Source organism: Tritonibacter mobilis F1926 (genome assembly GCF_000376545.2).
GTDB classification, from domain to species: Bacteria; Pseudomonadota; Alphaproteobacteria; order Rhodobacterales; family Rhodobacteraceae; genus Epibacterium; species Epibacterium mobile.
The window spans coordinates 2,106,141-2,163,075 of sequence record NZ_CP015230.1 but is presented as its reverse complement, the minus strand read 5'-3'; the positions used below and the strand labels follow the sequence as shown (position 1 = coordinate 2,163,075).

At 58.2% G+C, this 56,935-nt stretch carries 55 protein-coding genes and 1 pseudogene (2 of these 56 only partly in view); 32 read left to right on the top strand and 24 right to left on the bottom strand.

The features are described 5' to 3' along the window. Window positions 1-689, bottom strand: partial view of a prolipoprotein diacylglyceryl transferase gene (gene lgt / locus K529_RS10280; protein WP_005616503.1) — the 5' portion only. Its footprint begins 220 nt before the window's first position; the window shows 689 of its 909 coding nt (coding positions 1-689); the start codon lies at window positions 687-689; the stop codon falls past the left edge of the window. Window positions 690-803: 114 nt separating this feature from the next. On the opposite strand from lgt, the gene K529_RS10275 reads away from it, so the two are divergent. From K529_RS10275 to K529_RS10255, 5 genes are all read left to right on the top strand, one after another. Next, a complete protein-coding gene (locus tag K529_RS10275; protein ID WP_005616501.1) occupies window positions 804-1,049 on the top strand; it encodes an accessory factor UbiK family protein in 246 nt (81 codons plus the stop codon). 528 nt (window positions 1,050-1,577) lie between these two features. Continuing rightward, complete coding sequence (locus K529_RS10270; protein ID WP_005616499.1) at window positions 1,578-2,078, top strand: type III secretion system chaperone family protein; 501 nt, start codon at window positions 1,578-1,580, stop codon at window positions 2,076-2,078. A gap of 61 nt (window positions 2,079-2,139) precedes the next feature. Next, window positions 2,140-2,955, top strand: coding sequence for a pyrroline-5-carboxylate reductase (proC, locus tag K529_RS10265; RefSeq protein WP_005616498.1), 816 nt, complete (start codon window positions 2,140-2,142; stop codon window positions 2,953-2,955). Next, window positions 2,948-3,298, top strand: a complete 351-nt coding sequence (locus K529_RS10260; RefSeq protein ID WP_005616497.1) for a tRNA-binding protein — start codon at window positions 2,948-2,950, stop codon at window positions 3,296-3,298. The genes proC and K529_RS10260 overlap by 8 nt, the downstream gene beginning before the upstream one ends. Then, on the top strand, window positions 3,298-4,266 hold the full coding sequence (locus tag K529_RS10255) for a 2-hydroxyacid dehydrogenase (RefSeq protein ID WP_005616496.1): 969 nt from the start codon (window positions 3,298-3,300) through the stop codon (window positions 4,264-4,266). Before K529_RS10260 ends, K529_RS10255 begins: the two co-directional genes overlap by 1 nt. Before the next feature lie 95 nt (window positions 4,267-4,361). Here K529_RS10255 and K529_RS10250 read toward each other — a convergent pair whose 3' ends face one another. After that, window positions 4,362-4,964, bottom strand: coding sequence for a thymidine kinase (locus K529_RS10250; protein WP_005616495.1), 603 nt, complete (start codon window positions 4,962-4,964; stop codon window positions 4,362-4,364). Window positions 4,965-5,464: 500 nt separating this feature from the next. Between K529_RS10250 and K529_RS10245 the strand changes: the two genes are divergently transcribed. Next, the gene (locus K529_RS10245; RefSeq protein ID WP_005616493.1) at window positions 5,465-5,926 is read left to right on the top strand and encodes a hypothetical protein; all 462 of its coding nucleotides are present in this window, start codon (window positions 5,465-5,467) and stop codon (window positions 5,924-5,926) included. Between the two features lie 139 nt (window positions 5,927-6,065). Then, window positions 6,066-6,227 (top strand): annotated as a pseudogene (locus tag K529_RS23825) (arsenical resistance protein ArsH); the annotation flags it as partial. A 75-nt stretch (window positions 6,228-6,302) separates the two neighbouring features. Here K529_RS23825 and K529_RS10235 read toward each other — a convergent pair. After that, window positions 6,303-7,427: a beta-ketoacyl-ACP synthase III gene (locus K529_RS10235; RefSeq protein WP_005616488.1), complete on the bottom strand. Its 1,125-nt coding sequence runs from the start codon at window positions 7,425-7,427 to the stop codon at window positions 6,303-6,305. A gap of 217 nt (window positions 7,428-7,644) precedes the next feature. Here K529_RS10235 and K529_RS10230 point away from each other — a divergent pair, with 217 nt between their 5' ends. From K529_RS10230 to K529_RS10220, 3 genes are read left to right on the top strand one after another with little or no spacing between them, the layout of a single operon-like run. Continuing rightward, on the top strand, window positions 7,645-8,127 hold the full coding sequence (locus tag K529_RS10230; protein ID WP_005616486.1) for a MarR family winged helix-turn-helix transcriptional regulator: 483 nt from the start codon (window positions 7,645-7,647) through the stop codon (window positions 8,125-8,127). Then, complete coding sequence (locus tag K529_RS10225; protein WP_005616483.1) at window positions 8,124-9,185, top strand: efflux RND transporter periplasmic adaptor subunit; 1,062 nt, start codon at window positions 8,124-8,126, stop codon at window positions 9,183-9,185. Before K529_RS10230 ends, K529_RS10225 begins: the two co-directional genes overlap by 4 nt. Window positions 9,186-9,196: 11 nt before the next feature. Continuing rightward, entirely contained in the window at window positions 9,197-12,250 is a 3,054-nt protein-coding gene (locus tag K529_RS10220) for an efflux RND transporter permease subunit (protein WP_005616480.1), read from the top strand. Between the two features lie 519 nt (window positions 12,251-12,769). Here K529_RS10220 and carB read toward each other — a convergent pair. Beyond that, complete coding sequence (gene carB, locus K529_RS10215) at window positions 12,770-16,132, bottom strand: carbamoyl-phosphate synthase large subunit (RefSeq protein WP_005616477.1); 3,363 nt, start codon at window positions 16,130-16,132, stop codon at window positions 12,770-12,772. Window positions 16,133-16,344: 212 nt separating this feature from the next. On the opposite strand from carB, the gene K529_RS10210 reads away from it, so the two are divergent. The 5 genes from K529_RS10210 to K529_RS10195 all read left to right on the top strand — a co-directional run bounded on the left by K529_RS10210 (window position 16,345) and on the right by K529_RS10195 (window position 20,682). Beyond that, the gene (locus K529_RS10210; RefSeq protein WP_046002627.1) at window positions 16,345-17,472 is read left to right on the top strand and encodes an aminodeoxychorismate synthase component I; all 1,128 of its coding nucleotides are present in this window, start codon (window positions 16,345-16,347) and stop codon (window positions 17,470-17,472) included. Next, entirely contained in the window at window positions 17,427-18,074 is a 648-nt protein-coding gene (locus K529_RS10205) for an aminotransferase class IV family protein (RefSeq protein ID WP_046002628.1), read from the top strand. The genes K529_RS10210 and K529_RS10205 overlap by 46 nt, the downstream gene beginning before the upstream one ends. 343 nt (window positions 18,075-18,417) lie before the next feature. Further along, window positions 18,418-20,202, top strand: a complete 1,785-nt coding sequence (gene aspS / locus K529_RS10200) for an aspartate--tRNA ligase (RefSeq protein ID WP_005632395.1) — start codon at window positions 18,418-18,420, stop codon at window positions 20,200-20,202. Between the two features lie 174 nt (window positions 20,203-20,376). Then, window positions 20,377-20,460 (top strand): hypothetical protein, encoded by an 84-nt coding sequence (locus K529_RS24025; protein WP_407701384.1) that lies wholly within the window; start codon window positions 20,377-20,379, stop codon window positions 20,458-20,460. A gap of 12 nt (window positions 20,461-20,472) precedes the next feature. Further along, window positions 20,473-20,682: a thioredoxin domain-containing protein gene (locus tag K529_RS10195; protein ID WP_065327215.1), complete on the top strand. Its 210-nt coding sequence runs from the start codon at window positions 20,473-20,475 to the stop codon at window positions 20,680-20,682. Between the two features lie 126 nt (window positions 20,683-20,808). On the opposite strand, the gene K529_RS10190 is transcribed toward K529_RS10195, so the two are convergent. Continuing rightward, window positions 20,809-21,528 (bottom strand): response regulator, encoded by a 720-nt coding sequence (locus K529_RS10190; protein WP_005632401.1) that lies wholly within the window; start codon window positions 21,526-21,528, stop codon window positions 20,809-20,811. Between the two features lie 185 nt (window positions 21,529-21,713). Here K529_RS10190 and mce point away from each other — a divergent pair, with 185 nt between their 5' ends. Then, a complete protein-coding gene (mce, locus tag K529_RS23040; protein WP_005632403.1) occupies window positions 21,714-22,118 on the top strand; it encodes a methylmalonyl-CoA epimerase in 405 nt (134 codons plus the stop codon). A gap of 69 nt (window positions 22,119-22,187) precedes the next feature. Further along, the gene (locus K529_RS10180) at window positions 22,188-22,463 is read left to right on the top strand and encodes a DUF1467 family protein (RefSeq protein WP_005632406.1); all 276 of its coding nucleotides are present in this window, start codon (window positions 22,188-22,190) and stop codon (window positions 22,461-22,463) included. Between the two features lie 95 nt (window positions 22,464-22,558). Here K529_RS10180 and K529_RS10175 read toward each other — a convergent pair whose 3' ends face one another. Then, on the bottom strand, window positions 22,559-23,485 hold the full coding sequence (locus K529_RS10175) for a LysR family transcriptional regulator (RefSeq protein WP_005632409.1): 927 nt from the start codon (window positions 23,483-23,485) through the stop codon (window positions 22,559-22,561). A gap of 380 nt (window positions 23,486-23,865) precedes the next feature. Here K529_RS10175 and K529_RS23470 point away from each other — a divergent pair, with 380 nt between their 5' ends. Further along, entirely contained in the window at window positions 23,866-24,027 is a 162-nt protein-coding gene (locus K529_RS23470) for a hypothetical protein (RefSeq protein ID WP_157859743.1), read from the top strand. Window positions 24,028-24,071: 44 nt separating this feature from the next. Here the strand turns inward: K529_RS23470 and K529_RS10170 are convergent, their stop codons facing one another. From K529_RS10170 to K529_RS10145, 6 genes are all read right to left on the bottom strand, one after another. Continuing rightward, complete coding sequence (locus K529_RS10170; protein ID WP_005632411.1) at window positions 24,072-24,413, bottom strand: DUF427 domain-containing protein; 342 nt, start codon at window positions 24,411-24,413, stop codon at window positions 24,072-24,074. 61 nt (window positions 24,414-24,474) lie between these two features. After that, window positions 24,475-26,259: an aminopeptidase P family protein gene (locus K529_RS10165; protein ID WP_005632414.1), complete on the bottom strand. Its 1,785-nt coding sequence runs from the start codon at window positions 26,257-26,259 to the stop codon at window positions 24,475-24,477. A gap of 406 nt (window positions 26,260-26,665) precedes the next feature. After that, on the bottom strand, window positions 26,666-28,543 hold the full coding sequence (gene cobT, locus K529_RS10160; protein ID WP_046002629.1) for a cobaltochelatase subunit CobT: 1,878 nt from the start codon (window positions 28,541-28,543) through the stop codon (window positions 26,666-26,668). 155 nt (window positions 28,544-28,698) lie between these two features. After that, window positions 28,699-29,685: a cobaltochelatase subunit CobS gene (cobS, locus tag K529_RS10155; protein ID WP_005614510.1), complete on the bottom strand. Its 987-nt coding sequence runs from the start codon at window positions 29,683-29,685 to the stop codon at window positions 28,699-28,701. Between the two features lie 288 nt (window positions 29,686-29,973). Then, entirely contained in the window at window positions 29,974-30,573 is a 600-nt protein-coding gene (locus K529_RS10150) for a methyltransferase family protein (RefSeq protein ID WP_005614509.1), read from the bottom strand. 231 nt (window positions 30,574-30,804) lie between these two features. Next, window positions 30,805-31,431 (bottom strand): DnaJ domain-containing protein, encoded by a 627-nt coding sequence (locus K529_RS10145; protein WP_005614508.1) that lies wholly within the window; start codon window positions 31,429-31,431, stop codon window positions 30,805-30,807. A 117-nt stretch (window positions 31,432-31,548) separates the two neighbouring features. Here K529_RS10145 and K529_RS10140 point away from each other — a divergent pair, with 117 nt between their 5' ends. Then, window positions 31,549-31,803: a BolA family protein gene (locus K529_RS10140; protein ID WP_005614506.1), complete on the top strand. Its 255-nt coding sequence runs from the start codon at window positions 31,549-31,551 to the stop codon at window positions 31,801-31,803. A 51-nt stretch (window positions 31,804-31,854) separates the two neighbouring features. On the opposite strand, the gene K529_RS10135 is transcribed toward K529_RS10140, so the two are convergent. The 3 genes from K529_RS10135 to rimO form a co-directional block, all read right to left on the bottom strand. Beyond that, complete coding sequence (locus K529_RS10135) at window positions 31,855-32,430, bottom strand: DUF4177 domain-containing protein (protein WP_005614493.1); 576 nt, start codon at window positions 32,428-32,430, stop codon at window positions 31,855-31,857. Window positions 32,431-32,506: 76 nt separating this feature from the next. Continuing rightward, entirely contained in the window at window positions 32,507-33,751 is a 1,245-nt protein-coding gene (gene pepT / locus K529_RS10130; protein ID WP_005614492.1) for a peptidase T, read from the bottom strand. 112 nt (window positions 33,752-33,863) lie between these two features. Further along, window positions 33,864-35,267 carry a 30S ribosomal protein S12 methylthiotransferase RimO gene (gene rimO / locus K529_RS10125; RefSeq protein ID WP_005614490.1) on the bottom strand — a complete coding sequence of 468 codons (1,404 nt, stop codon included), beginning with the start codon at window positions 35,265-35,267 and terminating at the stop codon, window positions 33,864-33,866. Window positions 35,268-35,509: 242 nt separating this feature from the next. Between rimO and K529_RS10120 the strand changes: the two genes are divergently transcribed. Further along, window positions 35,510-37,456, top strand: a complete 1,947-nt coding sequence (locus K529_RS10120; protein WP_005614488.1) for an AsmA family protein — start codon at window positions 35,510-35,512, stop codon at window positions 37,454-37,456. Window positions 37,457-37,616: 160 nt separating this feature from the next. Here the strand turns inward: K529_RS10120 and K529_RS10115 are convergent, their stop codons facing one another. From K529_RS10115 to K529_RS10100, 4 genes are read right to left on the bottom strand one after another with little or no spacing between them, the layout of a single operon-like run. Beyond that, the gene (locus K529_RS10115; protein ID WP_005614486.1) at window positions 37,617-39,113 is read right to left on the bottom strand and encodes a phosphomannomutase/phosphoglucomutase; all 1,497 of its coding nucleotides are present in this window, start codon (window positions 39,111-39,113) and stop codon (window positions 37,617-37,619) included. A 23-nt stretch (window positions 39,114-39,136) separates the two neighbouring features. Continuing rightward, on the bottom strand, window positions 39,137-39,970 hold the full coding sequence (gene kdsA, locus K529_RS10110; protein ID WP_005614482.1) for a 3-deoxy-8-phosphooctulonate synthase: 834 nt from the start codon (window positions 39,968-39,970) through the stop codon (window positions 39,137-39,139). A gap of 4 nt (window positions 39,971-39,974) precedes the next feature. Then, window positions 39,975-41,705, bottom strand: a complete 1,731-nt coding sequence (locus K529_RS10105; RefSeq protein ID WP_005614479.1) for a hypothetical protein — start codon at window positions 41,703-41,705, stop codon at window positions 39,975-39,977. Then, the gene (locus tag K529_RS10100) at window positions 41,683-42,342 is read right to left on the bottom strand and encodes an ABC transporter ATP-binding protein (RefSeq protein WP_005614477.1); all 660 of its coding nucleotides are present in this window, start codon (window positions 42,340-42,342) and stop codon (window positions 41,683-41,685) included. Before K529_RS10100 ends, K529_RS10105 begins: the two co-directional genes overlap by 23 nt. 342 nt (window positions 42,343-42,684) lie before the next feature. Between K529_RS10100 and K529_RS10095 the strand changes: the two genes are divergently transcribed. Together K529_RS10095 and K529_RS10090 are read left to right on the top strand one after the other, a co-directional pair. Then, a complete protein-coding gene (locus K529_RS10095) occupies window positions 42,685-43,281 on the top strand; it encodes a uracil-DNA glycosylase family protein (protein WP_005614475.1) in 597 nt (198 codons plus the stop codon). Then, a complete protein-coding gene (locus tag K529_RS10090) occupies window positions 43,274-44,065 on the top strand; it encodes an SseB family protein (RefSeq protein WP_005614474.1) in 792 nt (263 codons plus the stop codon). Before K529_RS10095 ends, K529_RS10090 begins: the two co-directional genes overlap by 8 nt. Before the next feature lie 179 nt (window positions 44,066-44,244). On the opposite strand, the gene yghU is transcribed toward K529_RS10090, so the two are convergent. Continuing rightward, window positions 44,245-45,117, bottom strand: a complete 873-nt coding sequence (gene yghU, locus K529_RS10085) for a glutathione-dependent disulfide-bond oxidoreductase (RefSeq protein ID WP_005614472.1) — start codon at window positions 45,115-45,117, stop codon at window positions 44,245-44,247. A 271-nt stretch (window positions 45,118-45,388) separates the two neighbouring features. Between yghU and K529_RS10080 the strand changes: the two genes are divergently transcribed. The 4 genes from K529_RS10080 to K529_RS10065 all read left to right on the top strand — a co-directional run bounded on the left by K529_RS10080 (window position 45,389) and on the right by K529_RS10065 (window position 48,024). Beyond that, window positions 45,389-46,165, top strand: a complete 777-nt coding sequence (locus tag K529_RS10080) for an NYN domain-containing protein (RefSeq protein WP_005614470.1) — start codon at window positions 45,389-45,391, stop codon at window positions 46,163-46,165. Beyond that, window positions 46,165-46,572, top strand: a complete 408-nt coding sequence (locus tag K529_RS10075; protein ID WP_005614469.1) for a DUF4260 domain-containing protein — start codon at window positions 46,165-46,167, stop codon at window positions 46,570-46,572. The genes K529_RS10080 and K529_RS10075 overlap by 1 nt, the downstream gene beginning before the upstream one ends. A 160-nt stretch (window positions 46,573-46,732) precedes the next feature. Beyond that, the gene (locus K529_RS10070; RefSeq protein ID WP_005614465.1) at window positions 46,733-47,251 is read left to right on the top strand and encodes a YHS domain-containing (seleno)protein; all 519 of its coding nucleotides are present in this window, start codon (window positions 46,733-46,735) and stop codon (window positions 47,249-47,251) included. A gap of 143 nt (window positions 47,252-47,394) precedes the next feature. Then, window positions 47,395-48,024 (top strand): LysE family translocator, encoded by a 630-nt coding sequence (locus tag K529_RS10065; protein ID WP_005614464.1) that lies wholly within the window; start codon window positions 47,395-47,397, stop codon window positions 48,022-48,024. 7 nt (window positions 48,025-48,031) lie between these two features. Here K529_RS10065 and K529_RS10060 read toward each other — a convergent pair whose 3' ends face one another. After that, window positions 48,032-48,925 carry an AraC family transcriptional regulator gene (locus K529_RS10060; protein WP_005614462.1) on the bottom strand — a complete coding sequence of 298 codons (894 nt, stop codon included), beginning with the start codon at window positions 48,923-48,925 and terminating at the stop codon, window positions 48,032-48,034. Between the two features lie 78 nt (window positions 48,926-49,003). Between K529_RS10060 and K529_RS10055 the strand changes: the two genes are divergently transcribed. Together K529_RS10055 and K529_RS10050 are read left to right on the top strand one after the other, a co-directional pair. Then, the gene (locus tag K529_RS10055) at window positions 49,004-49,387 is read left to right on the top strand and encodes a cupin domain-containing protein (protein ID WP_005614461.1); all 384 of its coding nucleotides are present in this window, start codon (window positions 49,004-49,006) and stop codon (window positions 49,385-49,387) included. Window positions 49,388-49,390: 3 nt separating this feature from the next. Next, window positions 49,391-49,801, top strand: coding sequence for a DUF2000 family protein (locus K529_RS10050; RefSeq protein WP_005614460.1), 411 nt, complete (start codon window positions 49,391-49,393; stop codon window positions 49,799-49,801). Between the two features lie 87 nt (window positions 49,802-49,888). Here the strand turns inward: K529_RS10050 and K529_RS10045 are convergent, their stop codons facing one another. Beyond that, complete coding sequence (locus K529_RS10045; RefSeq protein WP_011538007.1) at window positions 49,889-50,479, bottom strand: GcrA family cell cycle regulator; 591 nt, start codon at window positions 50,477-50,479, stop codon at window positions 49,889-49,891. Between the two features lie 189 nt (window positions 50,480-50,668). On the opposite strand from K529_RS10045, the gene K529_RS10040 reads away from it, so the two are divergent. Continuing rightward, window positions 50,669-51,493, top strand: coding sequence for an ABC transporter permease (locus K529_RS10040; protein ID WP_005630501.1), 825 nt, complete (start codon window positions 50,669-50,671; stop codon window positions 51,491-51,493). Here the strand turns inward: K529_RS10040 and K529_RS10035 are convergent. Continuing rightward, window positions 51,490-52,416, bottom strand: coding sequence for a DMT family transporter (locus tag K529_RS10035; protein ID WP_005630503.1), 927 nt, complete (start codon window positions 52,414-52,416; stop codon window positions 51,490-51,492). The genes K529_RS10040 and K529_RS10035 overlap by 4 nt on opposite strands. A 398-nt stretch (window positions 52,417-52,814) precedes the next feature. On the opposite strand from K529_RS10035, the gene K529_RS10030 reads away from it, so the two are divergent. The 3 genes from K529_RS10030 (at window position 52,815) to K529_RS10020 (ending at window position 56,113) form a co-directional block, all read left to right on the top strand. Further along, on the top strand, window positions 52,815-53,990 hold the full coding sequence (locus K529_RS10030; protein WP_005630505.1) for an aspartate aminotransferase family protein: 1,176 nt from the start codon (window positions 52,815-52,817) through the stop codon (window positions 53,988-53,990). Window positions 53,991-54,066: 76 nt separating this feature from the next. After that, window positions 54,067-54,993, top strand: coding sequence for an ornithine carbamoyltransferase (gene argF, locus K529_RS10025; RefSeq protein WP_005630508.1), 927 nt, complete (start codon window positions 54,067-54,069; stop codon window positions 54,991-54,993). Window positions 54,994-55,168: 175 nt separating this feature from the next. After that, the gene (locus K529_RS10020; RefSeq protein ID WP_005630509.1) at window positions 55,169-56,113 is read left to right on the top strand and encodes a hypothetical protein; all 945 of its coding nucleotides are present in this window, start codon (window positions 55,169-55,171) and stop codon (window positions 56,111-56,113) included. On the opposite strand, the gene K529_RS10015 is transcribed toward K529_RS10020, so the two are convergent. Further along, on the bottom strand, window positions 56,114-56,935 hold the 3' portion of the coding sequence (locus K529_RS10015; RefSeq protein WP_046002630.1) for an inorganic phosphate transporter. 669 nt of this gene lie beyond the right edge of the window; the window shows 822 of its 1,491 coding nt (coding positions 670-1,491); its start codon lies off the right edge, out of view — the gene reads right to left on this strand; it ends in the stop codon at window positions 56,114-56,116.

The following is a 56,935-nucleotide window of genomic DNA, read 5'->3' as shown; positions in this document are numbered from 1 at the left end:
CCAAGAATGCGGCCCGGCGCATGAAAGGCGTTGCGGCGATAAACCATCCAAAGGATGAGGGCGCCGAGGACCAGCCCTTCCATCGCGGCTTCATAGAGTTGGCTGGGGTGGCGTGCGCAGATTTCGCCCAAGGCTTGGCCGCAGTCCTGTGCAGCGCGCCCCGGGAAGGCCACACCCCATGGCAAATCAGTGGCGCGCCCCCAGAGTTCGGCATTGACGAAGTTTGCAAGCCGCCCAAGTAGCAAGCCCGGCGCAACAGTGTGGGCGACCAGATCGGCAATTTGCAGTTTGTCGATATTCTGCGCGCGGGCATAGAGCCATGTGGCCACCACAACACCCAGAAGACCGCCATGAAAGGCCATGCCCCCTTCCCAGATGCGCAGAATCTGTGCGGGATTTTCTAGATAGACAGAGGGTTGATAGAACAGGACATACCCGAGGCGGCCACCAAGGATCACACCGAGGATGATCCAGGTCATCAGATCCTCGACCTGACGGGGCGTCATTGGCGCCGTTTCATTGGGCCAAAGTGCAGGGCGTTTGACGGCGCGTGCAGCCAGATGCCACGCGATCAGGATACCTGCGATATAGGCCAGCGCATACCAGCGCAGCGCAAATTCCGTCCCGAATAGGGAGATGGAAAATATCTCCGGCGACAGGTTTGGGAATTGGATCATTTCTGCCAGCATGGGGTCCTCTGTGCCTCTTTGGGGCAAGTCCTGTCAACGGCTTGCCGTTTGCGCCTCAAGTGCCCATATAGGGGGTAAGCCTCACGTAGGTAAGACATGAACCGGGAGATGGCCATGCAGACCCGCAACAAGATTATGGATGATATTTCGCAATTGATGACCAACGCCATGGGCGTGGCGCAAGGCGCGAAGGATGAAGCCGAAACAGCGATGAAAAGCATGATTGATCGCTGGCTCGCGGATCGCGATTTTGTGACCCGTGAGGAGTTCGATGCGGTGCGTGCCATGGCACAAAAGGCCCGCGAAGAAAACGAGACGCTGAAGGCCCGTCTGGACGCGCTGGAAGCCAAGTCGAACTAAGGCTGTTTTCGCGCGCCGTTCAGGCACTGGCTGTGTCAGTGTTTTGAATGCGTGCGCTGCTTTATGGGAAAAGGGATGCGTTCACGCATCCCTTTTTCAGTTTGAGCCCCTGTCGGAGGCTGCGCTCCGACAGGGGCGCTGACGCCCGAGGCCGTTGGACTGACCCAATAGTGAGCCGGGAGAGATCTCCTGCTCCTGCCGCAGGATTCGAATGGTTAACGGCGCGAAGGGTGAAATTTCGTGAGAACAGGCGATGGGCCTGGCCCGCCAGCTCCTATCCCGGGCCGCCAGTCTAGGCGGTTCGGGTAACGCTCTTATGTCAGCTTAACGCAACAACGATATTTTGCACGTTTTTTCCAGTCATCCACAACTTATTGCAGTTGTCCCCAAATAAAGGGTTGCCAGATGCGGACGGCAGGATCACCATATTTAGTAGGGAGTGGGGAAACTCTCCCCGTCCTTAGATCATACAGCTAGCATTAGGGGCACATTGGGGCTCCGAAAGCTAGAGACCAGAGAGGTGGCATCATGGCACTTTCCGAGCACGAGCTGCAGGACGACCTTCACCCCATCGATATCGTTGAGAACCTCGCCTCCCATCATGACTGGGATTTCGATCGGATCGCCGACGACCAGATCGCGATGGCGGTCGAAGGGCAGTGGCGCACTTACTCGTTGACCCTTGCGTGGTCTGATTACGACGAGACCCTGCGCTTGGTGTGTAGCTTTGAGATGGAGCCGCCAGAGGCGAAAGTGCCGCAGCTTTATGAACTGATCAATCATATGAATGATCAGTGCTGGGCCGGGGCGTTCAGCTACTGGCCGGAACATAAGCTGATGCTATATCGCTATGGGCTGGTGCTTTCGGGCGGGCAAATGGCCACACCGGAACAGGTGGATGCCATTGTGCAGGCCGCTGTCAGCAATTGCGAGCGCTACTACCCTGCAATCCAATTGATGGTGTGGGGCGAGCGTCCCGCCAAAGAAGCGATGCAGGTCGCCATTGCAGAGGCCTACGGCCGGGCGTAAGTCTTACCCCCATCGACCGGTCGCAGACTGGCAGCAACCAATAGGACAGATGGGGGATATCATGGATATAGAACAGATCGCAGCGCGAGGGCTGGTTCTTTTGGGCTGCGGCAAGATGGGGTCGGCCATGCTAAAGGGCTGGCTGGAACGAGGACTGCCACGCGAAGCGGTCTTTGTAATGGACCCCAATCCCTCCGAGTGGTTGAAGGGAACCGGTGTTCACATCAACGCCGAGGTGCCAGAGCAGCCTGCGATCGTGCTGGTTGCCGTGAAACCGCAGGTCATGGGGGCGGCGCTGCCGTCTGCGAAATCCTATGGTGGCGGCGGGACGCTGTTTATCTCTGTGGCGGCAGGCACGTCGATTGCGACCTTTGAAACGATGCTCGGGGAGGGGACGCCGATTGTCCGTGCCATGCCCAACACACCCGCGGCGGTCGGTCGCGGGATTACGGCTTTGATCGGCAACGCGCATGTAGATGAGACGAAGTTGGCTCAGGCCGAGGCTTTGCTGCAAGCTGTGGGGCAGACTGTGCGTCTTGAGCATGAGGGCCAAATGGATGCAGTGACCGGCGTCAGTGGCTCTGGGCCCGCCTACGTGTTCCACATGATTGAGACATTGGCAGCAGCAGGTGTGGCCCGGGGGCTCTCTGAAGAGCTTGCGATGCAATTGGCAAAAGCGACGGTTGCGGGCGCGGGTGCGCTTGCGGAGGCCGCAGATGAGGACCCAAGCCAGCTGCGGGTCAATGTGACCAGCCCGAATGGCACCACGCAGGCAGCGCTCGAGGTTTTGATGGATGAAAACGCAGGCTTCCCGCCGCTGCTCAAGCGCGCGGTTGAGGCCGCCACGAAGCGTTCGGAGGAATTGTCCCGTGGCTGAGATTTCTTTTGATGACTTTCTCAAGGTCGATGTGCGTGTGGGCACGGTGGTGCGGGCAGAACCCTATCCGGAGGCCCGTAGGCCTGCGATCAAGATGTGGATCGATTTTGGCGATGAGATTGGCGAGCGAAAATCCTCGGCACAAGTGACGGCGCATTACACGCCCGAGGCTTTGGTTGGCAAACAGGTGATGGCAGTGGTGAACTTCCCACCGCGCCAGATCGGAAAATTCATGTCAGAGGTTCTTGTGCTTGGTCTGCCGGATGAGAGTGGCGAGATCGTATTGATCGGCCCGGATGGTGATGTTTCGGTTGATGTGCCAACCGGTGGGCGGATGCACTGATGGGCGCGCATGCAAATGGACGTGTTCTGATCGCGCGGCCGATGACCTCAGCCGTTGAAGCGCGCGCACGGTCAGAATTTGATGTGGAGTTCCGCCAAAGCACACAGCCGATGAGCCGTGAAGAGATGATCGCGAGCCTTCGAGATTTCGACGTGGTGGTGCCGACATTAGGGGATGCCTTTAGCGCCGAGATATTTGCAGAGGTTCCAGAGCCGCGTTGCCGGTTGTTGGCAAACTTCGGTGTTGGTTTTAATCACATCGACGCGGCTGCGGCACGTGCGGCTGGGATCGAAGTGAGCAACACGCCCGGTGCGGTTACGGATGCCACGGCGGATATTGCCCTGACGCTGATGCTGATGACCGCCCGCCGCGCAGCCGAGGGAGAGCGGTTGGTGCGGTCTGGTCATTGGCAGGGCTGGCATCCGACGCAGATGTTGGGCCTGCATCTGTCCGGTAAACGGCTTGGGGTCGTTGGATTGGGACGGATAGGTAATGCAATCGCGCGCCGGGCACATTTCGGCTTTGGGATGGAGATTTCCTATCTGGCACGCAGCGATAAAACGACGGATTACCCGGCTGCTCGTGCGGAAAGCCTGATCGCCTTGGCGAAGTCAGTCGATATGCTGGTGGTGGCCGTTCCCGGTGGTGCAGGAACGCATCACTTGATCAATGCAGAGGTGCTGAGTGCGATGCGCTCTCATGCGCATTTGGTCAATATTGCCCGCGGGGAAGTGGTGGATGAAGCGGCACTGATTGCTGCGCTACAGACCGGTCAGATCGCTGGGGTGGGTCTTGATGTTTATGAGTTTGAGCCCCACGTGCCGCAAGCATTGCGGGCCTTGGAAAATGTCACCTTGCTGCCGCATCTGGGCACCGCGACAGAAGAGGTGCGCAGTGCCATGGGGCATATGGCGCTGGACAATGTCGCAGCCGCCCTGCGGGGAGAGGCTGTTCCCAACCCGGTTTGAACCTATTGTCCTGACGCCTGTCACATGAGGGGCGCTGCCCCTCTGGGCCCTATTGGGCCCATTCACCCCGGGATATTTTGGGTTAGAAGAATGGCCTAGCTGCCGTCTGATGGCGCTGGGAGATCGCCCATTGCAGCGCGCCAGTGGCGGCGGCAGAGTGAGACATAGGTTTCATTGCCGCCGATCTGAACCTGATCGCCTTCGGTCAACACATTGCCCTGATCGTCTTGGCGGACCACCATGGTGGCTTTCTTTCCGCAATGGCAAATAGTGCGGACCTCTCGCATTTCGTCCGCCAGCGCCAGCAGGGTGGCGGAACCGGGAAAGAGGTTGCCTTGAAAATCGACCCTGAGACCAAAAGCCAGCACCGGAACACGCAGATCATCTACCACACGGGCCAGTTGCCAGACCTGTTCGCGGGTCAGGAACTGGGCTTCATCGACAAAAATCGCAGCGACGGATCCCTGTTTCAGGCGGTTCGCGATTTTCTCAAACAAGTTATCTTCTGCGGCGAAGATGTCTGCCTCGGCGCTGATGCCGATACGAGATGCTATCCGACCGGTGCCCGCGCGGTCATCGACGCGCGCGGTGAGCAGGTAGGTCTGCATCTTGTTTTCGCGATAGTTGTGAGACGCCTGCAGCAGAACCGTGGATTTGCCCGCATTCATCGTGGAGTAGTTAAAATAGAGCTTGGCCATGGGCAGGGTCTAACCGCATCGCAAGCTTTAGAAAAGATGAAAGCTCTGATGTGCTGGGCCGTTGATGGGCGAGGGGGCGTTGCCGCAACGTCATCGCGCCGGTTGCAGTGCTCGGTTCGGTCAAAAAACGCATTGGGGAGCAGAGTGTGACCTTAATGTGGTCACGCAATTATCACATATTCGTGTGGTGTGACGCCCCCAAAGGATAGAGTGCAGCCCAGAACGCCAAGCGCTTAATACTGAACTGTTTTTTGTCCTTTGGGGGACATCAGATCGGGCAGACCAATTGCCTCTTTAAAAAGACCGATCACTCACTCACAGGGCCGGCCCTTTAGATCCAGCGTGACCGATACACACACTCACACCACTCTTGAAAATCAAGCCATCACGCCGGGTCTGGCAAAGATATGGCAATTCGGGTAAGCAAACTTAATGGGAAATTAATCGCGAGGTTCCCCGATGCGTATGCGCGGGGACATCCACTTGGGTAAAAGAGCATTATGGCGGATATCGGGACGTATCTGAAGAAGCATACCGAAGCACTTGTGAAGGATGTGGGGATCGAGGCCGCCTGCCAGATCACCGGAAAATCAAAAGCCACATTAGGGCGCTATTATTCTGAGAATTCGGAGCATGCCGACAGGTTCATCCCGGTCGATGCAGTTGCAAAACTCGAAGGGGCAGCGTCATTTCCGCATGTCACTTCTGCGCTTGCGGATCTGAAAAATATCACGCTGTCATACGCGTCTGGTGAGAAGGGTGCCGTGTCACGCCCCGGCGGTGTAAACACAGATGTCATCGCATTGAGCCGACGTTTTGCGCAGCTGATGAGCGAGTATCAAGATGCGATCGCGGACGGCATTATTACCGTGAACGAGGCCAAGCGCCTGTTGAAGGAAACGGTTTTGTTGCAGCAGGTGCTCTTGGATATGAAGCTGCATCTCGAAGAAGAGAGTGGCTGAAACACCTGGTCTCATGCCTGTGGACCTCGATGATCTACCAGAAATCGTAGACGGTGCGTTGTATCCAGTTGATGTAGAACTGTTGGCTGCATCTGATGATCCGCGTCATCCGCCGCGCATTCTGCTGCTTTATGGCTCACTGCCTGAGGGGGCCTATTACCGCCGGATCGTTGATGTGATGGAGGAGTTGGTGAAATTCACTTGGCTCACACGTGGACGCAGCGCTTATCTGACGGATCGCTATTCCGAGCGTGTGGAGACTGTTGAGGCCGTTCACGCACGTGTGTCGAAGACCAGCTGAGGCACATTAAGAGCCTGATGTGATTAAGCGGTGCGCGCCCTGACCGGGCGCGCGCTTTTTTGTTGGGGAGTGGCGTCAGGATTTGCGGCGCAGAAGGACAGAGCCGACAGAATACCCTGCGCCGAAAGAGCAGATCAGGCCGGTCTCACCATCCATCAAATCGTCCGAATATTGCGAGAAAGCGATGATCGATCCAGCAGATGAGGTATTCGCATAGTCTTGCAGGATGTTGGGTTGCTCTTCTGGTTCAGGCGTGCGTCCCAAAACCTTTTTGCCAATGAAATCGTTCATGGTTTTATTGGCTTGGTGCAGCCAAAGGCGTTTGAGATCCGCGGCTTCCACACCTTCTGCCGCCATATGGTCGGCGATGTGCTGGCTGACCATGGGCAGCACTTCCTTAAACACTTTGCGACCGTTTTGCATGAATTGCATATCACGGCGGTCGGCCACCCCATCCGGGCGGGAGCGGCGCAAATAGCCGTTGTTGTTGCGGATGTTGTTGGAAAACTCGGTGGCGCAGCGCGTTGAGAGGATCTCGAAATGCGCGCCGGTGGCGTCTTGGCCCCGCTCAATCAGCGTCGCGGTGGCCACATCACCAAAGATAAAGTGGCAATCTCGGTCGCGCCATTCCAAGTGCCCAGAGCAGATCTCAGGGTTCACGACCAATGCCGCGCGGATGGAGCCGGAGCGGATCATATCTGCGGCAGCCTGAATGCCAAAGGTTGCGGAAGAACAAGCGACATTCATATCAAATGCAAAGCCGTTGATACCCAACAACTGTTGGATCTCGATGGCGACGGCGGGATAGGCGCGCTCCATATTGGAAGCTGCGCAAATCACCAGATCGATGTCTGCGGCAGTTTTTCCCGCCTGCGCCAGCGCTTTTTGGGCGGCATCTACGGCCATTTCCGCCATGATGCCAGGCTCGTCATCGCTGCGCTGTCGCAGCTGCGGGTGCATGATTTCAGGGTCAAGCACACCGGCTTTATCCATGACAAAGCGGTTCTCGATACCGGAGGCTTTGAGGATAAACTCCTCCGAGGAGTACTGGAGGGGCTCGCGCTCACCGGCGGCGATGGCCTCGGCATGCTTTGCGTTCTGCAGGTCCACATAGGCGTTGAAGGCCTTGACCAGTTCTGCGTTGGTGATGCGTTCGGATGGGGTGTAGACCCCGGTGCCGGTAATGGCAGCTGTGTACATTTTAACGTCCCAGGTCGCGGGCCCACTGTTCGGGCCTTGTCTCAAGGTGGCGCATATAGGGCCCGTTTCAACACTCAAGGTCAAGGGCAGCATCGTAATCTGACCTGCATGCCCTTGGGGCAGTTCGATGTGTTTTTAAGGAAAGTTCCGCGAAAAACCGGACATGTCCCTTTAAATACTTCACGCGGTGAACTATTTGGCGTGCAGGAGTCGAGATATGACCACTGAACATTCAGATATTTGGGAACTTTACACGCCGGAAGTGCAGGCCATGATGGGGGTCTTTGCACTGCACTGGCAGTTGGAGCAACGTCTGAATGATGTCTGTCTTGAGGGGCAGCTGGGGCGCTCTGAGCACCAGTTGCTGCTTATCCTCGCGCGGCCTCGCCGCATGGGGGAACTGGCACGGCTGACGCGCAAGACGCCGTCTGCAATGACAGCAGCTGCGGCTGTGCTGGAGCAACTAGGTCTGATCCACCGGGTGAGGGACCCCGGTGATGGCAGAGCATGGTTGTTGGAACTGACGAATGAGGGGCGCAAGCGTCGAGAGCAATTGGTCGATGCGGCATCCGGGATATTTTACGAAACATCGGGCCTGACGCGGGATGAAGCGGAAATCCTCGCCCGGCTCGCACAAAAAATTCACAATAAGGCCGTTCAGTCGGGCGCTGTGGGACCCTGTGAAGGAGATCAGACATGACAATGTTATCTATCCGGGCAGTGATGCTTGGGGTGGTTCTTGCGGGGCCACTGGCAGCGCAGGCGCAGGATGAAACGCTAGCCAAGGAACTGCTAAAACCGGTCAAATTGATGACCGCCGATGGGGGATCAGCCCCACTGGAGCGGCGGTTCTTTGGTCAGGTCGCAGCGAAAGAAACGGTCGATCTGGCCTTTCAGGTGGGCGGCCAGGTTCTGGAACTGCCGGTGACCGAAGGTGATGTTATCCCAGAAGGCGGATTGATTTCGCAACTTGATCTGGAGACGTTCAAACTGCAGCTTGAGCAGGCGGTTTTGAACAAGCAGCAGGCAGATCGGAACAAGGAGCGCAACGCGCGTCTTGCGGGCACTGTGAGCCAAGTGGCGATTGAAGACGCCGAAACGGCGGCTGGCCTTGCCGAAGTCGCGCTTCGCACCGCGCAAACCAATCTCGATCATGCCACGCTCTATGCGCCTTTTGATGCGCTTGTTGCGCGGCGTGAGGTTGCGCAATTCTCGACCGTTTCTGCAGGCACCCCCATTGCACGCCTTCATGACATGTCAGAGTTGCACGTGGAAATCGACGTTCCCGAACTTTTGTTCCAAAAGGCCAATGAGAGCGATGCCTTTGAAATCGTGGCGACCTTTCCCGGTAGCAAGAATGAGTATCCGCTTGAGATCCTCGAATATGTCGCAGAAGCCTCTGCGGTGGGGCAAACCTACCGGGTGACCCTTTCGATGGAGCCGCCAGAAGACCACCATATTCTGCCGGGCGCGTCGACCACCGTGAGTGTGCGCGTCATGACAGGGCTGCACCGCATTGCTTTGCCTGCGACGGCCATCGTGACAACACCAGAGGGTGTGACAGGGGTTATGATTTTCACCCCGACAGGTGCCGATGCGGGCGCGGTCACGTGGACCGAGGTCGAAATCGAACCCAACCAGTTTGGCACCTTCGATGTGCTATCGGGTGTAAACGACGGTGATGAGGTTGTTCTGACCGGGGGCGCTGCGCTCAAGGATGGGCAAGCCGTACGTCGCTTTGTCGGCTTCAGCAACTGAGGCACTGAAACATGGACATTGCACGCGGATCTATTCAGCGGCCACTCTACACGTGGCTGATCATGCTCTTTGCCCTGTTCGGGGGCATCTGGGGTTTTCTCTCTCTGGGTCGACTGGAGGACCCGGCCTTTACCATCAAACAGGCGGTGATCCAGACCACCTATGCAGGCGCCAGCGCCGAACAAGTGGCGCTGGAAGTCTCCGAACCATTGGAATCCGCCATCCAGAAGATGGAGGAAGTGAAAGAAATCACATCGATGAACCGGCCGGGCGTGTCGATCATCGAAGTGGAAATGCAAGACACATACGACGGCTCTGAGCTGCCGCAAATCTGGACGAAACTGCGGGCCAAAGTACGTGATGCCGCGCGTGGGCTGCCGGACGGGGTCAGTGAACCACTGGTCAACGACAGCTTTGGTGACGTGTTTGGGATTTTCTACGCTGTGACGGCGGAAGGCTTTTCCGACAAGGAGAAATACGAACTCTCCACTTATCTCCGTCGGGAACTTCTGACCGTCGACGGCGTAGCAGATGTCGACATCGCAGGATTGCGCAACGAGACGATCTATGTCGAGCCTGACATGCCGATTGCCACGAACCTCGGGGTGTCGGTGAACGCGATTGCCAATGCCATTGCGACATCCAACTCAGTCACGCCAGCAGGTGAGATCAAGGCCGGGTCGATGAACACGATCCTGCAGACGCCGGAAGGGTCAGATTCCGTCTCGGAGATTGCGGGCCTCACGGTGGGTGTCGGTGGTGAAACCATCAATATTATCGACATCGCCAACGTTTGGCGTGGGCGCGAGATTGATCCAAGCGAGCTGATCCGTTTCAACGGTGTCGAGGCGTTCACGCTTGGTGTGTCGGGCGTTGCCAATGAAAACATCGTTGATGTTGGTCACCGTGTGGACGCTAAGCTGGCCGAATTGGACAGCGATATTCCTTTTGGCGTCGAACTGCACCCGATTTATCAACAGCATATCGTGGTTGAAAAAGCCTCGAACGACTTCCTTGTGAACCTTGCCATGTCGGTCGCGATTGTCATCGTGGTGCTGGCTCTGTTCATGGGGTGGCGTGCGGCTGTTGTGGTTGGCTCAACGCTGCTTTTGACGGTGGTGGGGACGCTCTTTTTCATGGCGTTGTTCTCGATCGAGATGGAACGGATCTCGCTCGGTGCGCTGATCATCGCCATGGGGATGTTGGTGGACAATGCCATTGTGGTTGCCGAAGGCATGCAAATCTCTATGCAAAAAGGCAAATCCTCACGCGAGGCTGCCCATGAGGCTGCATCCAAAACGCAGATCCCGCTTCTGGGGGCGACGGTCATCGGCATCATGGCTTTTGCGGGTATCGGCCTCAGTCCGGATGCCACGGGTGAGTTCATGTTCTCCCTCTTTGCGGTGATTGGCATCTCGTTGCTGTTGAGCTGGATCTTGGCGCTGACGGTGACTCCTTTGCTGGGGCACTACTTCTTCAAACGCGGCTCTGGCGACGATCAGGACAGTTACAGTGGCTTCCTGTTCCGCAGCTATGGGGCACTGTTGCGCGGGGCACTAAAAGCGCGTTGGCTCGTGGTGGTTGGTCTGGTTGGCATAACCGTGATGTGTTTCATGGGCTTTGCTCTGATCAAACAGCAGTTCTTCCCGAACTCCAATACACCCTTGTTTTACGTGCACTACAAGCTCCCGCAGGGAACCGCGATCGAAACCACGTCGGCACATATGGCGGAGGTTGAGGACTGGCTTGCTGCGCGCGATGACGTGGTGTCCACAGCCACATTCGTGGGGCAGGGCGCAACACGTTTCCTGCTGACCTATGCCGCGGAAAAGGCGAACCCGAGCTACGGACATTTGATTATCCGCACCGAAAACCTAGAGCAGATCCCGCCGTTGCAGGCGGAACTTGAGGCTTGGGGTAAGGAGCATTTCCCGGAAGGGGAGTTCCGCACCGAACGGCTGGTCTTTGGTCCCGGTGGCGGCGCACCTGTTGAGGTGCGGTTCTCCGGGCCGGATCCGGCCGTGCTGCGCAAACTCGCGGAAGAAGCAAAGACCGTGCTTGAAACCGAGAGCACACTCACGCGTGATATCCGTCATGACTGGCGCGAGCAGGAATTGGTGCTAAAGCCGATTTATGCAACGGACCGGGCACAAACGGCGGGGATCACCCGCGAGGCGATCGCCAACGCGCTGCAGTTTTCCACCAATGGGGTGACGACGGGTGTGTTCCGCGAACGCGAGCGGCTTATCCCAATCGTCATGCGCCAGCCGCCTGAAGACCCCTATAATGTGATGAACCAGGTGGTTTTCTCTGAAACGTCTGGCAGCTGGATCCCGCTTGAACAGATGATCGACGGGATCACCTATGAGGTGCAGAACACGCTCGTGCATCGCCGCGACCGGGTCTACACGATCACTGTTGGGGCAGACGTCCTGCCAGATGTGACAGCGGCCACGGCCTTCAATGAGGTGCAGGCTGCGATTGAGGCCATTGACGTGCCGGTGGGCTACAAGATGGAATGGGGCGGGGAGCATGAAAACTCCTCCGAGGCCAATGAAAGCCTCGGCAAGCAACTGCCTTTGTCGCTGTTGATTATGGTGCTGATCTCGGTGCTGTTGTTCAACGCGATCCGTCAGCCGATCATTATCTGGCTGTTGGTCCCGATGAGCGTCAACGGTGTGGTTCTTGGCCTTTTGGGCACCGGGTTGCCCTTTACGTTCACGGCACTTCTGGGGCTTCTCAGCCTGTCGGGTATGCTGATCAAGAACGGTATTGTCCTGGTGGAGGAGATCGACATTGTTCGGCGCGAAGAGGGGCTGCCGCTGCGTGAGAGCATTGTGAAGGCCTCTGTGTCGCGTCTGCGCCCGGTGATGCTGGCGGCGATCACGACCATCCTCGGCATGGCGCCTTTGATGAGTGATGCATTCTTTGTGTCGATGGCTGTCACGATCATGGGCGGTTTGGCGTTTGCAACCGTCCTTACGCTGGTGGCCGCGCCTGTCTTCTATCTGATCTTTTTCAAAGGGGTAGAACGGCAGGAACAAAAAGCTGCTGCCGCAGCCTGAGACAATCGCCCTTATCTGTTTTGCGGGCGATGCGGCCGACACGGCCATTTTCAGAGTGGCATGACTTCAAAATAAGAAAAGCCCCGTGGACCTGACCCACGGGGCTTTTCCGTTATGGGGAGATCAAAGGTTGGCCATCTGTGAGGGGTGAGAGAGCAAATGATGACCGGAGGGAACATGATCTTCCGCTGCCCTTCTGGGCCGCTCTATGCAGGAATGAGTGTGCAGCCGCAGATGAGTCGCCGCAACGGGCGCGCCGTTAGATGCGCGCAAATATCAGATCCAATTGTCTGAAACTATTTGGGGCGACCAGAGCGCATTCCACCACATCACGCAGAGGATTGGAGGGTGGCGGTTGCAGCGCAGGCCCGAATGGGCCTGCGCTGCAACCGCCCGGATCGGATCGCCTATGGCGATCCGACCGCTCTTAGCCGATGGGCAGAGATCAAAAAGAAACGCCCCCGAAAACCGAGGGCGTTTCTTCTTCGACAGAGTGCCAGTGGGCACGCATTCTGGTGTTTAACCCTGAAGGCTCTTTACCTCGACCTCACCCTCAGCCTGCGCCTGAATGGCGCGTGCTGCAGCATGAGCGCCAGCCGCAGTTGTGAAGTAGGGGATCTTGTCATAGAGCGCCACTTCACGCATCGGTTTGGAGTCTTCGACGGCTTGCGTCCCTTCGGTCGTGTTCAGCACCAGTTGGATGCCACCGTCCTTGAGCATATCCACCACATGCGGACGGCCCTCATAGACCTTGTTCACAATGGCGCATTCGACCCCGTGACCGGCAAGCCAGCCTTGGGTGCCGCGAGTTGCGACCAGTTCAAACCCCTGACCAATCAGGATACGGGCGGTGTCGAGCATCACCTCGGTTTTATCCTGATCTTTGATCGAGATGAATGCGCGGCCTTTGCTGGGGAGTACCATGCCAGCCCCCATCTGAGCCTTGAGGAAGGCACGCGCAAAGCTGCGATCCCAGCCCATGACCTCGCCGGTGGAGCGCATCTCTGGACCCAGAATGGTGTCGACGCCGGGGAAGCGGGCGAAGGGCAGCACGGCCTCTTTGACGGAGAACCAAGGCATATCCGGATCGGCAAGCGTCATCGGATCAGCCATGGGGGTGTTCACATCATACCCTGCATCCGGCTCGTATGGGGCGCGTTGCGGGAAGTTTGAGAGCGGCTCTCCCGCCATCACGCGGGCCGCGATGGATGCAATTGCGCTGTCGGTGGCTTTGGCGACAAAAGGCACAGTCCGGGACGCGCGTGGGTTCACCTCGATGAGGTAGATCTCATTGTCCTTGATTGCGAACTGCACGTTCATCAGGCCAACCACATTGAGCGCCTTGGCAAGCGCAAAGCTCTGCTCCTTGATGCGTTCAATCACGTCCTTATCAAGGGAGTAGGGCGGCAGGGAGCAGGCGCTATCGCCGGAGTGAACGCCAGCCTCTTCGATGTGTTGCATAATGCCAGCGACATGCACGTCGGTGCCATCACAGATCGCATCCACATCGAGTTCCACCGCACCGGACAGATAGCTGTCCAGCAGTACCGGGCTGTCGCCAGAGACCACCACGGCCTCTTTGATGTAGCGCTTCAACTGATCCATATCGCGCACGATTTCCATCGCACGGCCACCCAGCACATAGGAGGGGCGGATCACCAGCGGGAAGCCGATTTCCTCAGCGATTTTCAGCGCTTGTTCATCGGTGGAGGCGATGCCGTTCTTGGGCTGTTTCAGGCCCAGTTCGTTGACCAGTGCCTGGAACCGCTCGCGGTCTTCGGCAAGGTCGATCGCGTCCGGTGTGGTGCCGAGGATCGGGATGCCTTCGGCCTCCAGCGCGTTGGCGAGTTTGAGCGGGGTCTGGCCGCCGAACTGGACGATAACGCCGTGGAGCGTGCCGTTTTCCTGCTCGACACGCAGGATCTCCATCACATGCTCCATCGTCAGGGGCTCAAAGTACAGGCGATCCGAGGTGTCATAGTCGGTCGAGACGGTCTCCGGGTTACAGTTGACCATGATGGTCTCATAGCCCGCATCCGTAAGCGCGAAACATGCATGACAGCAGCAATAATCAAATTCGATGCCCTGACCGATCCGGTTCGGACCACCGCCAAGGATGACGACCTTTTTGCGATCTGAGGGGCGCGCCTCGCATTCCACCTCCCCCATCATCGGGCTCTCATAGGTGGAGTACATATAGGGTGTTTGCGCCTCGAATTCGGCGGCGCAGGTGTCGATGCGTTTGAACACCGCCTTGACGCCAAGGTTGTGACGGGCCCGGCGGACGTTGTCCTCGTCACGACCGGTGAGCGCGCCGAGGCGGGCGTCGGAGAAGCCGAGCATCTTGAGGGCGCGCAGCTTGTCTTCGCGCATCGGCAGGCCGTTTTTGCGAACTTCACGCTCGGCGTCGATAATCTCGCGGATGCGGGCGAGGAACCAAGGGTCAAATTTGGTGACGCCCTGAATTTCGGCATCCGACAGACCGTGACGCATGGCTTGCGCGATGGTGCGCAGCCGGTCCGGTGTCTGCTGGCTGATGGCCTTGATGACGGCTGCCTTGTCGTCGGCGCCAACGCTTTCCCAGAGACCGGCATGCACACCGGGAATATCGACTTCGTCAAAGCCGGTGAGGCCCGATTCCATCGAGGCGAGCGCTTTTTGCATCGATTCGTGGATGGTGCGGCCAATCGCCATGGCCTCGCCCACGGATTTCATTGCGGTGGTCAGATAAGGCTCGGAACCGGGGAATTTCTCGAAGGCGAATTTCGGGATCTTGGTGACCACATAGTCGATGGTCGGCTCAAAGGACGCAGGCGTCACTTTGGTGATGTCGTTGTCGAGCTCGTCGAGCGTGTAGCCCACCGCGAGTTTCGCGGCGATTTTGGCAATCGGAAAGCCGGTGGCTTTGGAGGCCAGTGCCGAAGAACGGGACACACGCGGGTTCATCTCGATCACGACCATGCGGCCATCATCGGGGTTCACGGCCCATTGCACGTTGGAACCACCAGTCTCGACGCCGATCTCGCGCAGAACCGCAATCGATGCGGTACGCATGATCTGGTATTCCTTGTCGGTCAAGGTCAGCGCGGGCGCAACGGTGATCGAGTCGCCAGTGTGCACGCCCATCGGGTCGACGTTCTCAATCGAGCAGACGATAATGGCGTTATCCGCTTTGTCGCGGACCACTTCCATTTCGTATTCTTTCCAGCCCAAAAGGCTCTCATCGACGAGGATTTGGTTCACCGGTGAGGCATCCATGCCAGAGCGGCAGTAATGGATGTAGTCCTCTCGGTTGTACGCCACACCGCCACCGGTGCCGCCGAGGGTGAAGGCCGGGCGGATGATCGCGGGCAGGCCGATATCCTCAAGTGCCTCGAGCGCGATCTGCACCCCGGCCTCAAGATCCGCACTGCCGTTGTCTTTTTTCGGAGCGGTGACGATGGTGGCCCGAGGGTTTTCAAGGCCGAGGCGGTCCATCGCTTCGCGGAACAGCTTGCGGTCTTCGGCCATCTCGATAGCCTCGCGCTTGGCGCCGATCATCTCGACGTTGTATTTCTCCAGCACACCCATTTCCTCAAGCGCGAGCGAGGTGTTGAGGCCGGTTTGCCCGCCCATGGTCGGCAAGAGCGCGTCGGGGCGTTCCTTCTCAATGATCTTGGCGACTACCTCGGGGGTGATCGGTTCGATATAGGTGGCATCCGCAAGGCCCGGGTCGGTCATGATCGTTGCCGGGTTGGAGTTCACGAGGATAACGCGGTAACCTTCTTCGCGCAGCGCTTTACAGGCTTGTGCGCCGGAATAGTCGAATTCGCAGGCCTGGCCGATGACGATGGGCCCGGCGCCAATGATCATGATCGACTTGATATCGGTTCTCTTCGGCATGGCGGGCGTCCTTTTGACAGAAATTACGGCGTGGCAGTCTGAATCAGGCGCGGGCAGCGCCCAAATTGTCCTGCGTTATAGGCAGCGAGACGAAAGGTGCAAGGGGGATCGGCGTTGCGGTGCAAATTGCCGTTTTCGGGCCTTTCGTGTGGCGGCCAAACCGCTATATGCGGGGGCAAGGGAGACATTGACTGCTCACGGAGACCCTGACGGTGCAAATCCGCTTTGACAATGGCCCATTTGGGGCTGCGACGCAGTTCGAGGCACCGCTGGAATTGATCCGCGCGGAGCGACCCCATGAGGTGCGCCCGGCGCTGGCAGCGCTGGATCGCGCGCGAAGCGCGGGGCATTGGGTCGCGGGGTATGCATCATATGAGCTGGGTTATGCGCTGGAGCCGCGACTGGAGCATGAGCTTCCCACGCACCGGCGTCTGCCGCTCTTGCAATTTGGGGTCTACCGCGCGCCGGTGCAGGCTGATGTTCCGCTTTGGGCCGGCGATGCTGGGGTTGGGGAAAGCACAGCGCGCTGGAGTGCGGCGCGCTATAGGCAGGCCTTTGATACCGTGAAAGCCTATATCGGCGCAGGCGATATTTATCAGGCCAACCTGACCTTTCCGATTGATGCGAAGGTGTGGGGCGGGGCGGAGGCGCTCTATGCTGCCCTCGCAGAGCGTCAACCAGTGGGATACGGGGCGCTCATCACGCAAGACGGTCTGCCAACGATCCTGTCGCGCAGCCCGGAGCTGTTTTTTCGCACATCCCCTGATGGCGTAATTGAAACGCGGCCCATGAAAGGCACACAACCGCGCAGTCAGGACCCAGTGGAGGACGCCCGCCGCCGCGCGTTCCTTCAGATGGATGAAAAAAACCGCGCCGAGAACCTGATGATCGTTGATCTCCTGCGCAACGACATTAGCCGGATCGCGGAAACCGGTTCAGTACATGTGCCTGAACTCTTTGCAGTAGAAAGCTACGCCACCGTGCATCAGATGGTGTCACTGGTGCGGGCACGGCTAAAGGCCGGGGTCGGTTTGGCCGATATATTCGCAGCGCTTTATCCCTGCGGTTCTATCACCGGAGCGCCAAAGATCCGTGCGATGGAGGTGCTGCACGAGCTGGAGCCATGGGCGCGCGATATCTATTGTGGCTCCATCGGCTGGGCTGCGCCGGACGGGCGGTCGGAATTTAACGTGGCCATCCGCACCATGATGCTGGAGGGCGATGCGGCCACGTTCAACGTAGGCGGCGGGTTGGTGTGGGACAGCACTGCCAGCTCGGAATATGAGGAAGCATTGTGGAAAGCCCGTTTCGCGCAAGTGACGACCCCGATTTCCGCCTGATCGAGACTTTTGCTTTTGTGCCAAAGCTGGGCGTGGCGCGGTTTGAATTGCATCTGGCACGCATGGCGCGCAGTGCAGAGGTATTTGGGATCGATTTCGACCGATCACAGGCACGCGGCCGGGTGGCTGGCCTGTCCGCTGCTGTCCCGCTGCGCTGTCGATTGACCCTTGCCCCGGACGGGCGGTTTGAGCTGACGACGACAGCGATGCCCGCGCCTGCCGATAGGTGGCGATTTGCAATAGCGGATGCGTCACTATGTTCCGGAGATCCGTTTCTGCGCCACAAGACAACACGGCGTGGGGTTTATGACCGTGCAAGGCACGCTTTGCCCGCAGGGATTGATGAGCTGGTGTTTTGCAACGAACGCGGTGAAATCTGTGAAGGTACAATCACCAATATTGTCGTGACACTTGAAAAAGGCCCGCGAGTGACGCCACCACTGTCCTCGGGGGGCTTGCCCGGAGTGTATCGCCAGAGCTTGATTGACGCGGGCCACGTACGAGAAGCTGTCCTAACGGTTGCAGACCTGAGGGATGCGAAGTCAGTCCATCTTGTTAACGCGCTGCGCGGCGAAATTCCCGCCGTTTTGATTGAGAAATAGAAGAAGGCTCCCGCACCCTCGGCGTGCCCTGCCCAGCAGGACCCTTGCGGCCTTGGGCGTGGCAGCGCACCCCTGTTGGGGCGCGCTGCCACCGCGGGTCCCCGTGGGGACCCGCGCCGGGCCCAACGGGAGCGGAGGCATTTTCTAATGCGCTCCGCGACGGGCGGGAGTGCCCCCGTGCTTGTTATGCGCTGGCATTCTACGGCGAACGGCCGCGAAAGCGCATCAAATCGCCCACGTTGCTTGACAACTGGGCGGGAACCTTGTGTACGGAAGGTTGAATTTTGCTTGGGCCCGGCACATGCACGCGTGCCCCCGCCGCAGACCGAAAGAGACCAGATCCATGCACGCATTTCGCAGCCATACCTGCGCCGAACTGAACAAATCTCACGTGGGCGAAACCGTTCGCCTCTCCGGCTGGGTCCACCGTGTCCGAGATCACGGCGGCCTGTTGTTCATCGACCTGCGCGACCACTATGGCGTCACGCAAGTCATGGCCGATCCCGACAGCCCCGTGTTTGCCGAGATCGAAAAGGTCCGCTCCGAATGGTGTATCCGCATCGACGGTGAGGTAAAGGCGCGTGACGAGAGCCTTGTGAACGCCAAGATCCCGACCGGTGAGATCGAAGTGTTCATCCGTGACATCGAAGTTCTGGGCAAATCCGAAGAGCTGCCGCTGATGGTCTTTGGCGAGCAGGAATACCCGGAAGAAACCCGCCTGCGCTACCGCTACCTCGACCTGCGCCGGGAGAAGATGCAGCGTAACATGGTGCTGCGCTCCAACATGATCCGCTCGATCCGCAACCGGATGTGGGATCAGGGGTTCAACGAATACCAGACACCGATCATCACCGCATCCAGCCCTGAAGGCGCGCGCGACTTTCTCGTGCCGTCGCGTCTTCATCCGGGCAAGTTCTACGCGCTGCCGCAGGCACCGCAGCAGTTCAAACAGTTGATGATGGTCTCGGGCTTTGACAAGTATTTCCAGATCGCGCCCTGTTTCCGCGACGAAGACCCGCGTGCCGACCGCTCGCCCACCGATTTTTACCAGCTCGACATGGAAATGTCCTTTGTCACCCAGCAGGATGTGTTCGACACCATCGCGCCAGTGATTGCAGGCGTGTTTGAGGAGTTCGGTCAGGGCCGCAAGGTGGACGCAGCCAATGAATGGCCGCAGATCTCCTACAAAGACGCGGCCCTGTGGTATGGTTCGGACAAGCCGGACCTGCGCAACCCGATCAAGATGCAGGTGGTCTCTGAGCATTTCGCAGGCTCTGGTTTTGCGATCTTTGCTAAGCTCTTGGAGCAAGAAGGCACCGAAATCCGCGCCATTCCCGCGCCCACCGGTGGCAGCCGCAAGTTCTGTGACCGCATGAACGCCTTTGCGCAGAAAGAGGGTCTGCCCGGCATGGGCTATATCTTCTGGCGTGAGAAAGACGGCGAAATGGAAGCTGCCGGTCCGCTTGCGAAAAACATCGGCCCCGAACGCACCGAGGCGATCCGCCAGCAGCTGGGGCTGGGCGTTGGCGATGCGGCCTTCTTCCTTGGCGGCAAGCCGAAGACGTTCGAGGCGGTCGCTGGCCGGGCGCGCAACGTGATTGGTGAAGAGCTGAACCTCACTGACAAAGACCGCTTTGCCTTTGCCTGGATCGTGGATTTCCCGATTTATGAAAAAGACGAAGAGACCGGCAAGATCGACTTTGAGCACAACCCCTTCTCCATGCCGCAGGGCGGTATGGATGTGCTCAATGGTGATCCGCTGGACGTGCATGGCAACCAGTATGACCTCGCCTGCAACGGCTATGAACTGGTTTCTGGTGCGATCCGGAACCACAAGCCGGAGATCATGTTCAAAGCGTTCGAAATTGCAGGATACGGCAAGGAAGAGGTCGAAAAGCGCTTTGGCGGTATGGTCAACGCGTTTCAGTATGGCGCCCCGCCGCATGGCGGCTGTGCAGCCGGTATTGACCGGATGGTGATGCTTCTGGCGGATGAGGCCAACATCCGCGAGGTCATCATGTTCCCGATGAACCAACGCGCCGAAGATCTGATGATGGCAGCCCCAAGCGAGCCCATGTCAGAGCAGCTGATGGAATTGGGCCTGCGCGTGATCCCGCAGGACGACTGATGCTGAGGCGTCGATAGATTATGATGGGGGCTGCCAGTTTGGCGGCCCCTTTTTCTTTGGCCAGCGCGCGTTTACGCAGATGCCAGGGCTGCGTCTTTCAATACAGGCGGCATTTCTTGGGATAGCTATGCTGAGGGGCTGGAGCGAGCGCAGGTCGAAGGCAAGCCGATTTATATGCTGGTGCACGCAACTTGGTGCCCGACATGTCGGGCATTTCGTTCCGTTTTCTTTGAGCGCCGCGTCGAGGCGCTCTCTTAAAAACGCATATTCGTGTTGGTTGACCGCGATCAGGAACCGGAGATCAGTCAAGCCGAGGCACCGGATGGTGACTATGTTCCGCGCTCAATGATCCTCTCGCCCGAGGGCGTATTGCAGGGGGCGCTCAATTCCGGACGCAGTGACAACCGCTATTTTTTGCCGGTAGAAAACCCGGACCCGCTGATTGATCTATTGCAGCGAGCACTAGAGATCCGGCTCTAACGAAGCCCGAACCGACGACGGGCGGTCCGGGGCTTGCTCGCATCCGTTCGGCTCGGGATCAGGCGGGATTGAAGCCCGAGTACGATGATCAGGGTCAGTGATGCGATCAGCAACGATTGTAGCATGTTAGATCGCGATCTTGCGATGAAGCCGCTCTTGTACGAGGTCGGCAATCATAGCAGTTTCAACTGCCAGCGGTCCGCCGGATTTCCGGGTTTCCGCCAGACGGGTTGCAGCTGTGGCCAGTGGCGTATCTCCGACGCTGCGGGCGACACCACCGAGGAATTGCGCCAGATAGTCCAGCGTGCGTTCGTCCTTGGCCTCGTCCAGAACCTCTGCGGCATGCGCCATATCATCACGAAACGCGAGCATATCAGGCTCTACCGCCTCATCGGTGACCGGGCGCGGCCCAATCGGCTGGCGCTCGGGAGGCATATTGCTGAGGATCGCATTCTGAAATGCGGCGAGAGACAGGATCGGTTTTGGCAAAAATCCATCGGCCCCTGCCTGCATCGTGGCTCTCTCGGCGTTCTCATCGCCAGAGGTGCCAAGGATGACCGCAACGCGCGGCGAAGCTGTCGAGAGCGCCTCGATCAATTCAGCGCCGGAGCCATCGGGAAGGCCGAGGTCAATAATGACGACAGACGGGCGATAGACCTGCAGGTGTTTGCGCGCTGACTTCAGGCTATCGGCCCGACGGATGCGCGCGCCACTGCGCAAACACAGCAAACGCATTGCCTCACAAGCATAGCGGCTGTCTTCTACTACTAGGATCGTCAAACCCAGAAGCGGGCGGCGTCCACTCCCAAGTCGGGCTGCGGAAGCAAAAAGATCCGAATCGTCCATGTCCTGACCTCACTGATTACATGCCCTCAACGCTATGGATTCTGGGCTAACAAGTTCTTAATAGGCGGCGACGTGACGTCTGGACGCGGTCAGTTTCAACCGTGGCGTGTGCGTGTGGGCTTGCAAGAAACATGCGGTTTTGATCTTTACGCAGACATATCGTTTCAAAACCAAGGATGCCTGCCATGATCGGACGTTTAAACCATGTCGCCATCGCTGTACCGGATCTGGAGGCTGCTATGGCTCAGTATCGAGATGCGCTCGGCGCAAATGTCGGTGCCCCCCAAGATGAACCGGACCATGGTGTGACGGTGGTGTTCATCGAGTTGCCCAACACCAAGATAGAACTGCTCTATCCACTGGGGGAGGGGTCTCCGATCCAAGGGTTCCTTGACAAAAATCCAGCTGGCGGAATTCACCACATTTGCTACGAGGTCGAAGACATCCTTGCAGCGCGCGACCACCTCAAAGCACAAGGAGCCCGCGTTCTGGGAGCGGGAGAGCCGAAAATCGGTGCCCATGGTAAGCCGGTTCTTTTCCTGCATCCCAAAGATTTCAACGGCTGCCTGGTGGAACTCGAACAGGTTTGACGCTAGATGCACCGCAGAGAGCGCGATCACGCCCCTCTGCATGCCTCAGCCTTTTGAAAGGAGCGTCTCATGGGTATCACGTCTGGTATCGTGCTCTATGCGGTCATCTGGTTCATGACCTTTTTGGTGGTCATCCCGATCCGGCTGCAGACGCAGGGGGATGCGGGAGAGATTGTGCCGGGCACTCATGCCGGGGCACCTGAGCGCCACTATCTGAAGCAGAAGGCATGGATCACCACCGGTGCAGCTGCCGTGATCTGGGCGGTCATCGCCGGAGTCATTTTGACAGGGGCGGTCAGTGTCAGCGACTTTGACTGGTTTGGTCGGTTGCCGCAGCGCCCCTGAGCATTCAAGGCTGGAATGCCCCGAAGTCTCTGAGCTGCGTTCCGACCTTCTGTTTTGATGTGTTTGCCCCGCGCTGAGTGCTGACTCGCGCGGGGTTATTCATTCCAGAGCATTCGCAGCGTATCATGCCCGGCCTCATCAGGTTGACTTTGCCCACGGTGGGATAGCGCGGTTTCAATCGTCATAAGCAACCATTGCAACCGTGCGGAATTTGAGAACCGGCGATGCCACACCAGATCGTATTGGTTCGGCGGCAGTTCAACAGGAAAGGGGGAAGAGGCCAGAATGCCTTCGGTATTGCGGGCGGCGCGCGCGGGCAGGCTGGCCAGCATATCGGTTCCCTGCAGCAGCCGGATCAGCATCCAGAGGTTTGGAACCCCCAAGATAATCCGGCGATGTATGGCCAGCGCCTCTAGTTCGGTCTGCAACACGCTCTTACGGCCCTGTCCAAACGCCACGGTCGCATGCGAGGCAGAACAGTAATCGGCAATGCTCTCGACCGGGCCACGTACTTTGGGATCATAGAATACCCGCATAGTATCCTGCGATAGCGCCATGTGACACAGGGTGTTGGAGTAAGATCGCGGCCGCAATGTCAAAACGACATCCACCTGCCTCGTTTCCAAGAGGGGTTCGATTTGGGTCTGTTTGCCGAGGTCTCGGAATATGAGGTGTTTTTGCGGAAGGCTTGCCCTGAGCGCCGTGTAAATTGTCTGTAGTTCACCGTCCAAAACGCTGGAACTGAGCGCGATGATGAATGGATCAGGATCGGTGATCGGATCATAGATCCCCTGATCCGCAAGCCCTTCCATTTCGATGAGAATGCGGCGGACTTTGGGTGCGAGGGCATCCGCGCGTGCACTGGGAACGATCCCACGTCCTGATTGAACAAAGAGTGCATCCCCCAGTAGTCCACGTAGTTTCTCAATGTTGTGGCTAATGGTCGATTGACTGCTGTTCAGCACATCGGCGGCACGGCTGACGGATTTCTCGTCATAAACCGTCAGGAAAACGCGCAACACCCTCCCACTGATTTGAGAGATGTCAATTCTATGCATGTGGCCACCAGCATTTAGGACTTGATAACAAAGGTTAATCCGGGCACTTATTACTACTAAAAGATTAACAATAGCAGGCATCGGGTGGAAGAAAATAATGCATGCTTGGGCAGGCGATCCGAGTGAGATCGGGTCCTTAGGGACAAAAAATGAGCAGGAAAACGAGCGGGCAGCGCTGACAGCTCTCATCAACTATGTCGTTGAAACGACATGTAATTCTCAGGAATCTCCTAATCGAGGTAGCGCTGATGATCTGCGCCGCAGCCTGAGTGAAGTGGTGTTGACGGCATAGCGCAGGATCTCTGCGAATGTACCCCGTTTTCCAACCTGCGAAAGTCTGACCGATGCGGCAGACTGTTAATTGGCGCATCCTCGAATTGGGTGATTTCTTCAAAAAAATGGAAACCGCTGCTTGCGTGAAACAAGAAAGTGGAAAACTGTTGCAAAAAAGCCGGACTGCCAATCAGCCCGGCTTTGTCAATTTTAATGATAAACTGTTGATGTGATATCAGATCATATTGCCCGGCAAACGTGTGTTGCCGAAGGCGGATCAGATCTGCTCGACCTTGACCGAGGGAAGGGGCAGAAACGCCAGATGTCCCTTGATTTCTGAAGCCGTCGCCAGGGGCGCCTCATAGCTCCAGACAGCATCTTCATCGGTCGAGGATTTATTGACGATGGAGTAATAGGTGGCATCCCCCTTATGGGGGCAGTGGCTGGTTTTCTCCGATTTGTCGAGGAACGCCATGGCGACGTCTTCTCGGGGGAAATAAATGACCGCAGGCAAGTCGCCTTCGATCAGTTCCAGTGCATTCTCGGTTTCGCCCAATATGGCGCCACCTGAACGGACGACCCACCGGCCTGTCGCTTTTTGGATCGTGATCTTGGTCATCGGGTTCCCCCTCCTTCTAGCTTTGGTAAGGCTTCTGCCCGGTCAATGTAACAGTCGAGTATCAGAGCGGCGCACAGGCCGCGTCCAACCACTTAGCCGCAGCTGCGCTGACGCGCGGTGCGATCATGCGGTTTACCTCTGCGTGATAGCTGTTGAGCCAGTCGCGCTCGCCCGGGGACAGCATCTCGGGCACCACCAAACGGCGGTCGATGGGCGCAAACGTCAGCGTGCGCCACGCGAGCATCTTGCGGTCTGCGTCGGCGCTGTCAAGGGCCGGAGCCTCCTCAACGACCACCAGATTCTCAATTCGAATGCCAAAGGCCCCCTCGCGGTAATACCCCGGCTCGTTGGAGAGGATCATGCCGGGTTCAAGTGGCACAGTATTCAAACGCGAAAGCCCCTGCGGGCCTTCGTGGACGCTCAAAAACGCACCGACCCCGTGACCTAGACCGTGGTTGAAGTCCTGACCTGCCATCCACAAGGGCAAGCGGCCAATCGCTTCAAGCTCACGTCCAGAACGCCCCTCGGGCCAACGCAGTCTGGAGATAGCAATCATGCCCTGCAGCACGCGGGTGAAAGCCTGCGATTCCTCATGCCCCGGCGTGCCGATTGCGATGGTGCGGGTGATGTCGGTGGTTCCGTCCAGATACTGACCGCCACTGTCGAGCACGAGCAAATGGCCATCTTCCAGGATGGCATTGGTTTCCTCTGTCACGCGGTAATGCATGATGGCCCCATTGGGACCGGTGCCGGAAATGGTTTCAAAACTGATATCACGCAATGCAGGATCAGCAGAGCGGAATCCCTCGAGCGTTTTCACAACATCGATCTCGGTGAGCGTTCCGGGGGCTTGGGCGTCAAGCCATGCAAGGGTTTCGACCACGGCTGCGCCATCGCGCACATGCGCCGCGGCACTGCCTTTGATCTCGGCGGTGTTCTTTCGTGCTTTGGGCAGGGCGCATGGATCACCGACAGAGGCGATCTTCTCGCCCAAGACGTTGGCGACAGCTTGTGGCAGGCTGCGCTCATCCACTGCCACTTGACCATCGAGGGTTTGGACAGCGTCGAGGAAATGTTCAGGTGCATGGCATGTCACATGCGCGCCGAGATCCAGTCCAGCCAGCTTTTGTGTCGCCATGAACAGATCCACACGCGCATCGTCATACAAAATGGCAAACCCATGGGCGACGGGATTGCGCGGAATGTCCGATCCGCGAATATTCAACAGCCACATAATACTGTCAGGCAAGGTGATGACGGCTGCAGACTGCCCACCCTTGCGAAGCCCATCGGCAAGACGCTGGGCTTTCGATTGCGCGCTTTCTCCGGCGTATTCTTCCGGGTGTGCGATGGCGGGCTGCATGGGGGGCGCGGGCTGATCAGACCAAATCCGATCTACCAGATTGTCACTTTCGATGAGAGAAACCTGCGAAGACTTTAGCCGCGCATTCAATTCGCGAATTTCACGCACTGAGTGGAGCCACGGATCATAGGCGATGGTTCCGCCCTGAGGCAGCTGTTCCACCAGCCAATCACCAAGTGTCACATCGGGCCAAGGTACGGGCGTATATACGTCTGCAACCTGACTTTTGACCTGCGTGCGATAACGCCCATCAATAAAGACGCCAGCGACGCTGTGTAGCGCAGCGCAGAACCCCGCCGATCCGGTAAATCCTGTGAGCCAAGAGAGCCGCTCATCATGCGGTGCCACGTATTCGCCCTGATGCGCGTCGGCGCGGGGGATCAGAAACCCGTCCAGACCTTCATTCTCAAGCTGGGAGCGCAATGCGGCGAGACGATCCAGGCCCTGTTCCGGGCGTGCTGTAACATCGAAGGTCTGAAACATCTCTCTCTCCTGAATGTGGTGGTAATATCCGGCATGCACCCAGAGTGTGGCAATCGGACAAATTGAAGCTGAGTTACGGTGCGGTGCGACCGGGAGTTGTTTTGTTACAGATCACAGACCTGCAAACAAGCCCGGCTGCGGAAAGATCTCAAAGGCAACAGCGAAAAGCTCCCGCCCAATGCCACTGCCCCATGTAGGGCAGTGGCATTCGTTGGGCCAAGCGCCGCGCCTTCCCTTTGGAAAGGCGCGGCGCGGTCGCGTCAAGAACAGCTCTATTGGAACAAAAGGGCGGTAGCGGAGTGCCGCGCGCCGTCAGGCGCGCGGCCGGGCCCAACGCTTCTGGCGGCATCTTTGATGCAGTCATAAGGGGCGGGAGCTTTCCGCTGCCCGCCGCAGGCGAAAGTCATTAGCTCGCCCGACGCATCCCCATGACACGGGCGCGGGCACGGGGGTCGCTGTCAAAGAGCGCGGCGAGCTGCTCGGTCATCGCGCCCGCCAATTGCTCCACATCGGTAATGGTCACCGCGCGGTCGTAATAGCGGGTCACGTCATGGCCGATGCCGATCGCCAGCAGTTCGACCTGCTTTTTCTTCTCCACCATCGCAATCACATCACGCAGGTGTTTTTCGAGATAGTTCGCAGGGTTCACCGACAGCGTCGAGTCGTCCACCGGGGCACCGTCAGAGATTACCATCAGGATCTTGCGCGCCTCTGGTCGTCCGACCATGCGACGGTGTGCCCATTCCAGCGCTTCGCCGTCGATGTTTTCCTTCAAAAGACCCTCTTTCATCATCAGGCCTAGGTTTGGTCGCACCCGGCGCCAGGGCGCATCTGCGCTCTTGTAGATAATGTGACGCAGGTCGTTCAAGCGACCGGGCAGCTGTGGGCGTCCATCATTGAGCCAAGCCTCACGCGACAGCCCGCCTTTCCACGCGCGGGTGGTGAAGCCGAGGATCTCCACCTTGACGTTGCAGCGTTCCAGCGTGCGGGCCAGAACATCTGCACAGATGGCAGCGATGGAGATCGGGCGACCGCGCATCGAGCCGGAGTTATCCAAGAGCAGCGTCACCACAGTATCGCGGAATTCGGTATCTTTCTCGACCTTGAAGGACAGAGGCGTTGTGGGGTTGGCCACGACCCGTGCCAGTCGGCCCGCATCCAGCACGCCTTCTTCTTTGTCGAACTCCCAAGAACGGTTCTGTTGTGCCTGCAGACGGCGCTGCAGCTTGTTGGCGAGGCGCGACACCGCACCTTTCAGGGGCTCCAACTGCTGATCAAGATAAGCGCGCAAGCGCTCCAGTTCCTGCGGTTCGGCCAGATCTTCGGCCGCGATCTCCTCGTCATGAGTATCGAGAAAGACGCGGTAATCGGGGTCCGCATCTGATACCGGCTGCGGCGCGGGCGGCTCGAGCGGTGCCTCACCATCCGGCATCTCGGTTTCATCCGTGACTTCTTCCTCGGCCATATCGTCGGCAGAAACCTGCGCCTGACTTTCGTCCTGCTGTTGTTCCTGTGCCTGCTCGGGAGAGGCGTCGGCCTCTTCTTCGTCGCTGTCGTCCTGACCTGAGCTGTCGGGCTGTTCCTCTTCCTCAGCCGTTTCCTCGGATTCGTCGTTCATCTCGTCATCGAGGTCATCTGGGTCATCGCCGAGCTGGTCGCCATAACCGAGATCGGAAATCACCCGACGGGCGAATTTCGCGAATGCTGCCTGATCGGAAATGGACTCGTCCAGGTTTTCCAGCGTTTCACCGGCTTGCGCCTCGATAAACCCGCGCCATAGTTCCATTACATTGGCGGCGGCTTCGGGCAGGGGACGTCCAGTAGCAAGGTGGCGGATCAGGTAGCCGGCAGAGACCGCCAAGGGGGCCTCGGATGCGGATGTTACCTGATCGTAGCCACGCCGCAGTGCTTCGTTCTGGATTTTGACGTCGATATTGGAGGCTGTGCCGGGCATGTCGCGCGCGCCCATTGCCTCGCACCGCGCACTTTCCATCGCATCATAAAGCTCGCGCGCCATATCGCCTGATGGCGCATAGCGGCTGGCGACGCCTTCGTCGTGGTACTTGCGACGCAGGGCAAGTGCGTCGGCGGTGCCGCGGGCCAGCAGCACCTCCTCGCGGGTCATCCGGCGCGAGACCTGCGGCAGGCGCATGGTGTCGCCGCTCATTCCAGAGGGGTCGACCGAGTAGTTCACCGTCAGTTCGGTATCGTTGGCCATGACCTTGGTGGCCTCGGCCAGCGCCTTCTTGAACGGATCTGCGGGGTTATCTGAGGGTTTGGTCATGAACCGGTGCTCCTAGGCAAGCATTCGTCCTTTGCGCGGCGCTGTCCAGTCTTTTGAACAATGACTGGTCCCGCCCCGCCGGGGCGGGGTGCCGAGGCCCCCGTCGAGGGGGCCTCGGCACCGGTCGGACGGCGGAGCCGTCCGACCCCCGCTCCTTAGCCGAGGCTTACGTTTGCAGCACTCTCCGGCAGTTCCTCGTCAAAGCAGCGCTGGTAGAACTCTGCCACCGTCTGGCGCTCCAGTTCGTCGCATTTGTTGAGGAAGGACAGGCGGAAGGCATAGCCGATGTCGCGGAAGATCTCGGCGTTCTGGGCCCAGTTGATTACGGTCCGCGGGCTCATCACGGTCGACAAGTCGCCGTTCATAAAGGCGGTGCGCGTGAGGTCCGCGACGGTCACCATCTGGGCGATCTGCTTGCGGCCTTTCTCGGTGTTGTAATGCGGGGCCTTGGACAGCACGATAGCGGTTTCCGCATCGTGACGCAGATAGTTCAGCGTCGCCACCAACGACCAGCGGTCCATCTGAGCCTGGTTGATCTGCTGGGTGCCGTGATAGAGGCCAGTGGTGTCGCCAAGACCTACGGTATTGGCGGTTGCAAACAGGCGGAAGAACGGGTTCGGGGTGATAATCTCGTTCTGATCGAGCAGTGTCAGCTTGCCGTCATGTTCCAGCACGCGCTGGATCACGAACATCACGTCGGCGCGGCCCGCGTCATATTCGTCGAATACGATCGCAACCGGATTGCGCAGCGCCCAAGGCAGGATGCCTTCGTGGAACTCGGTGACCTGCTTGCCATCGCGCAGCTTGATCGCGTCCTTACCGATCAGATCGATCCGGGAGATGTGGCTGTCGAGGTTCACACGCACCGAAGGCCAGTTCAGGCGCGCGGCGACCTGTTCGATGTGGGTGGATTTCCCCGTGCCGTGGTAGCCTTGGATCATGACCCGACGGTTGTGGCTAAAACCTGCAAGGATCGCCATCGTGGTGTCAGGGTCGAACTTATAGGTGGGGTCCAACGCAGGAACGCGGTCGGTGCCTTCAGCAAAGCCCTTCACCGTCATGTCGGTGTCGATGCCAAAGACCTCACGAACCGAAATCGTCTCAGTCGGTTTTGCGTTCATATCCAGCAGGCCGTCGGTCATAGATGTCAGTCCTTGTCTTGTCAGTCTCGGGCGCGGGCAATTGGCGTCTGTCAGGTGGCCCGTCGGTCAATCTTGGGATGCGTTATCACGTAATCGCAGGATTGGTGCCTGAAGATGCCGATGAGGGCAAGGGAAACCGTTGTGTTGATACGCCGAAGGTGTCTTGCGCCGCCGATAGCGTCAAAAAATGCCGGCATAATGCTCGCCTTGATGGACGGACAAACGCCAGACGACTCCCGTGGAAGGGAGCCGTCCTGAATAGAGACAGAGAGCAGCGCTTGGCGAGGGTCAAAGTGCGGCGCGCAGACGCTCCAGGCTGCGCTCGTCCACAAAACGCGGGGTAGTGCGCATGTAATCGGCGAAGGCCTGACCGTAACCTTTCAGCAGCCAGCGTTCCTCGTTCAATACGAACAGGAAATAGAGCGCGAAAAGGACGAGGGCGAGGGCGACGGTGATCCAAGATCCCGTCGTGATACCAAGGCCAACCGTGGCCAGTACGGATGTCACATACTGCGGGTTGCGGGAATATTCATACATCCCGCCGGTGACGAGCCCGCTGCTGTCGCAATAAGTGTTGTCGATCCCGAGGAAGCGGTAGCCCCAAAGCGTAATACCAAAGGCCATCACCATGAGGGGCACGCCGACAACGTAGCGCGCCCAATGCCCCCAGCCGTTCACGCCAATTTCGGCAAGAGCAAAGACCACGGTCGCCCCGCAGAAAACCCGAAAGAGGCCAAAGGCCAGATGATGCCGCCAGCCCTCGGCCGCAGGCCACAGGCCAAGATCGGGACGTTTCAGGCTTAGTCCCAGATGCGCAGCCAATGAGACCGCGGAGAGAATGGCCACCAGCAATGCGATGTCATGAAAAGTCAGGAGAAGGTCGTACATGGCGTCTTCGGATCCTTTGTGCGGAGGTCGTGGACTTTGTGACTGACGATCCGGGCGATACCTCGGATGACGCATCGCCTAACAACTCAATGTAACAAAAAATCGCGCTCTCTGACGTATTGAGAGGTTCACTCCCTTTCACGCTTGCGGGATGACACAACGAAAAACCGCCCAAACCATGACGGGTCGGGCGGTTTATTCAATGCAGTCTATGCAGTGTGCGCTACGCAGTTACTTGAAACTGCGGCTGTCCTTGACCTGATCCCAGGCCCACATGACTTCTTGCAGCTGCTCTTCCTGGCTGCGGTCGCCGCCGTTCATATCCGGGTGCAGGACCTTGATGAGTTTTTTGTAAGCCTTGCGGATTTCGGCCTTGGTCCAGTCATCCTTGGCTTCAAGGATTTCAATGGCGCGGCGTTCGGTCGGCGGCAGACGTCGTCCTGCAGACTGACCGTTTTTACCGGGATTGCGGGTGGCGTTGTTGCCGAGAACCTGATGCGGATCTTCGATACCCAGACGCGCCCAAGCGCGCGCTTCGGGATCGCCAAGCGGCTTGGTTGTGCGCTCCCAGACCTTGTCTTTAGAAGCCTGCGCATTCATCTCGGCCTCAGTGGTGCCTTCAAAGAAGTTCCATTTCTGATTGTACTCGCGCACATGTTGCTGACAAAACCAGAAGAAGTCATCAAGCACGTCGGGGGCTTTGGGCGCGCGGAATTTTCCGGGTTCTTCGCAACCGGGGTGATCGCAGACCCGCACGGAGGTTTCCGAGGCGCCGGACATGCTCCGCCGCCCGCGTGGGTTCTTCTTTTTCGCGGAGCGAATGGACATATCGAAGCCAAAGGGATCGGATTTGGTCATGCGGGAGCACCTTCTAGACGCATCTGTTCGACTCGGAGGCAGCAGTTTAGTCTAACGGTCGAGAGATAAAAGGGGGGCGGGCACAGTTTTATGAACAACAGGCGGAGTAACGCTACAATGAGCGTAAGAGACGAGATTGAAACCACTTTGAAAGAAGCCTTTGCGCCCAGCCGCTTAGAGGTCGTGGACGACAGCAATAGTCACATCGGTCATGCGGGGCATGACGGAAAGGGCGAAAGCCATTTTAACGTGTTGATCCGCTCAGAGGCCTTTCAGGGGATGAACCGGGTGGCCCAGCATCGCGCTGTGCATAAAGCCCTTGGCGATATTGTGCCGCGCATTCATGCGCTGGCCTTGGATATCGGCAGCTAAGACCTTGTGTCCGGCCACCAACAAGGTGGCCGGGTCACCAAACCGCTTGGGTCAGTCCTGCGGTTTGCCGCGGCTGGCGCGCGCTTTGAGCGCTGCGGTTAGGCCAGATACCGGGCTCAACTCTTCCACACCATCATCGGCAACCATGCGGCGAGCGCCGGGTCCGGGAACCGGGATGGCTTCTGGTGGTGCTTCGGGATCGCCTGCAATGGCTGTAAGTGGGGCGGGTTCGGGCGCATGCTGGGCCTCGGGCGCGGAGACGCGCGGGGTTTCAGCGATCAGTTCCGCTTCTGGTTCCGAAGTTGCCGCTGCAGCCGCGGCTTCGGGCGCAGCGCTTGTGGCAAGCACAGGTTCTGCCGCGGTCTCGGATGTTGGGACGATGTGGCCACCGCCGTTCAACGCCCGCCGAAAGACCAGCAAATTACGCCACGTGGTTTTGGTTCCGGTCAGACCTGAGCGTTCTTCGCTGGGTAGCATTTCGGCACGCTGAAATTCCCAACCTTGCGCGGCCATCTCATTCAACACCCCTTCGATCCCATTGGCAAAACGGGCCTCGGGGGTTTTTACGCCGCGCGCCTTTTTACCCCGATTGGGGGCGGGGACGACCTTGTACTCGTAGTTCTGCATCAATTGTTCCTGTGCGGCCCACGCCTGCAGCCTAGCAGCTTTGCGGGGCAGAGAGAAAGAAGATCAAAAGCGTTTGTTACTTTGGCACAACAGCGGCGCGCGCTGCCAGCTTCAGGCACATCTGCGTTGCCAGCGACATATCCTGAACCGAGATCCACTCCAAGGGGCCATGGATACATTGCATGCCCGTAAAGATGTTCGGCGTCGGTGTGCCGAATTCCGTAAGCCGAGAGCCATCGGTACCACCACGGATCGGAACGGAGACCGGCTCCAGTCCAACATCGCGGCAGGCCGCATGCGCAAGCTCAACCGGCGTCATGTCGTTTTCCAGCCAGTAGCGCATATTGCGATATTGCGGTGTGATCTCGCAGGTGATTTCAGCGCGCGGTTCCGTTGCGGCAACTGCATCACACACACTGCGCAATAAGGCGCCTTTGGCCTCAAGGTCGGCCATCTCAAAATCGCGCAGAATGAAGCGCAATTCCATCTCGGATGAGCCACCGAACATATCCGTGGCGTGGATGAAACCTTCGCGCGCGTCGGTGGTTTCCGGCGTCATCGTGGCCTGAGGCAGAGTCTGGATGATCTTTGACGCAAGGTGGATCGCATTGACCATCTTTTCCTTGGCAAGGCCCGGGTGGATGGAAACGCCGGTGATTTTCACCACCGCGCGGTCAGCGGAAAAGCTCTCGTATTCCACTTCACCCGCTTCGCCGCCATCGAGTGTGTAGGCGAAATCTGCGCCCAGATCTTTCTGGAGCTGCGGTTGCACACCACGCCCGATTTCCTCATCCGGGGTGAAGGCAATGCGGATCGGCGGACGGGCGGCGTCAGCGTTTTGCAGCAGATGCTCCGCCATGGTCATGATGATCGCAACACCGGCCTTATCATCCGCGCCCAACAGCGTGGTGCCCGAGGCTGTGACTAAATCATGGCCGATTTTTTCTGCCAGATAGGGGTGTTCGGTCGGAGAGAGCACCAATTCCGGATCATCGGGAAAGGTAATGTCGCCACCGTTGTACCCCTTGATCACACGCGGTTTCACGCCGGTTGCATTGAACTGCGGAGCGGTGTCCACATGTGCAAGGAACCCCACCGTGGGCGCAGTGGTGTTGCCGGGGATGGTGGCCAGCACGACGCCGTAGTCGGTCAGTTCAACATCCTGCGCGCCGATTGCGGTCAATTCATCACGCAGCATGTTCAGCATATTGAACTGGATCTCGGTGCTCGGCGCTGTAGGCGAGTTCTCATCGCTTTGGCTGTCGATCGCGGCGTAGCGCACAAGGCGCGCCTGAAGGGCATCGTCAAAGGTGTCGGTCATGCAAAATCTCCTGCTGTTGTGTGCAAGATTGTGACGGGGCGCAGGCAGGTCAAGGTGATGTTTGCCGTGTGCTGCACCATGCCTGTTTTCCCGCGCATCAAGCCAAGGCGTTTTAGCGCAATGCGCCCCAAAGATCGTATTCCCCGGCTTCATCCACCTCGACCGTAACGAGATCACCGACGCTCAGCCCCTCAGTCCCTTCATCTATGAAGAGATTTCCATCAATTTCCGGCGCATCAGCTTTGGTGCGGCAGGTGGCAATGCCATCCGCGTCGATCTCATCCACGATCACTTGCAAGGTCTGGCCGACTTTGGCGGCAAGCTTTGCCTCAGAGATCACCTGCGCCTTTGCCATGAAGCGCTCCCAGCGGTCTTGTTTGACCTCATCGGCGACATGATCGGGCAGATCATTGGAGCGTGCGCCATCGACGTTTTCATATTTAAAACAGCCGACGCGATCCAGTTGCGCCTCATCCATCCAGCCAAGAAGGTGCTGGAACTCTGCTTCTGTTTCGCCGGGATAGCCGACGATAAAGGTCGAGCGCAGGGTCATGTCGGGGCAGATGTCACGCCATGCGCGGATCTCATCCAGCGTTTTTGCCGCTGCGGCTGGGCGGGCCATGCGGCGCAGCACATCCGGGTGCGCGTGCTGAAATGGGATGTCCAGATAGGGCAGCACCGCATTGTTCGGGTCGGCCATCAGCGGGATCAACTCGCGCACGTGCGGGTAGGGGTAGACATAATGCAGCCGTATCCACAGCTCGTCGGCAGGGGCAAGTTCGCCCAAGGCACGGCTGAGATCGGTGATATGGCTGCGGATCTCGCCATCTTTCCACGGGTTCACGTCATATTTGCGATCAAGCCCATAGGCGGAAGTATCCTGAGAAATCACCAGCAGTTCCCGAACGCCCGCACCGACGAGCTTTTCCGCCTCGCGCAGCACCGCATGACCGGGACGTGACGCCAGCTTTCCGCGCATATCGGGGATGATGCAGAACTTGCACTTGTGATTGCAGCCCTCGGAAATCTTCAGATAGCTAAAGTGCCGCGGGGTGAGGCTGACACCGGTTGCGGGCAGCAGATCTACAAATGGATCGGGGCTGGGCGGCACCGCCTGATGCACGGCATCCAGCACCTGCTCATATTGATGTGGACCGGTCACGGCAAGAATACGCGGGTGATGCTCGCGGATGTAATCCGGCTCCGCGCCGAGGCACCCGGTTACGATCACCTTACCGTTTTCCTTTAACGCCTCGCCAATAGCCTCAAGGCTTTCAGCCTTGGCGCTATCCAGAAACCCGCAGGTGTTCACAATCACCGCATCGGCACCGGCATAGTCGGCTGAGATCCCGTAGCCTTCGGCGCGCAACCGGGTCAGGATGCGTTCGCTGTCAACCAGTGCTTTGGGGCAGCCCAAAGACACCATGCCAAGGGTCGGCTGGTCAGGTCGGGGGGCAGCGCCAAAGGTTGGTTTCGGCGCGAGGTCGGGGCGGAGATCTGGCGGATTGCTGGTCATTGGCGTCCTATAAACCGGAGTGCGGCGCTTGGGAATGGAGGATTTGACACGCGGAGCAACTGGTCTGCGCGGCGTCTATGATGAAGTCTGACGGGGTGCTTAGATCACGGCTAATTTGCTTGCGTTGACGCTGGATTTTCGCGGAAGTGCGGATTGATCCCTCGCGCAAGGCCTGTAATCTGCGCCAAAGCCCTGACTTTGCGGGCAAACACCATACGCATCCCCAGAAAGGGCCACGAGCTATGCGCCTGATCCTCCGTATTCTTTCCGCCATCGTGATCACCGTTGCCGTAGGGATTGCCATTTTAACCTTCCTGCCGGGGCAAAAAATCGCCGAGCTTGCAGCCCAGCAGATCGAAAAACAGACCGGGCGGCAGGTGGTCTTTGGCGGGGATGTACGATTCTCGTTTTGGCCTACGCTTGGTATTCAGGCCGATAATGTCGCGTTTGCAAATGCGGATTGGGCCGGGCCTGAGCCGCTTTTGACTGCAGGACGCCTGACGATCGGGGTGGATGCCGCAGATTTGATCCGTGGCGATATTCGAATCACAGAACTCACCGCCATTATCCCACACCTGAACCTTGAGACGCGCGAAGATGGCATTGGGAATTGGGTGTTCGAAGGAGGCAGTTCTGATGCCCCGGCGGATGGTGCAGCAACTGAGACAGGTGGCGATGAGGCGTCTTTTGCGATTGAGGCGGTGACGCTGAACGGGGCGTCGTTGCGCTATGCCCCCTTTGGGCAGGACGTCATTGAAATGAACCAAGTGGATCTGAGCCTGAAATGGCCAGATCCGAATGGCACCGCAAATGTAGATCTGACCCTGCGCCCGGCTGGTAAACCGGTTCGGCTGCAAGGTGAGGTAGGTCGTTTCAAGAGCTTCCTGCTTGGAGAGGTGACCTCTATCGGGATGAGCCTCACCGCAGAGGCCAGCAAAGCGCGTTTTGACGGGCTTGCCGATTTGACCGGTGCATTTGATGGCCGCATCACGGGCGCAAGCGAAGACACCCGTGCACTGATGGCGGCGCTGGGAATGGAACCTGTCGAGATCCCGCGGGGGCTGGGACGCAAGGTGCTCTTTGCTGCGGATACAACCTATACGCCCGATGGCCGCATCTCATTGCGGGATCTAAGTCTGTCCTTGGATGAGAATGCGCTGCGTGGTGGTGCGGATCTGAACCTCGGGGCCTCGCCGATGCAAATTACGGCTGCGCTGAAAGGCGAGGTATTGGACTTCAGCGCGCTTGATGCCCCCGGTACGACTACGGGCGGGGCAGGCGGAGGCTCTGAGGCGTCTTCTCAGGAGTGGTCTACAGATCCCATCGATGCCTCTATGCTGGGCCTTGTGGATGGGCAAATCTCGCTGGATGTCCAAGGGTTAAAGACCTCTTCTGTGACGCTTGGCCCCAGCCGATTGACGCTGAAAATTGAACGCGCGCGGGCGGTTTTGTCGTTCCTGCCGGTGCAGGCATTTGGAGGTTCGCTGCAAGGTGATTTGATTGCCAACAATCGAAACGGTCTCTCGGTGGCGGGTAAATTGCAGTTCGCCAATATCGAGATGCGCGAGGCACTGGGGCAACTCGCAGGATACGATAAGCTCAACGGTGAAGCATTGGGCACGCTGGAGTTTCTGGGCGTCGGGAATTCCATCGACCAGATCATGCGGTCACTGGACGGCAAGGGGAATGTCGAGCTTGGCAAAGGGTTTTTTACTGGCTTTGACTTGCAGGCAATCATGGACTCGAACGGCGGCAACGGCGGCACCACGATTTTTGAAGGGCTGAGTGCGAGTTTTACGATGGCGGATGGAACGCTGCGTAACGATGATCTGCGTGCTGCGCTCAAGGTTTTGAAGGCCGAAGGCGAGGGGCGTGTCGGATTGGGCGCGCAGGATCTGGATTATACCTTTACGCCAACAGCATTTGCGAGCGAGACCTCATCTGGCGTATCGGTGCCGGTGCGCATTCGTGGTTCCTGGTTTGATCCTGAAATTAAACCGGACCTGAGCAAACTGGTTCAACCCAAGCTGGATGAGGCTGAGGAAAAGGCCAAGCAAGCGGTGCGTGACAAGCTCAGCGAGGAATTGGGTGTTCCGGTGGAAACCAAGGAAGACGTCAATGATGCGTTGAAGCGCCGGGTCGAGGAAGAGGCGCGCAAACAGTTGTTGAAGTTTCTCGGTGGCAACTAAGCCTGACGCAGGGATCAATGAGGGCGGTCTGGCTTCGAAGGGGAGACCGGGGCTCTGCCCCGGACCCCGAGATATTTTTGAAAAGATGAAAGCCTCTACGGATGTAAAAACCGCGCCACCCTAGCAGGATGGCGCGGTTTTTTAGTCTAACAGGTTGGGATCAGATTGTTTGGTCGTACTCACCAACGCCGGGTTCCGTTCGGATCACCGCATCAATATCTGCAAAGATCGCGCGCATTTCATCTTCGCTCTCGGAGCTTTCACAGACCACCACCAGATTGGGGGTGTTGGATGAGGCACGCACGAGCCCCCAAGACCCGTTGTCGAGGATCACTCGGGCACCGTTGACGGTCACGACGTCCTTGATCGCGCGGCCAGCGAGGTTCTCGCCTGCCTCGTGTTTTGCAACGAGTTTTTCGACCAAACGGGCGAGGATGTCGTATTTCTTGGTATCTGCCGCATAAGGCGACATGGTTGGGGTGGCCCAAGTACGGGGCAGGGCCTTGCGCAGGTCGGACATTTTCATATCCGGGTTACGGTCCAGCATTTTGCAGACCTCTACGGCCACGCGCATGCCGCAGTCGTAACCGCGCCCAACGGGTTCAGCGAGGAAATAGTGACCGGATTTTTCAAAGCCTGCGAGGGCGCCGATCTCTTTGACGCGCCGCTTCATGTGGCTGTGGCCCGTTTTCCAATAATCGGCCTTAACGCCGTTTTTCTGGAGTTCCGGATCGGAGGCAAAGAGGCCCGTGGATTTCACATCTGCGACAAAAGTGGAATTTGGATAGAGCTTTGACAGATCCCGCGCCATGATGACGCCGACCTTGTCAGCAAAGATCTCTTCACCCTCATCATCGACCACACCGCAGCGGTCCCCGTCGCCGTCAAACCCAAGCGCCAGATCGGCCCCCGATGCCTTTACGCTGTCGGACATATCATGCAGCATTTCAAGAGCTTCGGGGTTGGGGTTGTAGTGCGGGAACGTGTAGTCCAGCGCGTTGTGACTGGGAACAACGTCGACCCCGATGCGTTCGAAAATCTCTGGTGCGAAGGCGGAGGCGGTACCGTTTCCGGTGGCGCAGACGACCTTCAGCGGGCGGGACATTTTGAAATCCCCCACGAGATCGTCGATATAGGCCTCTTTCACTCCTTCAACAAATTCATAAGATCCGCCATCGCGGCGTTCACCTTCGCCGTTGAGGACGATGTCGCGCAGTTCCCCCATCTCATCCGGTCCATGCGTGAGGGGGCGGTCAAAGCCCATCTTCACGCCGGTCCAGCCATTTGGGTTATGAGATGCTGTGACCATCGCGACGGCAGGCACATCCAGGTGGAACTGTGCAAAATAGGCCATAGGCGACAGCGCGGGGCCGATGTCTTTTACCTTGATGCCCGCTTGCATCAGGCCAAGGATCAGCGCATTTTTGATCGCCAAAGAATAGTCGCGGTAATCATTGCCAACGGCGATCACCGGCTCGATCCCGCGGCGGATCATTTGCGTACCCAGCCCAAGCCCCAGAGCAGTCATCCCCGGTAGATTGATTTCTTCGGGATATTTCCAGCGCGCATCATATTCACGAAACCCGGTGGGTTTGATCATAGCATCGCGCAGGAAACTCCAGCTGTTGGGGGTGACCTCTGGCAGCGGTTTGGGCATGGGAAATACTCGTCCTTTGGAAATCAAATACGGATCGGGTCGGCTTTGGCAAGTTTGTCAAAGCCCATCAATGTATCAATCAATTGCGGCATGTCCTTCAGGTAAATCATATTTGGTCCGTCGGAGGGCGCATTGTCCGGATCTTCATGCGTTTCGATGAAAACGGCAGCAATGCCCAAAGAAACAGCAGCGCGCGCCATCACCGGAGCAAATTCGCGCTGGCCACCGGTGGATCCGCCTTGACCGCCCGGCTGCTGCACCGAGTGGGTGGCATCCATGACCACCGGATAGCCGGTTTGCGCCATGCGGGGCAGACCGCGCATATCCGCGACCAAAGCATTGTAACCAAAGGAGGTTCCGCGCTCTGTCAGCAGGATTTTATCGTTGCCGGTGCTTTCGACTTTGGACACAACATTGTCCATGTCCCATGGTGCTAAGAACTGGCCCTTTTTGATATTCACCGCTTTGCCGGTGTTTCCGGCGGCCAGCAGCATGTCGGTTTGGCGGCAAAGAAAGGCTGGGATCTGCAAGATATCAACCACGTCACCGGCGACGATGCACTGAGCCTCAGTGTGGACATCGGTCAAAACCGGCACGCCAAAGGTATCACGAACACCTGCGAGAACATCGAGGCCCTTGTCGATGCCGAGCCCACGTTTGCCAGAGAGCGAGGTGCGGTTGGCTTTATCGTAGGAGGCCTTAAAGACGAACTGCGCCCCTACAGCATCGCAAGCTTCCTTGAGCTTACCGGCAATCATCTGCGCGTGATCGGCGCTTTCCAGTTGGCAGGGGCCGGCAATGACGGTCAGCGGACAGTCATTGCCAATGGTGAGACCATTGATGTCAATTTTTTTCATGAGCTTACGAAGAGACCTGTTCCCGAAGAATGGATGCCGTGAGGGCACACATCAGGTAGATACCGGAAAAGATCAGGAAAGCCAAAATCGTATTTTCGAACTTGCGCGGGGACGACGGTGTGTCGGCGGGAACTGGCTCGACCGCGGTGGTGAGGTAGCGTACCTGCCGGTTGGCCTCCATCCGGGTTTGTTCGACCTGCTGCAGGGCCGATTGCAACATCATGTCCCGCGTCGCAAGGTCAGCCTGCGCCATCTGGATTTTCACACTCAGCGAGGCCAGCGAGTTTTCGCCCTGCGATGCGTCGGTCATACGTTTGTTGAGCGTGTCGATCAGAGCTTCAAGCCGTTTGATGTCGGCTGCGGTGCCTTCGACCTTGGCGGCGTTGGGACGCAGGTTGTCCTCAAGCGCGGCGAGTTCCAGACGTTTTTGCTGCAACTGCAACTCGAACGTATTGATCTGCGAGCGCAATGACGCGATCACCCCTTCAGGGTCGAGAACAGAACCTTGTTGTTGCAGTCGCACCAGTTCAGCCTGAGCATCGCGGCGCTGTTGTTCCGCCAACTCCAGCGCATCTTCAGCGTCGCCCACCTGATCGGACCGTTTTTGTTCGGACAGATGGTTCACGTTTTCCTGCGCATAGGAAATGAGGCGGCGCGAAAATTCGGCGGCGACCTCAGGTTCTGCGGCGGATACCTCCATCCGCACAACGCCCTCGGTCGGATCGTAGCCAATTTTCACGTTGCGTTTGTAGATTTTATACGCCTCGTCATTCGTGGCATCCGGTGTAAGCCGCTGGATGGGATCAATCCAATCCTGAGAGAAATGCGTGCGAAAGCCTGCCTCTTCATCGAGGCGGCGCATAGCAACTTTGGATTGGAGATACGCCTGAACAGCGATCGAGTCCTGACTGGTCGCGAATTGGGTGCCGCTCAGCAAGCCGCCAAACCCGGAAGCCCCGGCGCTGTCAGCCTTAAGCACCAAAAATTCCGAATGCGACGCATACATTGGGGTGGCGACGTTGTAGTAGTAAAAGCCCGCGATAAAAGTCGGGAGCAGCACGAAGGCCCCCAGCCGTGCCCCCAACAGTGCCATTTTGCGCCGGCGGCGCCGGGCAATGTCGCGCTGTATTGAGCGGATTTCACGGTTACGCCGTTCTGCAGGGCTAAGTTGTCCGGGCGCGGCAACGCTGGTTTTTCCCTTGTCGACGGTTTGGGGCAGCGTCTGTGGTTTGGGTGCGTTTGCTGCTGGTTGGGTCGCCGGTACGTTGTTTTTTTGCCCCTGAGGGACGACAAGCTCCAGCATATTGGCGCGTTTAAACGGATCGATCCCGCGTTGACGCAACAGGCGAACGGCATCGTAATCGGATGTTGCGGGCAGGTCATGCTTTTGTGCAACCCGACGGGCCAAGCGCAATTGGCGACCTGTAAGCCCCTCGCGCTTGATTTCCTCGATATCCGTTGTGCCTGCTTCCTCGCTGGCGGAGGAAACTTGCCCCTCGCTGACCGTCGTGCTCTCAGTGGTGGAGGGACGCTCTTGCGCAGTCGCTCCGGCAGGCTGCGAGCCCTTGACGCAACCCTGAGAGGACGGCGTGCCACCAGACACGGCCCCATCAGAATCTTGTGGCTGTGGGGGCGCAACCGGACGTGCGGTCGCTGCTTCGGTCTCGCTGGCCTGTTCCGCCTCAGAGGTGGTGCGGCGGATGCGAAATTTTTTAGCCTTGGGTTTCGTAGTCATAGAGCTGTTTCGCTTCTTCCAAGGTTTCAAACATATGGAGCTGCCCATTCATCAAAACAGCGGCGCTGTTGGCGAATTTCTCCAGTGTACGGGGCTGGTGAGAGACGATGACGATTGTCGTGGTCTCAAGTCGCTCTTGCAAAATGGTACCGGCCTTGCGGTTGAACTCCACATCTGTGGAACTGGGCATACCTTCGTCGATCAAATAGATATCGAAATCCAGCGCCAGCATCAGCGCAAAGGAAAATCGGGATTTCATCCCTGCGGAATAGGTTCCAAGCGGTTGATCGAAATACTCATTTAGCCCACAGAGCCAACGGCAGTAGCTTTCGACATAGTCCGGGTCCAAACCATAAAGTCGCGCAATATAGCGGCTGTTTTCCATGGCCGAAAGGCGGTTCACGACGCCGCCCATAAAGCCGAGTGGGAAGGAAATTTTGCAGCCGCGATTGATCTCGCCTTCATCGGGCTTTTCAAGGCCGGCCATCATGTTGATCAGCGTTGTCTTGCCGGTTCCATTGGGTGCCAGAATGCCAAGCGAGGTCCCAAGCTCCACCTGAAAGGAGACCTTGTCCAGGATGATCTTGCGCTGAGTCCCGGTCCAATAGGATTTGCTGACGTTCACGAATTCCAACATGATCTGCTCAGTATATAGCCTCTTTTACCTCGGTTGTGGACAGAACTGGTCACCATAAGGTGATTGGCCCTGCACCGCTGTGTTGTCTTTTTGCCTTCGAACATCGAAGGAGGGTGCCGAATGCAGATAACCGGCGGTTTTTCCATCTTCGATGGGACTGCGAATGCCTGTAAATCCAGCCCTAGCACAAGTTAGTTAACGGACTACGCGCTGATTTAGGCGCAAGTATGTCGAATTTGAGCAATGAGGTGCTGCTGACTTGGTCGTGTTGTGGCAGATCAACTGCGGCCCGGTATTCGAGAACACAAAGACGGGCTGCACAAGGCAAGTGGATCGAACCAGATGAATAGCGCGCCTCTCAAACACCAGATTGCGGCATGTACACTCTGCGCAACGCGATTTGCCGCGACAAAGACAGCCCATCAGCCGCGTCCGGTGGTGTGGTTTCAGCCGGCTGCCCGGATTCTCATTGCAGGGCAGGCTCCGGGGCTGCGGGTTCATGAAAGCGGCAAGCCCTTTACCGATCCATCGGGGGATCGGCTCCGCGAATGGCTTGGGTTGAATGAGGGGGAATTCTATGACCAATCGCGGGTGGCGATTGTGCCAATGGCGTTTTGCTTTCCGGGATATGATGCCAAGAATGCGGATCTACCGCCGCCACCGATCTGCGGTGAAACATGGCATGACCGAGTGATGGAAGCCCTGTGCCGCGTGAGGTTGCGCATCATCGTCGGCGGGCATGCGCACCGCTACCACCTCAAGACCCGCAAGGGCGTGACAGAAGTGGTTCGAGATTGGCGCAGTTTGCCGGATGGGGTCTTTGCCTTGCCTCATCCCTCGTGGCGCAATACGGCTTGGCTGAAACGAAACCCTTGGTTTGAGGCGGAGCTGCTCCCGGTTCTGCGCGCTCGGGTGAAGGAGCTGATGCAATATGACTGAAACAACCCCGCTTGATCAGGCCCATGCGGCAATGGAGGCAGCACCAGAAGACGATGCGGCACGTTTGCGGTTCTTTGAGCGGCTGGCCGACAGTGAGCTGTTTATCCTGTTGGACAAAGAACCCGAAGGCGACCGGATCAGCCCCGAGATCTTTGATACTGGCGAGGGGCGTTTTGTTCTGGTGTTTGATCGTGAGGAACGGCTGGCGCAGTTTGCCAACCGGATTGTGCCCTATGCGGCATTGTCGGGACGGGTGATCGCCTCGATGCTCGCAGGGCAGGGGATAGGATTGGGGGTCAATCTTGAGGTTGCGCAGTCTTCAATTCTCATTCCAGACGCGGCGATGGGGTGGCTTGCGGAAACCCTGTCCCATGCACCGGGCGAAGTAGAGGCTGCCATTTCAGAAGTGCGCCCACCGCAAGGGTTGCCAGAGGTGCTCTTGACCGCCTTGGACGCAAAACTTGCAACCGCTGCTGGTTTGGCGCGCATGGCGTATCTGGCGGCTGTGACCTATGAGAGTGGCGGCAGTGGGCATCTGCTGGCATTTGTTGGCGCGCAAGAGGGGGCAGAACCGGCATTGGCCAAAGCGGCAGGCGAAGCGTTGACGTTCTCTGGAATTGAAGCGGGCGCTTTGGATGTGGGCTTTTTTTCGGCCAGTGACGAGATGTCGGCGCGGTTGGCGCGTGTCGGTCTGCGCTTTGACTTGCCGGAAGTTGAGGCCGCACGGTCTTATCAGCCGCAGATACCGGGGTCTGATCCGGACAAGCCGCCGCGCCTGAAATAATCGCAAAATAGCGCTTCTAACCGGGGACACTCCCGCCGGTCGCTGGATCATTCAAATGATCCGCTCCCGTTGGGCGGGGCGCCGGGCCGTTCGGCCCGGCGCAGCCTCAAGCCCCTTGTGGGGCTTGAGGCGCAGCCCTGACAGGGGGCGTTGCCGTAGGCCCCCGCAGGGGCGGGCGTTTACTCAGCCGCTTCCAGTTTGTCCTGCGTCTTGGTCTCAAAATCCTCGGCAGAGTGGCGTTCGCGCAGCTGGGAGGACAGCTCTCCAAAGGCGCGATTCACCATGCGGCCACGCTGGACTGCGGGGCGGGCATCAATGGCCTTGGCCCATCGCATCACATGCTCATAGCTCTCCGCATCAAGGAACTCTGCCGCATCATAAAGACGCCCGAGTACCAACTGGCCGTACCACGGCCAGATCGCCATATCGGCAATCGAGTACTCTTCACCTGCGATATAGGTCTTGGTCGCCAGTTCCCGGTTCAAGACGTCCAGCTGGCGCTTGGCCTCCATGGTGAAACGGTTGATGGGATACTCAAACTTTTCTGGAGCATAGGCGTAGAAATGGCCAAACCCGCCGCCCAAATACGGCGCGGAACCCATTTGCCAGAACAACCAGTTCAGGACTTCGGTCCGCGCACTACCGTCTTTGGGAAGGAAATGACCAAACTTCTCGGCCAGATGCATCAGGATCGAGGCGCTCTCGAACACTCGCACAGGCTCACCGCCGGAACGGTCATGCAGTGCCGGGATTTTGGAGTTCGGGTTGATCTCCACAAAGCCGGAGCCGAATTGGTCACCGTCGCCAATCTTGATCAGCCACGCGTCATACTCCGCTTCTTTGATGCCAGCGGCCAGAAGCTCCTCCAGCATCACTGTGACCTTTACGCCGTTGGGCGTTGCCAGAGAATAAAGTTGGAAAGGGTGTTCGCCCACAGGCAGCTCTTTGTCATGCGTGGCACCGGCGATGGGGCGGTTGATGGAGGCGAACTGGCCACCGCTTTCTTGCTCCCAGGTCCAGACCTTCGGAGGGGTATAGGTCGAATCGCTCATGCAGGGCCTCTTTCTTCTCGTGTCAGACGTTGGTGATCGGGCCGCCCGTCGGGCAGTGCTTCACCTCAAATGGGGACGATAGTGAAAATTCCAACGACTGGAAGGTCTGGCAGGGGTTAAAATTTGCACACTGGTTTGTGCGCCGCCGATCAATGCGCAGAGATCGGCGGCAAAGGAGCCCTGTATCGGCCTCAGCGGTTTCTATTCTCGCGCATCAGGGTATGTATGGGGCAAGCGCTTCACGCTGACTTTTACACAGGCAGGACATTTTATGGCTAACAGCGAAAAACCACCTCTACTGGCGGTCCTGATCGACGCGGACAATATCTCTGCCAAACATGCCGAGGTCATGTTCGAAGAGATTGCGTCCCTGGGCGAGGCCAGCATTCGGCGCATCTATGGGGATTTTTCGGGTGGTGGCCCGCAAGGGTGGAGCAAAGACAAACTCGCAGCCTATGCAATTGTCCCGCATCAGCAATTTGCCAATACCACCGGGAAGAACGCCAGCGACATCGCGCTGGTGATTGATGCGATGGATATCCTGCACTCGGGCCGCTTTGACGGGTTTGTTCTGATCTCTTCGGATAGCGATTTTACGCGATTGGCCAGCCGTATCCGCGAACAGGGGCTGGATGTGTACGGCATGGGCATGCGCAAAACGCCGGCTGCATTTGTGCGGGCCTGTAAGCGGTTCATCTATGTGGAAAACCTCCTCAATGAGGTGCCAAAACCGCAAAAGCCAAAACCGAAACCCGCAAATCACGCCACTGGGGAAGCGCCCGAACAGGCTGTCATGGCGCAGGATGATCAAGCTCCGGCAGAGTTGGAAGATCCACAAAAACTGGTGTTGCGCGCAATGGATGCGATCAGTCAGGAGGATGAATGGTTCTCACTCGGGCAGATCGGCCAATACATCACAGCCGCCAGCCCCGATTTCGACACCCGCAGTTATGGCAAGCGCAAACTGTCGGACCTGATCGCAACGATGAAAATCCTTGAAACCCGCAGGGGCGAAGGCAATCAGATTCTTGTACGCAGGCTCGATTGATGGACGCGCCCACACCCCTAGCTGTGACATGGCAAAAGGCCGAGGGGGCAGTGATCTGTGCCGCTGGCCTGTGGCTATATGCCGGTGCGGAAACGATGCTGCCGATTTGGGCCGCGGTTTTGTTGTTTTTCACCCCTGACCTCAGCTTTCTCGCCTATCTGTTCGGGCGGCGTGTTGGGGCGGTTTGTTACAACATCGTTCACCTATACGCCGCCGGAATTGTTACATTAGCGCTGGGTCACCTGTGGCAAGCACCATTGGTGTGGGAGCTTGGCGCGCTCTGGTTGGCGCATTGCGGTTTGGATCGGATGCTCGGCTATGGGTTAAAGTCAGCGCAAGGCTTTGAATTTACACATCTTGGCCGGATTGGGCGCGCGCGTCATGAGGAAACTCAGTCCAAGGGTTGAAAGCGATCACAGTTATCTCACGCGGTCTCGTCTCTTAACACAGGCGCGTGAGAGGTGCTTCGCCCGAGGCCATTCTCGCGTATCTTCGCTGCAGACACTGCGGCTGGCGCAGGTCAACCGACATATGTCGTGCCGCCCGGCGCGAGAAGAGGAATTCGCGATGAAACGTTTTGCTTTGGCTGCGGTGGCAGCCCTGTCTCTTGGTCTGCCTGCCTTCGCGGGTGAGCAGTTTGTCGATGACACCGGTTTTGCTGTTTCCGGCTATGATGTTGTCGCTTACCGCAGTCTTGCGCAGGCTCCGGTCGGGCAAGCACAGCCCGCCGCAGTGCCTGGCAAGGCTGACATCACGGCGGAATACAACGGCGCGACATTCGCTTTCGCCACCGAGGCAAACCGCGACACGTTCCTTGAAAACCCGGCCTATTTTGCTCCGGCTTATGACGGTCACTGCGCCTATGGTGTATCCAAAGGGGGCAAGGTGCCGGGCAATCCCAATCTGTGGCGGATCGTGGACGATAAACTCTACCTGAATATCACCAAAAATGTGGTGGGTTTCTGGGAAGAAGACATCCCCGGTAACATCACCCTCGCCGAAGGGAATTGGCCGGATATCGACCCAAATCCGGCGTCGACAAATCCGATCCCGAATTTTTCATCCAGCGCTCCTGCACAGGACTAAACGCCTCGGCCTAGATCCTACAAAAGCCCCGCACTTGTTGCGGGGCTTTTTTGTTGCGGCGTCTGTGCGCAGGAATTGGGCTTTACAGAACGGGGAAACTGTAGCTGGCTGAGTGCAGATCAGAGTTAAGAGGTTTTGAGAATATGGAATTTCATGTCTGGCTTGCGTTTGCTTCCGCCTCCATTGCGTTGCTGCTCATCCCCGGCCCCACGGTTCTCTTGGTGTTGAGCTATGCGATCAGCCAAGGGAAACGTGTGGCGGTTGCGACGGCTGCCGGTGTCGCGCTGGGCGATCTGGTGGCAATGTCGGCCTCGCTTGCGGGGCTTGGGGCCCTGGTGCTCGCTTCGGCGGAGTTGTTTTTGCTGCTGAAGTGGGTGGGCGCGGCGTATCTGATCTATTTGGGGATCAAACTCTATCGCAGCGCCGCGACAGCCTCGCTCGATCCGGTGGAGGACGTGGCAGATGCGGCGGCGGGGCGTGTCTTTGCACATGCAGCGGCGGTGACAGCGCTGAACCCTAAATCCATCGTGTTTTTCATCGCCTTTGTGCCGCAGTTCATCAATCCGCAGGCAACATTGCTGCCGCAATTTGGCATTCTGATTGCAACCTTCGTGGGCTTTGCCGCCCTGAACGCACTGGCATATGCGTTGCTTGGCGACAAACTGCGCCAGCGCATCCGTCATCCAGCGGTGATGCCCATGCTCACCCGTCTGGGCGGCGGCGCATTGGTGGCAATGGGGGTGGCCACCGCTGCCATTCGTCGCAGCGCTTAGGATCAGATCAAGGGCGCGGCGGCGGGCATACCACCTGCTGCCAGCGCCCCGGCGACATGCCCACCGCAGCGGTAAATTGACGGGTCATATGCGGCTGGTCGCTAAAGCCCGCATATACTGCCGCCTCTGCAAGTGACATGCCCTCAGAGATGGCTTTTCGCGCGCGATCCACGCGGCGCAGCGTTAGATAACGGTAAGGGCTGGTTCCAAGTGCAGCGCGAAATTGCCGGGACAAGCTGTAGCGATTGAGTTGAGTGACATTTTCCAACTCTTCTGAACGCACCACCTGATCCGCGTTGGTGTGCAGATAGGCGCGCGCCCGCTCAATGGCACGATGATCGATGCGTGTAGGGCGCAGACGGCCAGCGCTATGGTCTTTGGACAGCAAACCCTGAGCCAGCAAAGTGATCACCTGATCCAATTGCAGCGGCTCTAGCGGGCGCTGCATATCTGCGCAGGCGATGTGGAGTGCCTGCAACAACGCGCCATCGGTGAAAACCGGGTCGCGCGCAAAGGGCAGGGCGCGCGCTTCGCCTCCCAGCGCCTCTCGAATGCGGGCCGGTGCGATATAGAGCATCCGGTAGGAAAATCCGGCCTCATGCCCGGCTTCGCCGTCATGCAGCTCATCGGGGTGGATCACGATCACATTCCCGGCCAGACTGTCAGCGCGTGCCCCTCGATAGCGAAAGCTCTGCACGCCGTTGAGCGTATAGCCGATTGCATAGGTATCGTGGCGGTGCGGGGCGTAGGCATGGCCATCAAAATGCGCCTCGATCCGCTCCAGACCTTGCGTATTGGGCGCAACTCGCAGCCAGTCACCGGCGCTGGGCAATGCGCAGGATCGTTCAAGACTGTGCGGCGTTGCTCTGACAATCTGTTGCTCTGATGGCGTGTCGGTCATGGGCGGATCCTTGGACGGCACAGAAGATTTGCGGCTGGCGCGTTGCGAACCCGCCACCGTGCAATAAGGAGTATCCCTTTGCCGCCGAACAAACTCAATATTCTCGAACGGGTAGATGCGCAGATCACGCAGGTCTTTGATCCGCATACCGTGGCAGATGTAAACGATGCGCAGGTCAAGGTCGCAAAATTCGGTCCCCAGTTCGATTGGCACAGTCACCCATCGGAGGACGAGGCGTTTTTTGTGTTGCGTGGTCGTGTCGCGATAGATTTTCGCGATGGCACTGTCGAACTGGGGCAGGGAGAGTTCCTATGTGTGCCGAGAGGCATGGAACATCGCCCGCGCGCCCTCACGCCCGAGCCAGTGGTCATCATGATGGAGCCGGCAGGCACGCTCAACACTGGAGACGCCGACAGCGCCCTGACGGTTGTTGACCCAAAATATCTGCAGGCTGAGGGTTGAGTGATGCAATTTGATACCAAGATCGCCATAGTTCTGAACGCAGATCTTGCCACATGGCAGAAACTCAATGTTACAGCGTTTTTGATGTCAGGTATTGTGGGCGCAGCGCCAGAACTGATTGGCGATAGCTACCGCGATGGGGACGGCAATACCTATAACGCATTGGCGATCCAGCCGGTGATCGTGCTTGCAAGTGACGTCGCAGGTCTTCGCAAGATTTATGAACGGGCCATGACGCGGGGCGCTGGGATGTCGATTTACACAGAGGAGATGTTCACCACAGGGCACGACGCCGCCAACCGCGCTGTGGTCGCAGAGTCTGGTGCCGCAGACTTAAACCTCGTAGGGCTGGCGCTTCGAGAAGAGAAGAAAGTGGTCGATAAAATTACCAAAGGGGCGAAGATGCACCCTTAGGATGGGGTTCTGGTGCCAACACACAAAGAAAAACCCCGGTACCCAATTCGGATGCCGGGGTTTGCTGTAGTATTGATCGCGCCAAGCTTAGCGTTTGCGATCGCGGCGCGAACTCATTGGCTGGAAAGCAACACCGACATGCGCTTCGCAATAGGGTTTACCCTGCTGCACCGGAAGGCCGCAGAACCAGAAATCTTCGGTTGCGGGATCGCCAACGGGCCATTTGCAGGTCCGTTCGGTCAGTTCCATCAAGGAGAGCTTCTTGGCTTTCTTCTCGATCTCGTTGACCTTTGCCAGTGCCTCCGCCGGAATCTCATTGGCAGACGGCTGCGGTGGCAGAGGTTGTCCTGCCGGAATGATCTGCTTGCGCGCAGGGGTCGAGGGCTTTGGCTCCGCTGCGGGGGCTTCGGCCACCGGCTCCGGCGTCACCGGGCGTGCCGGTTCGGTCTTGGGCTGTGCCTTGGGCTTTGCGGCCGCCTTAGGCGCTGGCTTTTCCTTCGGCTCGGCCGCGGCCTTGCTGCCGCCGCCGGTGGTGCGGTTGGACAGACCGAGGCGGTGAACTTTGCCGATGACCGCATTCCGGGTCACGCCACCAAGTTCTTTTGCGATCTGACTGGCCGACTGGCCTTCGCCCCACATTTTCTTGAGCAGTTCGACGCGCTCGTCTGTCCAGGACATAAAGTGCCTTTCAAAGCTAATAGCGGCCTCAAGAAACCTGTGGCCGCCATCGAATTCCAGAGTACCGCCCTACAATAGTCACTGGCGGGCGAGATACAAGCCATGAACCGACGTCTCATTGCATAGAACCGCTGCTTGCATCCCTGTGATGAGCGATTATGCAGGGGGCAGCGAGAAAATGAGGGTGGCATGTCAGATAACAACACACAGTCGAGCTTTCGCATCGAAGTGGGTGAACGCCGGTTTGGCAGGGTGAATTGGCTGGGTCTCAAGACGCTCGCCGGGCGTGAAATTAAACGTTTTCTGGTGGTCTACACCCAGACCCTGGTGGCACCGATGGTGACGGCAGCGCTGTTTTTGCTGATTTTTTCCATCGCAATCGGTCCGCGCCGTGGGGATGTGATGGGGGTGCCGTTTATGTCCTTTATCGCGCCGGGCATTATGATGATGACGGTGATCCAGAACGCTTTTGCCAATACATCGTCCTCGATTGTGATTTCAAAGGTGCAGGGCAATATCGTCGACACCTTGATGCCGCCGCTGTCGGGGTTTGAGATCCTGCTCGGCTATCTCGCAGGTGCGATTGCGCGCGGCGCTTTGGTTGCGGTTGGGATTGGACTGGGTTTGGTGCTGGTGCTTGGAATGGTGCCCGCTCACCCGCTGGTGGCGCTGGGATTTGTCATCTTGGGGGCGGCGTTCCTAGGCGGGCTGGGCATTGTCGCCGGGGTTTTTGCAGATAAATTCGATCAGATGGCGGCGATCACCAATTTTGTGGTGACGCCATTGGCGTTCTTGTCTGGCACCTTTTACTCGGTCGAGGCGTTGCCGCCGGTGCTCTATGCAATTTCACACGTCAATCCGGTGTTCTACCTAATCGATGGGGTGCGCTACGGCATGATTGGCGTATCTGACAGCGACCCGGCCTTCGGCGCGCTCGTTTGCCTAGGGGCGACAGCTGTCATCGTTGCGCTGGCGTGGCAAATGCTGCGCACAGGATACCGGTTGAAAAATTAGCGCTCTGTCTCGGGGCGGGGCAGGCGTTCTGTAACCGTTGGACGCTTGCCATTGACGCTTTCGCGCCATGCAAGCAGCCCCGCGCCAGACAGGATAATGCCAGCCCCGAGGATTGTGATCCAGTCTGGTACAACGCCAAAGATCACCGCATCATAGATTGCTGCAAAGACCAGTGTTCCATAGGCAAATGGGGCAACAAAAGACGCATCCGCCCGCGCCATCGCATTGACGAAGCAGGCCTGTGCGCAGGCCATAAGCGCGCCGAGCGCGGCCAGCGCGCCCCATTGCGCCGCTGTTGGCATTTGCCAGACGGCAAGCGCGGCGCAGGAGGCAATAACCATCCCAATCAGGTTGTTGACCCACAGGATCTGCACAGGCGGCTCCCCACCTGCCAGTTTCTTGATGAAGATCAGCTCAGCCCCCATGGCCAGGGCCGCGCCTAGTGCCAGCAATGCTGCAGGTTGAAAACTCTCAGGTGTTGGCCGCAAGAGAATCATTGCCCCCGCAAGAGCAATCGCAGCAGCAAGCCACCGCCACGGCCCGACCTTTTCGCCGAGAAACGGGATCGCCAGCATCATGCCGATCACCGGGTTGAGAAATGAAATGGCCGTTGCGTCTGCCAGCGGGATAAAGGCCACAGAGGCAAACATCAGCGTGACACCGCCCCAGCCAAACGTGGATCGCCCGATATGCAGCCCCCAATGGGGCTTGTGGATCTTCTGACGCAAGACCACAACGGCCACTGAAATCCCGATAAAGGCAAAGACAAATCGCCCCTGACTGATTTGCAGGGCGTGCAAGGGCGGCCCCAGCACATCTGTGCCAAGCGATTTCGCCAGCAGGGTGGTGCCTGCAATAAACACAGTTGCCAGCAGGATCAGTGCCGCAGCAAGGGGTGGGTTTTGTGGGGTCTCATGCGCCATGCGACAATCGGTGCGACAGCGCGGCCCTAAAGGCAAGCGCAAAGGTTGCGCTGTTGATCGATGCATTCCAGACATTGTTCCTGCGCCCATCCCGCATGCCAGTCAGCATGCCCGTCGTTTTGTTCTAAAATAGGTGCCGAAGGGGGTTTTCACGCGTCGATGCTTCCGTTATGGAGCCTTCCTATGATCAAACACGCAACTCTCTTGTCGACTCGACGTCGACGCCAATGTGCCTGACACGCTGCCAATCGCAGCGCTTTTGATCCCGCGCGCCTCGCTTGTTCTTCAAAATGGCGCCACCCCTTCAAACCAAACCGGACCAGTTGTTGACCGTCGCCCCGTGGTGGGGCACTGATTTGGTCCTGACCCCGTTAGATCTCTCTTAAAGGATGTTTCAGATGATCCCCTCCGTTCTTCCGACCTATAACCGGGCGCCCTTGAACTTCGTCAAAGGCGAAGGGTCTTGGCTGATCGAGGCGGATGGCCGACGTTTTCTGGATCTGGGCTCTGGCATTGCGGTGAACGCGCTGGGCCATGCACATCCCGCTCTGGTGGAGGCGCTGACCAGTCAGGCGCAAAACCTCTGGCATGTCTCCAACCTCTACGAGATCCCCCAGCAGCAGGCTCTGGCGGATAAGCTGGTCGCGGAAACCTTTGCCGATACGGTGTTTTTTACCAATTCCGGCACCGAGGCTTGTGAGCTGGCCGTTAAAATGGCCCGCAAGTATCATTTTGAAAAGGGCACACCCGAGAAGGTCGAAATTATCACCTTTGAAGGGTCGTTCCATGGGCGCTCTTCTGCGGGTATCGCTGCGGCAGGCTCTGAGAAAATGACCAAAGGCTTTGGTCCATTGCTTCCTGGTTTTGTGCATCTGCCATGGGGCGATGCGCAGGCGGTCGCAGCGGCCATTGATGAAAACACTGCGGCCATCCTGGTAGAGCCAGTGCAGGGCGAAGGCGGCATCCGCCCGATGCCCGATCAGGATCTCAAAGATCTGCGTGCCCTCTGTGACGAACATGGCATTCTTTTGATCCTCGATGAGGTGCAATGCGGCGTAGGTCGCACCGGCAAGCTTTTTGCGCATGAATGGGCAGGGATCACTCCGGACATCATGATGGTCGCTAAGGGCATTGGCGGCGGTTTTCCTCTTGGTGCGGTGCTGGCAACAGAGAACGCTGCCTCCGGCATGACCGCTGGAACCCATGGCTCGACCTATGGTGGCAACCCGCTTGGTTGCGCGGTGGGTTGCGCGGTGATGGATCATGTAGCGGCTCCTGAATTCCTCGCCGAGGTAAACCGCAAGGCCGGTCTTTTGCGTCAGAAACTCGAAGGTCTCGTGGCGTCCCATCCAGAGGTTTTTGAAGAAGTCCGTGGCTCCGGTCTGATGTTGGGCCTCAAATGCAAGGCGGTGAATGCAGAGGTGGTCAAGGCGGGCTACGCGGCTGAGGTCATCACAGTGCCTGCAGCCGACAATGTCATCCGTCTGCTGCCTGCGCTGACGATTTCAGATGCTGACATCGAAGAAGCCATCTTGCGTCTTGAGGCTGCGGCAACGGCGGTTGAAGCCGCCTGATCTTCATCTTCTCATAAATATCTCGGGGGGGTGGGGGCTGGCCCCCACGTCTCCCTCTCCAGAAAGCGACGACAGTATGAACCATTTTCTCGATATCCATAAAACCTCACCGGCTGATCTGCGCACAATCATTGATCAGGCAGGCCAGATGAAATCTGCGCGTCAGGGCCGGCCCAAGGGCACACCCGATGACGACCAGCCGCTTGCTGGCCGCATGGTGGCGCTGATCTTCGAAAAGCCATCGACGCGGACCCGGGTGTCCTTTGACGTAGGTGTGCGCCAGATGGGTGGCGAGACGATGGTTCTTTCGGGCAAGGATATGCAACTCGGGCATGGCGAGACCATTGCCGATACGGCGCGTGTCATGTCGCGCTACGTCGATCTCATCATGATCCGGACCTTTGATGAAACAGTGCTGACAGAAATGGCGGAATACGCGGATGTGCCAGTCATCAACGGGCTTACCGACCGCACGCACCCTTGTCAGATCATGGCCGATATCCTCACCTATGAGGAACATCGTGGCCCGATCAAAGGCAAGAAAGTTGTCTGGACCGGTGACGGCAACAATGTCTGCGCCTCATTCATTCACGCAGCGGGACAATTTGGCTTTGATCTGACCTTTACAGGCCCCTCGCAACTGGATCCTGAGGATGAGTTCATCGGCCTTGCCCGCAGGGCCGGATCTAAGATCACCATTGAACGCGACGCGGCCAAGGCGGTCGAGGGTGCTGATCTAGTGGTGGCAGACACTTGGGTCTCCATGCACGACAGCCAGTCATCTAAAGAGCGGCGTCACAACATGCTGCGCCCCTATCAGGTGAACGATGCGTTGATGGCGCATGCAAAACCGGATGCGCTGTTTATGCACTGCTTGCCCGCACACCGCGAAGAGGAAGTGACCTCTGCAGTGATGGACGGTCCACAGTCCGTGATCTTTGATGAGGCGGAAAACCGGCTGCACGCGCAAAAGGCCGTGATGCGCTGGTGTCTGGGCGTCTGACCTGACCACGGCGGGAGCGCTCCCGCCCGTCGCAGCCGCATTAAAATGCAGCTCCTCCCGTTGGGCGTAGCGCCGGGCCTTTGGCCCGGCGCGTTGCGTTCCCCGGGTCAGATCTGGTCAGGACCGCCCACGTCTGACACAGTGGCGCTTAGTGGATCGGCAAGGGAGTGCCGTTGTGAGTGAGGGCCATATCGTTGTGCTGGGAGCTCCGGCTCTGGCGGGGTTTTGCGCAGGGCTTTGGGCAGCGGCCGGGCATAGGGTGACATGGGGTGTGGCTCCACAAACCCAAGCACAGTTTGAACGCGGCGGATTGCGCCTTACCGATCCCAGCGGGCTAGATGCACGGATCGGGCCGGATGTGCTGGACTGTCTGCCGGTGCGCGACGCTCTGCGGTGTGCTGATCTTGTGGTTCTGCTGGATCTGGACGAATTGAAAGCCGTAACAGTCTGGTCGGAAATCGCATCAAACGCGCCTGTGGGCACCATGGTGCTGAACGTCACTTCTGCGACCTCCGCAAATTGCGTGCTACCTCCGGCCACCCCCACTGGAGGGCAGATGGTCTTGGGCCTTGCGCCATGGTCTGTGAACCAACATGTCGAGGGCTCGCAAGATGAAGCACTCTGGATGCACCGTCATGGGGCAGGAGGGCCAATGCGCGTCGCGGAAGAAGCGGGCATTTGGGCTCGCGATTTGAGCGTACCCTGTCTCGATGTCAAAGCTCAGTCTGATATTTCGGGTTTGATTTGGGGGAGCAAATTGGCCAGGCTGCTGCCGCTGTGCTCGAGCCTTGCAGGGATTGCGCCACGCGCGCTCTTGCAGGACCGCGTGTGGCGCAACATGTGTGCCGACCTGCTTGAAGAGGCGCTGGCTGTGCTGCGAAAAACGGGCATTCGCCCAAAACCAGCGCGGGGCTTGCCGCTGTCCTTGCGGCTCAGGGCCTTGCGAGTGGGTGGCCTATTGAACACCTTGGCATGGCCAGAGGTTTCGATGGTTCAAGGCGGCTCCGCGAAAGAGGCAGATCTGTCGCTATTGCAAGACTTGTCAATTCTTGGCGCGCGCGTCGGGATGGCGATGCCGATCAGCGCCTCTCTGCTTCAGGCAGATGTGCGAGGCGGCTGATCAGACCGAGAATACATGCATCAACGCATAAATGCCGGCCGAGAGCGCGGCGGATAAAGGAACCGTGATCAGCCATGCCGCCAGAATGGTCAGGACATGGCTGCGACGCACCAAGCGCCGGCGGCTGCGATCTTCGCGTGGAAGGCCGGGCCGCTCCGCCTTTTGCCCAGCACGGCGCGCATGTGCGGCCGCATATTCGCGATAAAATCCCACGCCAAAGACCGCACCGACGGCCACATGCGTCGATGAGACTGGCAGCCCAAGCCAGCTGGCCACGATCACCGTGAGGGCTGCAGAGGTAGAGACGCAATAGGCGCGAATGGGATTGAGCTTGGTGATTTGGTTGCCCACCATATTGACCAACCGAGGGCCAAACAGCAGCACCCCCATCGCCATCCCAAAAGCGCCGATGATCAGCACCCAGAATGGGACATGGAGCGAGGTCAGTGCATTGATTTCGGCCGGGTGAGTGCCTGCCTCCTGTTGGCCCATGACATGTACAATGGTCGCCAGCGGGCTGATGGCATTGGCGACATCATTGGCCCCGTGAGCAAAAGACATCAGCACCGCCGCGATGACCAGCGGCAGCCGGAACAACGCTTTGATTGCACCTTTTTGATGCTCCAACTGCGCAGCGCGATGCAGAATAAGCGGTCGGGCGATGAGGAACGATAGCAGCGCCACACCAACCCCGGCCAAGAGCGCTTGGCTGGACGTTGCAGACGACAGGCTTTCGGGCAGTTTCAGCACAAAGAACGTACCAAAAGCCCCCCCCATTCCGGCCAGCAACAGCGGAACCCAACGCCGCGCTGCTGCCATTTT

Coding starts and splice junctions, on each gene's coding strand:
- K529_RS10275 (WP_005616501.1), top strand. CDS start 804: ATGCAGACCCGCAACAAGATTATGGATGATATTTCGCAATTGATGACC.
- K529_RS10270 (WP_005616499.1), top strand. CDS start 1,578: ATGGCACTTTCCGAGCACGAGCTGCAGGACGACCTTCACCCCATCGAT.
- proC (WP_005616498.1), top strand. CDS start 2,140: ATGGATATAGAACAGATCGCAGCGCGAGGGCTGGTTCTTTTGGGCTGC.
- K529_RS10255 (WP_005616496.1), top strand. CDS start 3,298: ATGGGCGCGCATGCAAATGGACGTGTTCTGATCGCGCGGCCGATGACC.
- K529_RS10250 (WP_005616495.1), bottom strand. CDS start 4,964: ATGGCCAAGCTCTATTTTAACTACTCCACGATGAATGCGGGCAAATCC.
- K529_RS10245 (WP_005616493.1), top strand. CDS start 5,465: ATGGCGGATATCGGGACGTATCTGAAGAAGCATACCGAAGCACTTGTG.
- K529_RS10235 (WP_005616488.1), bottom strand. CDS start 7,427: ATGTACACAGCTGCCATTACCGGCACCGGGGTCTACACCCCATCCGAA.
- K529_RS10230 (WP_005616486.1), top strand. CDS start 7,645: ATGACCACTGAACATTCAGATATTTGGGAACTTTACACGCCGGAAGTG.
- K529_RS10225 (WP_005616483.1), top strand. CDS start 8,124: ATGACAATGTTATCTATCCGGGCAGTGATGCTTGGGGTGGTTCTTGCG.
- K529_RS10220 (WP_005616480.1), top strand. CDS start 9,197: ATGGACATTGCACGCGGATCTATTCAGCGGCCACTCTACACGTGGCTG.
- carB (WP_005616477.1), bottom strand. CDS start 16,132: ATGCCGAAGAGAACCGATATCAAGTCGATCATGATCATTGGCGCCGGG.
- aspS (WP_005632395.1), top strand. CDS start 18,418: ATGCACGCATTTCGCAGCCATACCTGCGCCGAACTGAACAAATCTCAC.
- K529_RS24025 (WP_407701384.1), top strand. CDS start 20,377: ATGCTGGTGCACGCAACTTGGTGCCCGACATGTCGGGCATTTCGTTCC.
- K529_RS10190 (WP_005632401.1), bottom strand. CDS start 21,528: ATGGACGATTCGGATCTTTTTGCTTCCGCAGCCCGACTTGGGAGTGGA.
- mce (WP_005632403.1), top strand. CDS start 21,714: ATGATCGGACGTTTAAACCATGTCGCCATCGCTGTACCGGATCTGGAG.
- K529_RS10180 (WP_005632406.1), top strand. CDS start 22,188: ATGGGTATCACGTCTGGTATCGTGCTCTATGCGGTCATCTGGTTCATG.
- K529_RS23470 (WP_157859743.1), top strand. CDS start 23,866: ATGCGGCAGACTGTTAATTGGCGCATCCTCGAATTGGGTGATTTCTTC.
- K529_RS10170 (WP_005632411.1), bottom strand. CDS start 24,413: ATGACCAAGATCACGATCCAAAAAGCGACAGGCCGGTGGGTCGTCCGT.
- K529_RS10165 (WP_005632414.1), bottom strand. CDS start 26,259: ATGTTTCAGACCTTCGATGTTACAGCACGCCCGGAACAGGGCCTGGAT.
- cobT (WP_046002629.1), bottom strand. CDS start 28,543: ATGACCAAACCCTCAGATAACCCCGCAGATCCGTTCAAGAAGGCGCTG.
- cobS (WP_005614510.1), bottom strand. CDS start 29,685: ATGACCGACGGCCTGCTGGATATGAACGCAAAACCGACTGAGACGATT.
- K529_RS10150 (WP_005614509.1), bottom strand. CDS start 30,573: ATGTACGACCTTCTCCTGACTTTTCATGACATCGCATTGCTGGTGGCC.
- K529_RS10145 (WP_005614508.1), bottom strand. CDS start 31,431: ATGACCAAATCCGATCCCTTTGGCTTCGATATGTCCATTCGCTCCGCG.
- K529_RS10140 (WP_005614506.1), top strand. CDS start 31,549: ATGAGCGTAAGAGACGAGATTGAAACCACTTTGAAAGAAGCCTTTGCG.
- K529_RS10135 (WP_005614493.1), bottom strand. CDS start 32,430: ATGCAGAACTACGAGTACAAGGTCGTCCCCGCCCCCAATCGGGGTAAA.
- pepT (WP_005614492.1), bottom strand. CDS start 33,751: ATGACCGACACCTTTGACGATGCCCTTCAGGCGCGCCTTGTGCGCTAC.
- rimO (WP_005614490.1), bottom strand. CDS start 35,267: ATGACCAGCAATCCGCCAGATCTCCGCCCCGACCTCGCGCCGAAACCA.
- K529_RS10120 (WP_005614488.1), top strand. CDS start 35,510: ATGCGCCTGATCCTCCGTATTCTTTCCGCCATCGTGATCACCGTTGCC.
- K529_RS10115 (WP_005614486.1), bottom strand. CDS start 39,113: ATGCCCAAACCGCTGCCAGAGGTCACCCCCAACAGCTGGAGTTTCCTG.
- kdsA (WP_005614482.1), bottom strand. CDS start 39,970: ATGAAAAAAATTGACATCAATGGTCTCACCATTGGCAATGACTGTCCG.
- K529_RS10105 (WP_005614479.1), bottom strand. CDS start 41,705: ATGACTACGAAACCCAAGGCTAAAAAATTTCGCATCCGCCGCACCACC.
- K529_RS10100 (WP_005614477.1), bottom strand. CDS start 42,342: ATGTTGGAATTCGTGAACGTCAGCAAATCCTATTGGACCGGGACTCAG.
- K529_RS10095 (WP_005614475.1), top strand. CDS start 42,685: ATGAATAGCGCGCCTCTCAAACACCAGATTGCGGCATGTACACTCTGC.
- K529_RS10090 (WP_005614474.1), top strand. CDS start 43,274: ATGACTGAAACAACCCCGCTTGATCAGGCCCATGCGGCAATGGAGGCA.
- yghU (WP_005614472.1), bottom strand. CDS start 45,117: ATGAGCGATTCGACCTATACCCCTCCGAAGGTCTGGACCTGGGAGCAA.
- K529_RS10080 (WP_005614470.1), top strand. CDS start 45,389: ATGGCTAACAGCGAAAAACCACCTCTACTGGCGGTCCTGATCGACGCG.
- K529_RS10075 (WP_005614469.1), top strand. CDS start 46,165: ATGGACGCGCCCACACCCCTAGCTGTGACATGGCAAAAGGCCGAGGGG.
- K529_RS10070 (WP_005614465.1), top strand. CDS start 46,733: ATGAAACGTTTTGCTTTGGCTGCGGTGGCAGCCCTGTCTCTTGGTCTG.
- K529_RS10065 (WP_005614464.1), top strand. CDS start 47,395: ATGGAATTTCATGTCTGGCTTGCGTTTGCTTCCGCCTCCATTGCGTTG.
- K529_RS10060 (WP_005614462.1), bottom strand. CDS start 48,925: ATGACCGACACGCCATCAGAGCAACAGATTGTCAGAGCAACGCCGCAC.
- K529_RS10050 (WP_005614460.1), top strand. CDS start 49,391: ATGCAATTTGATACCAAGATCGCCATAGTTCTGAACGCAGATCTTGCC.
- K529_RS10045 (WP_011538007.1), bottom strand. CDS start 50,479: ATGTCCTGGACAGACGAGCGCGTCGAACTGCTCAAGAAAATGTGGGGC.
- K529_RS10040 (WP_005630501.1), top strand. CDS start 50,669: ATGTCAGATAACAACACACAGTCGAGCTTTCGCATCGAAGTGGGTGAA.
- K529_RS10035 (WP_005630503.1), bottom strand. CDS start 52,416: ATGGCGCATGAGACCCCACAAAACCCACCCCTTGCTGCGGCACTGATC.
- K529_RS10030 (WP_005630505.1), top strand. CDS start 52,815: ATGATCCCCTCCGTTCTTCCGACCTATAACCGGGCGCCCTTGAACTTC.
- argF (WP_005630508.1), top strand. CDS start 54,067: ATGAACCATTTTCTCGATATCCATAAAACCTCACCGGCTGATCTGCGC.